This window comes from Mucilaginibacter sp. UYNi724, assembly GCF_054057495.1.
Genome location: NZ_JBSRZI010000004.1, coordinates 227,270 through 284,787, shown reverse-complemented (window position 1 = coordinate 284,787; position 57,518 = coordinate 227,270). Strand labels below are relative to the sequence as shown.

The following is a 57,518-nucleotide window of genomic DNA, read 5'->3' as shown; positions in this document are numbered from 1 at the left end:
CAATGTCCATCAGTACGTCTTTTACTTCGCCATCTTTATTGATTTTGTTTACCTGGATGCGCAGGCTGCTATCCGGCATCCCCGTTATAACCACCTTTTCGTTCTTGTCGCTCAGGCGGATATCCAGGATGTGCGATATGTAACGGTAGTACTTATCCATAGTAATCGGGATAAGCGCGCGGCGGGCTTTCAATTTTGCCAGCAGTACTTCATGCCCCATTTTATAGGTATCGCCCGGCAGTAGCCGAAGGGCTTTTTCGAACACCTCATCTGTTTCGGCGGCAACAAACTCATCGGCTATTTTCATCCATTGCGCATGCGTCATTTGCGCATCAGGATAGGCGTTTATGAAACGGGTTTTATATATGCCAAACCTATAGTTGGGAATGTATGTAAAACCCCCTAAAACCGGGTTTACATAAGGCAAAGCGGCAATATCCGGCAGTAAACCTTCCTCAAGATGAAACACCTGGTCGCGGTCGCGGGGAACGCCAACGTAAGCCTTGCCTTTGTCTTTTTTAGTTTCGGCCCAGCGCCATTGGTCCTCATGGCGGTCCCAGTCGCCAATCAGCATATCCAGCATGCGGGCACGAAGAAAGCTTTCACCATCAAAACTGTTATCGTTATCCTTAACCAGGTTCTCCAGCATTTTTAGGGTGTTGTCAGATTTTCCAATCGGCTCGCGCTCTTCCAGCAGGCAAACCAGGTTGGCAAACACCTTATTGTATTCGCCAAGGGCAGGGTCGTCAACTACAACACCAATAACAGGGTTAGCATGCGGTACATTAACAGCATCTGCCAATGGCGGAACAACCAATGCCGAGAACGGGTGCTGGCCGCTCAGCGCATCGTCCAGCCAATCTACCGCGAAAGTCTGGCGCAGGCTTTCGGGAACTAACTTATCCGGTGTTTTCTCCACGCTGCGGATCACCCATTCCTTACCGCTTTTATCTTTAAGCCGAAGTGATTTTGATTGCATGCCGCCGCCTTCCTTTTCGGGGGTTAAACCACCATAAATTTCAGATATACGGATAATGGGAAGTTTTACGGCGGTAGCCCATTCGTTACGGTAATTTTTGCCAAAGAACCAGCGGTGGATGCCGCCTCCTTCGTTATATTTTGGGTGCACTTTTACAACTATGCTATCCCTGAAAACAGCCGTTGGCGGCGGTGCTTTTTGCGCGTTGCTATACGATAATGCGGCAGGCACTACTATAATTGTGATAAGTATTTTTCGTAGCATAGGGATAGGGTTTAGTATCTATAGTATCGGGGTCGTTTTAGGTTTTGGCTTGAACATCAAAATATTACCGGGTGTTATTTTGTCACCCTCGTTAGATATGTATAAGTTGCCATCGCTGTCAAATGCGATGCCCTCGGGTTGTAAGAACACCTTGCCGCTAATAGGGTAGGCCTGCAAAACGTTCCATTGCCCGTCAAGCACCACTATTAACTTATTTACCGATGACAGCACATACCATTGTTTCGTAACCGGGTTTTTAGCTAGTGCCGATGGATGGAACTTCATTTTGCCTTTGCCAACCTGCGCGGCAATTTTTTCTACATCGATAGTGAACTCGCCGGCGGCGTTAACTGTACCATCCGCGGCCATGTTGTAGACATAGCCGTTATCTTGTTTGTTGTGGTTGGTACCGGCACATTGCTTACACAATATATATAACTTACCATCGGCGGCGTGCAGGCCTTCGTATTCGCCGTCGGGTAAGATCTTTTTAAATTCTTTAACATTATTTATTTTGCCTGCCTTAACCTCTGCAAGCGGGAACGTGAAAAGTGAACCATCGCTCCGTAATATAACAGCAAAGTTATTTAGCACTGCCACATCTTCGTAATCGCCGGGTTTGCCAAAGGTGGCCTGGTTTACCTTGCTATCCCCGGGGCGGAACGAAAAGATCTTACCTTCTTCATCCTGCTCGGCATAAATGGTGCTTGTGTCTCCGTTGTTAAACGCGATGCCCGAGATCTCGAGCAGATCTGTCCCCATATTATATTTTACAGGATTATTGAAATCGTAAGGTGTGGGGGCGGCGCTACTGCTTGTAGCAACAGCAGGTGCTTCGGCTTTTTTCGATTTCTTTTTTTCCTGGCTGCAAGATGTTCCTATAATGCCTATAAGTAAAAGGGGAATTATGGCTGCTGCTTTCATACTATTTGTCGGGGGTTAAATATTGATAAATGGCCTGCTGCGACTGCAAGCGTTCGCCCGTTATTTGGGGCTTGTTTTGGTTTAGATGACTATCTATTTCAACCGCCTGTACATTATCGCTCAGTTGTAAATTAACCAGCGCTGTTAATTGCTGTTTGATATGATCGGCATAAATAGGGAAACAAACCTCTACGCGGTGGTAAATATTACGGTTCATCCAGTCTGCCGAGCCCATGAAAATTTCCGGGTTGCCGTTGTTATTAAAGATGAAGATACGGCCATGTTCCAGGTAGCGGTCAACAATACGTTTTATGCTGATGTTCTCGCTCATGTCTGTTATGCCCGGTATTAAACAGCAAATACCACGGATAATAAGCTGGATCTTAACCCCCGCCTGTGATGCTTCATAGAGCTTATCTATCATCACCCTTTCTTCCAGGTTGTTCATTTTAATGATTATGGAAGCGGGCTTGCCTTGTGTGGCCAGTTCTATCTCGCGGTCTATTAACTTTAAAAAACCTTTTTGAAGGTTAAAACCGGCGACCAGCAAATGCTGAAAGTTTATCTGGTTATCCTCTTTTGGTTTTTCGCGTTTAGCTAAAAATATAAATAGTAATTCCACCTCGCGTAAAAGATCGGGGTTGGTGGTAAGCAGGATATGGTCGGTATAAAATTTGGCGGTACCCTCGTTAAAGTTACCCGTAGCCATCAGGCCCGAGTAGGAGATGCGGTCGCCCTTGCGGGTTTTAACCAACGCTACTTTGGCGTGTACCTTTAAAGCGGTTACACTGTAAATAATTTCGGCACCGGCGTTCTTTAATTTTTTGGCCCACTTTAGGTTATTGGCCTCATCAAACCTGGCTTTTAATTCTACCACCACATTTACCTTTTTGCCGTTTTTTGCCGCGCTGATAAGCGCGTTCACAATTTTAGAATCGCTGGCTACGCGGTAAAGGGTAACGTTTATTTCTTCTACATCGGGGTTGTTAGCGGCCTCGTTAAAAAAGCGCAATATGGTATGATACGATTGATAAGGCGCGTTTACCAGCAGGTCCTGCTTTGCCATGGCGTTCACCAGCGGCTCATCGTTTGGCAGAGGCAGGCTTACAGCCGGCCATTTATCGTAAAGCAGGGCGGGGTTATTTACCGGCAAGTCGTAAAAATCTTTCAGGTTATGGTACCTGCCGCCCTGTACATTACTTGCGTTCTCTAAACCAAGATGTTGTACTATCAACTGCAAAATGCGCAACGGCATATTTGCAGGGTGCAAAAAACGCGTGGCAAGCCCATTGTCGCGTTTTTGCAGCTGTTTTTCTATCTGTTCAGATAAACCACCGGGGTATTCGTCCTTCAGGTCAAGCTCAGCATCGCGGGTTATCTTTATGCTATAGCAACCCTCCACAGTTTGGGTTTTAAAGAGCTTGTTAAGATTAAAGCGGATAATATCATCCAAAAAACAAATAAACTGCTCGCCATCGCAGTTGGTAGAGAAAAAACGCGGCAACTCATCCGACGGGATGTTAAGCAGCATCAACTTTTCGTCTTCACCATCGCGCAGCTGAATTACGAAATACAGTTTGTTGTTTTGCGGAAAAAACTCGGTATCCTCATTTAACGCAACCGGTTGTAAAAATGCCAAAACCTCCGACAGAAAATAATCTGCAACATCTTTCTCCAAACTTGGGGGCAACTCTTCGTTATAAAGGAGTTTTATTTTATTAGCTTTTAATGCGGGGATAAGCTGTGTGGTCAGGATCTGGCCAAAGTGCTTTTGCTGAGTGAGCACGGTGGCCATAGCTTGCTGTAGGATGGTTTCCTGCTCATTGGCATCAATAGTATTGTCTGCTTTTTGGCCGATGTTTTTCAAGGCCCTAAGCACAGGCATCCGCACGCGGTAAAACTCATCAAGGTTTGACGAGTAGATAGACAGGAACCTGATCCGCTCTACCAATGGCACGGCAGCAGAGCCGGCTTCATCCAGCACACGGCCGTTAAAGCTAAGCCAGCTTAGGTCCCTGTTAAAGTATTTTGGGTTTAGCATGCTTATTTATGGCCGTTGTTATATAAAACAGATGCAATGATAAATGCCACTACGGAAGCTATCAACCCAAACATAAATATGTTGTAAGCCACACGTAGCAAACGGTACTTTTTACCGAGCACCACACCCTGGAAATATACATCCTTAATTAAACTGCCATATAAAAAGTCTTTATCTTCCATCATTTTTACCATGCCGTATTTGTAATCTTCTAAAGGCATTTTATAAAAATTACCAAAGAAAAGCAGGTTTACTTTCTTCTCGTCAACATCGCTGCGTTGAAAAATACCTGTTGGGATAGACGGGCGGGTAGCCAGGATAGAGAACGTCATGGCCAGCAAACTGATAGATAACAGGATGAAGGTTGGAATAGCCAAATATTCATACTCGGTAAGTTTACGCAGTAATAAACTGATAACCGCCGATAGGATAATGGAGTTAACCGTTATCATGATGTGGGCTTTATTATCGGCCATGTCGCTCAAACGCTGATGGTTGCTGGAGCTGATCCTGAACATGGTTTCGATACCTTTCTCCGGGCGTTCTTCCTTTCTTTCTTTCTTCTTTTCCTCAGGTTCGGCAGGGGATGAGTGATCGGCTAATTGCGTGGTTTGTGTGAACTTTCCGGTTTCTTTTTCTTCTTTTTGGGCAAGTTTATCTTCGTCTGATGCTATTTTATCTTTTAATTTTTTGATGTTGGCGTCCTTACCATCGTTTAGCAAAACCTGCGCGTAATCGGTATGGTAGTGGTGGCCTTCTAAAAATTTGAGGCTTTTTATGCGCCAGTCTTTTTTACTCAAGTCGGGATTATGCAGGGCCCTAACTTCTTTCAAAAGGCGCTTGTCGTTTTTGGCAAAGTCATCGCTGCCTAAATGGAACAGGTCGGCATCGCAAATAATTTTATCTAAAAGTGTATTAGGCTGCTGCGGCATTTTAGTTGCCATTATACACCCTTTTACATCGGCAATATCGGCCCCGGGCACGTTTTGTTTTTGCAAAAAGTTTTCTGCAAGCACCGCGCTTTGTGCTTCATGGTGTTCCATATCAACCATGTAGCCCAGGTCATGGAACCACGCGGTAGCCTGTACAATAAAAAAGTCGCGGTCGTTAAGCTGGTAGTGGTTGCCAATTTGCATAGCGGCAGCTACCATGCCTTCGGTGTGGCCTTTATCGTGGTAGTATAATTTATCATCGCCGTGTGCCTTGTAATACGATAACGCGTATTCCCTGATCTGGTGCAGTAACTCGGGGTAGTTCATGATGTGCGTTTAGATGTAAAAAGCTGTTATGCCTAACACGTTTTTATTACCCGTGTCTGACCTTTTGCGCCGTAAATATTATTTACTTTGGTAAATATAAAGTTAAATTTTTAGCCGCGCATTCATGGGGTTCATCTGTAATAAATACTTCCTTCCTGTATTTGTTGTTATACAGCTTATTACAGCTTTGCCGGGGGCTTTTAAATCGGTAGCACAGAACCAAATTCAACAGTTTGATGACAGAATAATGCTCGATCTGCAAGATCACCGCTCGCCGCCCCAAACAGATGTGATGCTGTTCTTATCGCGCACCTATAAATATGGCGACGTTGGTGTGCCCGCTGTATTGTTGGTTGGTGGTATTGTAACTAACGACAAGCAAATGCGCCAAAACTCGCTTTATGTGGCCAGCAGTACGGCCATATCATACGGGGTGATGTTGTTATTAAAACACTTAGTAAAACGCCCGAGGCCTTTTGTGCAGAATATTAATATTGTGCCTGTTTACAGGGCAAGCAGCACCTCGTTCCCGTCCGGGCATGCGGCAAGTACATTCTCTACGGCCATGGCATTATCAAATGCGTATCCAAAATGGTATGTTATAGCCCCCGCGTTTTTGTGGGCAGGCTCGGTGAGTTATTCACGAATGTACCTTGGCGAACATTACCCTACCGATGTAGCCGCTGGTGCATCAATTGGTGTAGATACGGCGTTGTTGTTGCGGGGCATAAGGCGCTAAACGCCTGTGTAACGTTATATTAAGTCATAAACATTTTTTAATAAAATGTTCTGTTTAATATAATAGCTAAATTTGCTTTCGAATTTTTGACATGGCAGTTAATGCCATTTAATAATATATGACCCTTAAACCATTTGCAGATAGCCCGTTCCAGATCCGGATATCATTTCACATACTGATAGACCGGTTGAAAGAACAAGCCGCTTTAAATAACGGCATGCGGTCTGCACTTGCGCAGGAGTTACTTGATGAGGTAGCCCCATACCCCGAACTGATTTACGGCATGACTGAGGCTGCCCAAATTGAAGCACACGCCGGCCTTATTAAACGCCTTACTGCAGATATTTTCCCCGAGGCATTAACCAATAATGAGATCAAAGCCATTACCGTTCCTTTCCAGGATATGCTTTTTAACCAGACTGATCGCTTGCAAAAGATATTGGGAGAGGCAGGCGACGCGTTTGGTATTAACATTAGGGATTTTACAGAGCACCAGGTTTATGTAAGCAGCTGCTGTATTATCCTAAACGAATTTTACGGAACCAATTTCAATTTCGCCCGCCCATGGTTTTATGACATCCCCGATGCAAAAGGGGTGATGAAACATTACCGCATACTATACAATGCCGATTTTATGGACGTGGAGCCTGCACCGGGCGCACCCGTGCTTACGCCGCAAGATATTGAGTTGCTTCGTGATAACTACACCGACATTAGCCTTTGGAAAAAATACTTCCCTGCAGATAGCTGGGTTTTGAGGGGCTTTGCCATGATAAACCTGTTTGATGCAACGGTAGAGAATGCGGTATCATCGTTAAAAGGCACATTACTTGGCGCGGATTATAGCGCAGATCTGAGAACTAACATTATAGAAGTCTTCCGTTCCATATATAAGATAGCCGACCTGAAAGTTGGTTTTACGTCTTTTAATGATGCTGATAATACTTTCACCAAAGCCACATTCAACCCAAAACTAAGGAGCTTTTTACTGCCGGAAGATATGGAAGAGCAGTGCTTTGACGATATATGTGTGCGCTGGCTGGTGCAACTGGTAGAAGAGCGCACATACTTCGCGGTATCTGATATTGGCAAGTTTTTAAAGGAAGAACCGGAGAACATCATGGCGCAGCGCTTTGTTGACCAGGGAATACAAAGTATGATATTGGCCCCCGTGGTTAAGAACGGGCACCTACTGGGTATTATAGAACTGGTATCTTCCAATATTGGCGAACTGAACAGCATTAACGCTAATCAATTGGAGATAGTAATGCCTTACATTACCGATACCATTGATAAGCAATACACCAATATGCAAAACCAGGTGCAGGCGCTTATACAAGACGAATACACAACTATCCACCCAAGCGTTTACTGGAAGTTTAAAAAAGAAGCGGTAAAATTCATTAAAAATAAAACCCTTAAAAAGGAATACGCCTTAAAGGAAGTAAGTTTCCATGATGTGTACCCGCTTTATGGTCAAATAGATATTAAAGGATCATCTGATACCCGCAACCACAGTGTACAATTAGATCTGCAGGATCAGCTAACGGCGCTTATCCCTATTGTAGAGCACCTAAAGGGGCAGGTAAATGATGATAACCTGGAGCAAAACGTGCGTAACCTGCAAGAATTGGTTATGGATGTGCAAAATTCTCTCCGGGCCGATACCGAGCAGCATATCCAGAATTACCTGGAAACGCATATCAACCCATTATTAAAAGAAGCTTGTGACCTGCCGGTAAGGGATAAAGCCGCCATTGATAATTACTTCGAAAAAGCAGATAAGCAGGGCGATTTTCACCAAAATCGCCGCAAGTACGAAACCACCGTATCGCTTATAAACGAGAAGATGGCCCAATTGCTGGATAGGGCGCAACTACAGGCACAGGAAGCATACCCGCATTATTTTGAACGCTTTAAAACGGATGGTATAGAACACAACATGTACATAGGGGCGTCGATAGCCCCCGGTAAGGCATTTAATATGAGTAGCCTGTACAACCTGCGCTTATGGCAATTACAAGTGCTTTGCGAGATGGAACTTGAACATTATTTTATGAAAAGCAACCTGCCTTATCCGCTTGATGTTACTTCGCTAATATTGGTGTTCAGCCTGCCAATGTCTATCCGTTTCCGGATGGATGAAAAACGATTTGATGTAGATGGTACGTATAACGCCCGGTTCGAGATCGTTAAAAAAAGGATAGACAAGGCCTTTATAAAAGGCACTACCGACCGCCTTACAACGGTTGGCAAACTTACCATCGTGTACTCTAACCACGAGGAAGAGGTAGAATACCTTAATTATATCCGTTTCCTGCAAACCAAAAACATGCTGGATAGCGAAGTAGAACTACTTGAGGTGGAGGACCTGCAAGGCGTATTTGGCTTAAAGGCTATGCGGGTAAAAATTTTCTACAATACCAGCTTGCCGCTCCGCAAATTTTATACCTATACCGAACTGTTGCAGGAAGGCACCACGCTTGCCATGTAACTTAATTACCCACGTAAATTTAAAATGATACTTTTGCGTTGTGAAACTGTTTTGCATCCTATTTTCATTTGTTGTTTTTTTTCTATCGGTAAAGCCTTGCTGTACAGATAGCGATTGCGACGCGGGCGTTAAAACGGAGCAAGGTGCTGCAAGTAAAGCCAAAGATTGCGCGGGCTGCTCGCCATTCTTCTCTTGTGGTACCTGCGCGGGTTTCACCGTTGCCAAAACCGCAACCATTACCTTACCGGCAAATTCTGCTAAACTGATGCAAAGTTACCCGGCTTATCAGCAACCCAATGTTAAGGATGTGGTGCTTGCTATATGGCAGCCGCCAAAATTAGGTTAATACTAACCAAAGACCCTATATGGGTCGCCATTAAGTATTAATTCTAATTACAAAACATGAAAAAACTTCTTGTGCTTATTGCAGCACTGCTTTGTACTGTTACAGTATATTCCCAAAACACATTTAAAGCCGTTTTAAAAGATGCGGCAACAGATCTGCCGCTTATTGGTGCCACTTCAAAAATACAGGGTACAACCATTGCCGCTACTGCCGATACGGCGGGGATAGTCACCTTAATTAATATTCCCGCTGGAAAACAAATAATCAATTTCCGTTACGTTGGTTACGTTAGCAGAACCGATACGCTCAACTTCCCGTTTACCGGGGAACAACCAATGGTGATTTTGCTGCAAGCCGAAGAAAACGAACTAAATGAAGTGGTGGTATCTGCCACGCGCAGCAGTCGCACTATTGCCAATATCCCTACCAGGGTAGAGGTAATATCCGGTGAGGAACTGGACGAAAAAAGCAATATGAAACCCGGCGATATCCGAATGGTATTGGCCGAAAGTACAGGTATCCAAACCCAGCAAACATCGGCCACAAGCGGTAACTCCAGTATCCGCATCCAGGGGCTCGATGGTAAATACACGCAGATCATCCGCGATGGTTTTCCTTTGTACTCCGGTTTCTCGGGTGGCCTGGGTTTGCTGCAGGTTGCCCCGTTAGATCTGAAACAAGTAGAAGTGATAAAAGGTTCATCGTCTACCCTGTACGGCGGCGGCGCAATTGCCGGGCTGGTAAACCTGGTATCAAAAATACCAACTGAAGAACGGCAGTTAAACTTATTGTTGAACGGTACATCGGCTTTGGGGTTAGATGCCAGTATATTTTATGCTCAAAAGTTTAAAAAGACAGGCGCTTCTGTTTACGCGGCCTATAACCACGGTACAGCTTATGATCCATCGGATATCGATTTGACGGCCATCCCCAAATTTAACCGCTATACGCTAAACCCCAAGCTGTACTTTTACTTCAACGATAAAACTTCCCTAACCGCCGGCATCAACGCCACGTTAGAGAACCGTATAGGCGGCGATCTGCACTATATACAAGGCGACAACGACCCCGCGCATTTTTACTTCGAGGAAAATAAAACCGGCCGCTACAGCACCCAGGCCGAGTTGGTGCACAAACTAAACGGCACTCAAAAGCTCATACTCAAAAACAGCGTTAGCTTTTACGACCGTACCATAAACCTGCCGGGCTACCGCTTCTCGGGCGAGCAGTTGTCTACTTATTCCGAGGCTAATTACATCAGCAACACGGCCAGGGCCGATTGGGTGTTTGGGCTTAATTTCCTGACGGATAAATTTAATGAGGACACTAACAGCAGTTTCCCTTTGCGCAGTTATCGAAACAATACTATTGGCGGGTTCATCCAAAACACCTGGAATATTAGCAAAACTTTTACACTTGAAACCGGCATCCGCGGTGACTACCATAATCAATACGGTTTTATGTTTTTGCCTAAGCTCTCCGGGTTATGGAAGATCAGTCCGCACTTGTCTACCCGCCTTGGTGGTGGCCTTGGTTACAAAGGCCCTAATGTATTTACCGAAGATGCCGAGCGGATCCAGTTCCGCAATGTGCTGCCTTTAGATGTTGCCAATACCCGTGCCGAGCGGTCATACGGCGCCAATTACGACATCAACTATCGCACGGCAATTTTAGATGGTAAGGGTAGCTTCAGCATCAACCAATTGTTCTTTTATACCCGTATAGCGCATCCCATATTGCTTACCCAATTAGCCAATGGTAACCTGCAATACCAACAGCCCCCCGGCGACCTTAACACCAAAGGATTAGAAACGAACGTAAAGGTAACCTATGCCAACTTTAAGCTATTAATAGGTTACACTTATGCTGATGTTACCCAACTCATAGGTAACACCATAAGCAGCTACACGCTGGTATCAAAACACCGCTTAAACAATGTGCTGATGTTTGAGATAGAGGATACCTGGAAGATAGGGGCCGAGGCTTATTACTTTAGTCCGCAGAAACTAAACGATGGCGCTATGGGTAAAGCCTACTGGACAACCGGGCTTATGGCCGAGCGGATCTGGAAGCGATTTTCGGTATTCGTCAATTTCGAAAATTTGACCGATACCCGCCAAACAAAGTTCGATAGTATTTATACAGGCAGCATCAGCAACCCCGTGTTCAGGGATATTTACGCGCCGTTGGATGGGTTTGTAATTAACGGCGGGGTTAAATTGAAACTTTAAATTATCGTGCCGATTACTCGGAGATACAATACTAAGGGTGGGTTTAGGATGGTACATTTGTTCGGTAATTGTGCGCAACACGGCGGTAAAATTGGTGCAACAAGTGAATTGGGTAAAGGAACCACTTTCTGATTTACCTTAACATTTTAGGTTGTTTAAAACCTATAGCTATAATATTTGTTGGTGATAAGCTTTGGCGGTATTTTTGCGCCCGAGTGATTAGCCCCCTGATACAACTTTTATAAATTAACTTTACAAGATCCATCATCATATTTGAATGAGCACTTATCCAAGCCATTTTAGCAGCGATTTACTGCTTGAAGTATTGACCCAGGCAAAAACAGCTACTGCTATCCACAGCACCGATGAGATGATCATCGAAACCGCTAATGATGCGATGATAGCTCTTTGGGGTAAAGACCGCGCGGTAATAGGCAAACCCATTGAAGATGCCTTACCCGAATTAAAAGGCCAGCCATTTTTGGGCCTATTGCAAAGTGTACTTCACACAGGTAAAACCATATCAGGCAGCGACACCCGTGCCGACCTGGTGGTAAACGGAAAACTACAGCCCTTTTATTTTGATTTTGAATACAAGGCCATAACCGATAGCACGGGTAAGGCCATTTGTGTACTGCATACTGCTATTGATGTTACTGCCCGTTACCTGAGCCGCCAGCGCGAACTGGAACTGGAGTCAGATTTACAGGCAGCCAATGAAGAACTGGCATCGACCAACGAGGACCTCGCTGCAGCTAACGAAGAATTAGGCGCTTCAAACGAAGAGCTGGCATCTACCATAGAAGAACTTACCGTTACCAACGAGGAACTTGCCGAGTCGCAGGAGATAATGAATATCTTAAACAGCACGTTATTTGAAAACGAAGCGCGCCTGCGGTCAGTAATTACACAAGCACCGGTAGGTATCTGTATTATCCGCGCAGCCGACTTGTGGATACAGGATGTAAACGATGCCTATCTTGAACTGGTGGGAAAGCATAGGCATGAGATGGAAGGCCGAACCATTTGGGAAGCGGTGCCCGAAGCGGCAGAGGCTTATACGCCGGTAATGAACGATGTTATTAAGTCGGGCATAGCTTTTATTGCCAGCGAACATGAATTGTCGCTGATTCGCAATGGCTTGCCTGAGCAGGTGTTTGTAAATTTTGTTTACGAACCTTTGCGAAATGCCGAAGGCAAGGTTAGTGCCATTATGGTGATTGGGATTGAAGTTACCGAGCAGGTAACCGCCCGCCAAAAGATTGAGCATAGTAAAAACAGGCTAAACAGTATGGTTATGACCGCCCCGATAGGGATGACGGTTTTACGCGGCAGGGAAATGGTGATCGAAATTGCCAACGACCCTATGTACGAAATATGGGGACGAACCCCGCAACAAGCCCTCGGCAAAAAACTATTGGATGTGTTCCCCGAGATCATCAACCAGCCGTTCCCCAAAATGCTGGATAATGTATTCAATACCGGCGAAAGATTAGCCATCCCTGAAATAGATGTACAGTTGAAGACCGCACTGGGCGAGGTTAATTATGTAATTGATTTTGCATATGACCCGTTGTTTGATCAGGACGGGAACGTAGAGGCTATCTTAACAACAGTATTAAATATCACTGAGCAGGTAAATGCGCGAGATGAATTGCAAAAGGCCAGGGATACTTTAAAACAAGCGATAGATTCGGCCGAGATGGGTACATGGTCGGTAGATTTAACGACGGATAAGCTCTTCATGTCTAATCAGGCAAAAAAAATTAATGGCTTGTTGCCACAGGAGGAGGTGACATTTAAAGGTTCTTACAAACTTATTGACGTCGGCCACGCAGGTAGGGTGAACGACGTGATCCAAAACGCGATTAAGACCCAGCAGAGTTTCGATATAGAGTACCTGGTGAACCCTGCCGATGGTAGTAAACCAAGATGGATCCGGTCTACGGGGAAAGTTTACTATGATGATGGTAAGCCGAAAACAATGGCGGGCATACTTATTGACATCACCGAAAGCAAAGCGTACGACCAGCAAAAGGACGATTTTATTAGCATTGCCAGCCACGAACTAAAAACACCCGTTACCAGCCTTAAAGCGGCACTGCAGTTGATGGATAGGATAAAGGATGATCCTTCGGCTCAAATTATGACTAAGCTTATAGAGCAAAGCAATCGCAGCATGGATAAGATCAGCACCCTAATAGAGGACTTGCTTAATCTTAGTCGCATGAACGAGGGGCAACTTAAGCTGGAGAAAACAACGTTTACCATCGCCCACATGCTTACCCAATGTTGCAACCATGTACGCGCCGCGGGAAAGCATGACCTGATCATTCATGGCGACGAAAAGTTACAGATCCACGCGGATGAGCATCGTGTAGACCAGGTAATTGTAAACATGGTGAACAACGCGGTGAAGTACGCGCCAAATTCAAAAGACATCATCTTTAAGATAGAAAAAAAAGGAGGAATGGCTAAAATATCTGTTATAGATACAGGCCCGGGCATCCCCGAAACTAAACTGAAACATCTTTTCGAGCGTTATTATCGTACAGATGCTTCCGGCTACCAAAACTCGGGATTGGGCCTAGGCCTTTATATAAGTGCCGAAATTGTTAGGAAGCATGGCGGGGATATAGGTGTAGACAGCCAATTAGGCAAAGGAAGTACCTTTTGGTTTACCCTACCGTTAAAATAACACAAGTTGTAAGAAATGACCTTTCGTAAACCGAAGGGTTATTTTATAATGTGTACATTTATAGTCTAATTAAAAACTATTGAGTACGCCATCTTATCCCTTACCGGAGAACGAAAGCGAACGTTTGGCATCGTTGGCTTCGTATAATATTCTCGACACGTCACCAGAAGACGACTTTGAGTAGCTTACCATGCTTGCTTCAGAAATTTGCCAAACCCCAATCGCACTTATCAGCCTTATTGATGACAAGCGCCAGTGGTTTAAATCAAAGTACGGTTTTGAGGGTAGCGAAACACCAAAAGAATATGCCTTTTGCGCGCATACCATTGTCAGCAAAAATAAAGTAATGGTTATAACAGACACCCGTAAAGATGAGCGCTTTAGCAATAACCCTTTTGTAACCGGTGATGAAAAAGTGGTTTTTTATGCCGGCGTGCCGTTGCTTAACGAGGATGGCCATGCATTAGGTTCCCTTTGCGTTATAGATCGCGAACCAAAAGAACTTAGCGAAAAACAATTGAAAGCCCTGCAGGTGTTAGCCAAACAGGTGTTAAACCAAATGGAACTTCGCCGCAAAATAAGCAGTCTGCAAAAAAGCAACGAAGACCTGCTGGAAGCAAATATGTTCATCCAGAAATTTGCCTCAACTGCAGCGCACGATATTAAAAACCCACTAAGCAGTATTTTACTTACCTCGCAGGCACTGCAAATGCGCCTGCAAAATACGGGCGACCATAAAAGCCGCAGCCTTGCCGGGTTAACCATAAACGCATCTAAAAGATTGCTTACTCTGGTAGATAACATGCTGGACTATTCAAGCCAGCCATCAAGCTTATTATCAAACCAGGAAACGTTAAAACTGAACGTACTTTTAAGAAATGTAATAGAGTTGGTTGATGTACCTGCAAACATCACCATAAACGTGCCCCTTAACGAGCACGAACTTATTTGTTCTAACGTGGCGCTCGAGCAGATCTTTCTTAACCTACTAACCAATGCGGTTAGATATAACGATAAAGAAAAAGGTGTTATCAAAATATTGTTTAAAGAGGAGGGGGATACCTACCATTTTAAAGTTACCGATAACGGTATGGGTATTGCCGAGAAAGACCTCGACAAAATTTTCGAGAAAGCTGTTACTCTTAACGCGTTAGATCGCTTTAATAAAATGGGCAACGGCCTTGGTTTGCACACTGTTAAGCTATTGGTAGGAAAACTGGATGGGAAAATCCACGCCGAATCACGCATCGGCGAAGGCGCTGTATTTGTTTTTTCTATTAAAAAGAATGCCGTGGTTGATATTGATATGGGCGATTCTGTTAGTATTACAAACCGGCAATAACCTGGTCCAACAGTTTATTAAATTCCTGTGGCTTCTCAACCATCGGGAAGTGGCCCGTATCATGTATGATCAGTAATTTGTACGGAATCTTTTTTGCGACCAAACCTGTAGTATCAGTCGGCTGGTAATCGCTGTTGATAAGAAAGAGTTTCTTTTTCGCTTTTAAAAGCATCGCCGCATCATTAAAATTATCCCACTCCTGTGTGGCAATGGCAATGGTAGAATCGGTATGGGCAACATCGTTCAAGATCCTAACTTTAATAGCCTTGCTGGTGGTTTTATAGAACAGCCCCTGGTTAAACCAATCGAATGCTACAGCCTTAAAGTTTTTTTTCATGGCGGAAATCGCCTTCGCATATTCCTGTTTGTCCTTTACACTATCCGCGGATGCGATACCTACCGATTTAAAGTTATCAACCCCAACCAGCGCTATTACGTTCTCCGGCGCGTCGACGGCACCCTGCAAAACGATACTGCCTGCCATAGAGTGCCCAACCAATATCACATTTTTAAGGCCGAGCTGATTCATTACATTTTTGATATCCTGCCCGTAAGCGGCGGTGTTCCATTTGGTGCGGTTTTTACCCGATTTTCCGAAGCCCGGCAGATCAATGGTAACAACCCGATACCTTTTGCCGAAGTGCGCCACCTGGTCGGCCCAGTAGGTTTTATTGATAGCCCAGCCGTGCACAAATAGTAGGGTGGTGTCGCCGCGGCCTGTATCCGTATAATCTATCCTTACGCCGTTACTTATCAGGCTAACTTTTGAGGTAAGGTTGATTTTCTTATGTGGCGAATTACATGCAAAAACAAATGGGCATACAAATAGTAATAGTGACAGGCGTAAAATTTTCATAGTGTAGGTTTGTGTGATACAACGATAGCGCAAAAAAATCAAAATAGATAATATGCAGTTACCGTTTAACCTATTTTAACATTTCAATCCCACACAATGTACCACTTGCCTTCGTCATTTTTGGCGTAGCTAAGTCCGTCGCTCATCTGGTAAACGTCGCGCCCTTCGGTAGGGTTATAGTAGTTTTTACGTTCATAGATTCTTAACCCGCCGTTTTCGTGTCGCAGAAAAACCAGCAGGGCAGTCATAGATGGGCCTATCTCGTGCAGCCACTGGGCTTCGCCCTCTTTTACAAATGCCGAACTCATATGCTATTATTTTTTAGTGTTTTATAACACTTTCCGTGCCGAAAAACTGTTACTAATTATAATGGAGCAACTGAGTTTTTTTGACGGGGGAGGGCAGAGCCCCAACCTCCCTTTAGAATTAATGGATTATCGCCCAACCTTCTTTAGCCCCGCGGAAAGCGCCGACCTGCTGGAAAAGTTAAAGGCCTCTATCCAATGGAAACAGGAAACCATCCGGATGTATGGTAAGCTGCTTAACACGCCCCGGTTAACAGCCTGGTATGGTGATAATAGTAAAACCTACGCTTTTAGCGGCAAAAAGTACGACCCTTATCCTTGGACATCAGAATTGCTGTTCATTAAACAACGGGTTGACAAAGCCGCAGGTATAACATTTAACAGCGTTTTGCTGAACGATTATCGCAACGGCAATGATTCTGTTGCCTGGCATGCCGATGATGAACCTGAGCTGGGTATAAACCCTATAATAGCCTCCGTTAGTTTTGGCCAGATGCGCAGGTTTGATGTAAGGCACAAACAAGACCATAAGTTGAAGCACTCGGTAGAATTGGAGAACGGCTCGCTCCTGATCATGAAAGGCGACCTGCAGCACAACTGGGAACACCAGGTGCCTAAATCAATCAAAGCAATAAAGGAGCGGATAAATTTAACGTTTAGGGTAATAAGTTAACCGCATTTCGTTCTGTCGTCCCGAGCGATAACGCAGAATCTATCGTCGTCAAAAAAAGTTTCATTTTCGCCGCATGACAAAATTACCTATCATTAAAACCGTAAAAACCTGTCTTAACTATTAAGAAATGTACGATAATAAACTACTTATAATCAAATATTAATGGGATTTATATAAATAAAGAATTTGTCATAATAATTTTGTGTTTACCGTGGATGGCTTATTTAGAAGGGCCACATGGAAATTAAAATAAAGTGTTATTTTTGTGAAGAGAACATCATAAAAACCTTAATATGAAGAAATTGATCCTGTTAGCATTATGCCTTGGCTTTACCGCCATCACATTTGCACAAAGTGCCATTAAACTTGCCGATGCCGGTGTTAGTTATGGTAAAACAGTTACGGCCGACAACGCTGTAAGCACCGAAGCATTGAACACAACGCTTACCAGCGACAGCGTTTACAATGGTAAAATTACCGGCACTGTGGTTGAGGTTTGCAAGAAGAAAGGCTGCTTTATGAAATTACAGCAAGCTAACGGTACGCCAATTATGGTGCAGTTTACAGATTACGCCTACTTTATGCCGCAAAACATCGTGGGCAAAACGGTAGTGGTAGCGGGTAAGGCCAAAGTGAAAGAAACTTCGGTTGAGCGTTTAAAACACTACGCCGCAGATGCCGGTAAAACAAAAGAAGAGATAGCCATGATCAATACGCCGAAGAAAGACATCTCGATAATGGCAGATGGCGTTTTGGTGGTAAAATAGATAAATAGAATAACCGGATATTAAAGCCTGTAAGAAATTATAGGCTTTTTTTGTTTTATTGGCATTATGTGGGTTGATATTTACTTTCAGCCAACACCGGGATCATCAAATGGATATAAGCATGAGCAAAAAAGAAAGAGTATTAGATAGCATTTTGTCGCAGGGGATGTTGCCATTGTTTTTTTATGAGGATGCTGAAGTAAGCTTCGAGATCATCCGTGCTATGTACAATGCCGGCGTTAGGGTGTTTGAGTACACCAACAGGGGCAAAGAGGCCCTGAGCAACCTCTATAGAATCAAACAAAGGGTATCTAAAGATATGCCCGACCTGTACCTGGGTATCGGTACCATCAAAACAGGGTTAGAAGCAGAAGCTTTTATAGATGCCGGTGCCGATTTTATAGTGTCGCCGGTTGTTGATAACGAGGTTGCCTTGGTTGCCAATAACTACGACTTGCTCTATATCCCCGGTTGTATGACGCCAACCGAGATCCATGTGGCGCAGCAATACCACGCAAAACTCATCAAGATCTTCCCCGCTAATATCCTTGGCCCAGATTTTATATCATCCATCAGGGACCTGTTCCCCGGGCAATTGTTTATACCTACCGGCGGGGTAGAGATAGAGGCAGGCAATATTGCAGCGTGGTTTCGGGCCGGTGCGTGCGCGGTAGGTATGGGGAGTAAGTTGATAAGTGGTAACGTGCTTGATAAAAGGCTCTACAGCCAGTTATATAATGATACTCTTAAAGCGCTGGAGTTGGTTCAGCTGAGCAAATAAATAACTTACCTTTGCGCTATATGGAGCAACAATCAAAAGACCCGCTGCACGGCAAAACATTAGAGGCCATCTTGAAAGCTTTGGTAGCCCACCTGGGTTGGGCCGAAATGGGTTACCGTATCCGCATCAATTGTTTTTTGGATAACCCAAGCTTAAACTCCAGTTTGAAATTTCTGCGTAAAACCCCATGGGCACGTACCAAGGTAGAAGAGTTGTATATTGAATTTTATAAGGAGATAGAAAATAGTTAATTGCTTAATTTTTGTACTGTCCCATTTTTTATGACAAAGGTGTGGGACACTAATCCAAGATGTTGATATACAAATGATTGCGTTTTTATGAATTTTAACTTTACTTAAAGTATAAAGTAATATAAAAGCACTCAAATATTTATATTACAATAAGTTAAACAATTTTATGAGGTGTTGTATTTTTTAAAAAATGGTACACCGTGAGACACCTGATTTATAAGTATAATCTGCCATTGTTGGTGTTGCCACCAATAATTAATAATGCAAGGTTAATAAGCATGGCGAATAGTTGTTGGTGACAATCAACAACAGCTTTACTACACCGCCGCCACATCCCTCTCTGGGGCAGGGAATAGAAAAGCCTACCCGTGTTTCTTCTTCATGTTCATCTTGGCCTTGGTGCCCGAACTGTAATTATATGTTTTTGAATTTTCCGGTTTCTTCTCGTGGAAAGCTTCGCCGGGTACGTATTGGTTAGGATCTGGTTTGGTATGTTTTTTTGTTTTGGCCTGCTCTTTTTCCTCTTCCTTTTGCTTGCGGTCTTTCTCCACTACCAGTTCATCGGGCAGGTCCGCTTTTTGCATTTTTTGGCCGGTGGTCTGCTCAATTTTGCGCACCTGGTCAAGTTCCAGATCGGTAATAAAGGTTAAAGCTAAGGTTTCATCATTGGCATCAACACCATGGTTTTCAACGTGCTTTATGTAAACCTCTTTTTCGGCAGGCAGGTCCAGGTGAATAATGAACGGGATGCCCGTAACATCTATACCCGCTGTGCCTTCGTTGGCTACAATAAGCGCGCGCAGGCCGCTGTTAGCTTTAAACTCGTCTACATCGTTCACCTTGTTGTATTCAAACGATAGCGGGTTTATCATCGCTACAGTTTTACGTAACTTATTGTTAAGGCTTTTATAGATCGTCTCTGCAGTGAGGCGGGTATTGGCAAAAACTACGGTTTTGGTAAATAACTCCTCATCTTGTAAGAACAAGTTCAATAAGTTTATTTTAGTACCAAAGTTTGGTAAATGGTAAAGCATCTGCGGGTGAACAGGTAGCTGCTCGTCCGGCATCTCCTCAACCTCCACAATAGCTGGCTCCAACATAAAGGGTGCTATCATTTTCTCCAGTTTGGCGTGCATTACCTCGGTAAATACCAGTCGCTGCGCGCGGCCAATGCTGTTAGCCAGTTCTACAACAGGGAGTTGCAAGCCTTTTTTAACGATAAGCTGCGCATCATCCACCGCGAAGAAATCTACCTTGTTCAAGTTTAACCCAAGCTTCAGGTAAATAGCACGCGCCCTGTCGGGAGTAGCCACCACAATGTCAGCTCCTTCTGCGAGGTCGTCCATGTTTTGCTCGGTAGTTTGGCCGGGGTGCAGGCTTACAATACGGATGGTTTTATTACGGTTCAGCCTGTCAAACTGTTCCAATATCTCAAATACTTTTTCCTGGTCGGGCGCAAGCACAATCGCTTTGGGCGTACCATCGGCACTGTGTTTAAAACGGTTAAGGGTAGCCAAAACAAGCACGGTAGTTTTACCGCAGCCCTCGGGGCCAACAGCTACCACATCCTGCCCGCCAATAATGCGGTTAAGTGTTTTCAACTGCATTTCTTTAGGGTTGCTAAACCCTGCTTCAGTTACCGATTTTATTAGTTGCTTATTTAGCTTAAATTTATCTGCCCACGCCATTTCAAAAATATAAAGAGCGCAAAGATACCAAAACCATCCCGCTTTTAAGATAAAGGCTGTAATAACCAGTGCTGTTGCGTGCCTATCTTGTTTTAGTAGGCAGATATTTATTACTTTAGTTTACTAAACCTGCTGTGATTTATGAAAAAGCTTTTACTGTTGGCATTGGTGCTTTGCATCTTTACCTATGCACACGCACAACAAAAATTTAACGGCCTGGATGCCGGCATGGGCAATATTTACCGAACGTCTGACGCTGTAAGCCGCTCTATCAGCCCTGAAAACTTCAATGGCGAAAAAGGCAAAGGCGGCATGGCCACCACGGGGACCGGCGCGGGCGCCTCGCGAGACCTTGGCCAAACCTGGAAAGTAAGCCCAAGCGTCGTCATCAAAAAACATACTACCTACACCGTTGCCGAAATTAACGGCGAGGGTGCCATACAGCATATCTGGATGACGCCTACCGGCAATTGGAGCAACGCTATTATCCGCTTTTATTGGGATGATGAGGCAACACCCTCGGTAGAGAGCCCCGTTGGCGATTTCTTTTGTATGGGCTGGGGTAAATACGCGCCGGTAACTTCGCTGGCAGTGGTGGTAAACCCGGGCAGCGCGTTTAACTGCTACTGGCCAATGCCGTTCCGTAAAAAGTGCCGCATCACCATGGAGAATATTGATGACGAAGATATGGTGCTGTATTACCAGGTAGATTATACGCTTACCAAGGTGCCGGATGATGCCGCCTATTTCCACGCACAGTTTCGCCGGATAAACCCGCTGCCGTACAAAAAGGACTATGTATTGGTTGATAGCATACGGGGCAAGGGCCAGTATGTGGGCACTTACCTGGCCTATGGCTCTAATAAAAACGGCTGGTGGGGCGAGGGCGAGATAAAGTTTTTTATGGATGGCGATACCAAATTCCCAACTATTATTGGCACCGGGACTGAAGATTATTTTTGTGGATCGTATAATTTTGAAACCCGCAAAAAGAACGCGGATGGCAGCGAAACCCGTAACTATACCGAGTTTAGCGGCCCCTATACCGGCCTGCCGCAGGTGATACGCGGAGATGGCTTATACAATGTGGCCCAGCGCTTTGGCATGTATAGGTGGCATATTACCGACCCAATCCGTTTCGAGAAAAACCTGAAAGTGACCATACAGGCACTGGGCTGGAAAAGCGGGGGCAGGTATATGCCTTTGCAGGATGATATTGCATCGGTAGTGTTTTGGTACCAGCAGGGCCAGCACGGGCCGTTCCCCAAATTGCCCGCTAAAGATGAGCTGGAAGTAAATTAAAACATTTATATTCAGCCCACCAATCATCAAACAAAAATTTAACTGATACAATGTCAAAAGACAAAAGCTTAGCGGCCGTAGCGCTTATCACCTCCCTGTTTTTTATCTGGGGATTTGCCCTTAACCTTAACCCCATCCTGATCCCGCACTTAAAAAAAGCCTGCCAGTTGACAGATTTCCAATCATCATTGATAGATTCTGCATCATACATCGCTTACTTTTTGTTGCCTATCCCGGCAGCGCAGTTCATGAAAAAGTATGGGTATAAGGGTGGCATCATATTCGGCTTGCTGCTATTTTCGGTAGGGGCGATGTTATTTTACCCTGCCGCCGCGGTGCGTAACTACGCGTTCTTTTTAGGGGCATTGTTTGTTGTATTCTCGGGGATGGCGTTTTTAGAAACAGCCGCAAACCCGCTTATAACTTTAATTGGCGATCCAAAAAGCTCTACCATCCGCATTAACCTGGCACAAACATTTAACGGTATGGCGGCGGCATTTGCACCATACATCGGCGGTACGTTTATCCTATCGGGAACTGTTTTAACGGCTGCTCAGGAAGAGGCCATGCCACCGGCCAAACTCGAATCATACTTAAACCACGAGGCTTCATCGGTACAATTGCCGTTCGTTATCATCAGCATAGTGGTGTTACTGGTTGCAATTTTGGTATGGCGTACCACGTTCCCAACCATTAAAGAAGAGTCGGCTGACTTAAAAGAAATTGAAAACAAACCATTGTTTGGCAGGATAGCCGCGCTAATCAAAAATAAGCACTTAATGTCGGGCGTATTGGCCGAATTCTTTTACGTAGGCGGCCAAGCTTGTGTAACCAGCTTTTTTATCCGCTACAGCGAGCATGTTGGCGGTTTCGGCGAGCACCGCGCGGCAACGTTACTAAGTATTGCATTATTACTATTTATGTTAGGCAGGCTCTCGGGCACGGCTTTGATGCTTGTATTTAACCCGGTTAAGCTGTTGGTTACCTATGCCATTATCAACATCGGGCTTATCGCAGTTGCGGTTACCTTGCATGGCGCAGGTGTTGTTTATGTGCTGATGGCGGTGCTGTTCTTCATGTCAATCATGTTCCCAACCATATTCTCATTAACCATAAAAGACTTAGGCCCACAAACAAAGCTCGGGTCATCTTTAGTAATTATGGGGATAGTAGGTGGCGCGGTATTACCGCCAATAATGGGCCGCATCTCTGATGCATCAAACATTCAGGTTGCCTACGTCGTACCCGGCGTTTGTTTCGTCATGATCCTTTGGTTCGCCCTGCGAAATTTGAAGGTGAAGAAGGTGGAGATGGTGCAGGGGCATTAATATGAGTTGTTGCCGGCCCGAGCTGAAAATTAAAAACCACGTCATTGCGAGGTACGAAGCAATCTCTTCAGGACAATTATACAACAAGCATTAAATATGGTTATGCAACGAGGTGGTTGTGTGTACATCGTGACCAACAAACAACATGCTGTTTTCTACACAGGAGTTACTTCTGATTTAATTAGTCGTGTTTGGGATCATCAAAACAAAACTTATCCTAAAAGTTTTACTGCCAGGTATAATTGTGGTAAGTTGGTTTATTATTGTTTCTATTCGCACATAGAAGAGGCAATCGCTGCCGAGAAGTTAATCAAAGGAGGTAGCAGGCAAAGTAAGATCGGTCTGATAGTTTCTGTAATTCGGAATGGAGGGATTTGTATGATGGTTTGCTCAATGACAATTGGCTTACGGGAAATGTCCTAAAGAAATTACTTCGTACTTCGCGCGGGGAGACTTGCAGCGCAAGCTGAAAGCTTACTACGTGTTTTCACACAAGATACACTGCGCTAATCTTGCGCGAGGCGAGGGGCATGATGATTTGCTCAATGACAATTGGCTTACGGGAATGTCCTAAAGAGATTGCTTCGTACCTCGCAATGACGCCGGATTTAATGGCGCAATGACTGACCAGTAGACGACCTCCCTACAAAACCCCTTTCATCACTTCCCAAACGTTACTTGCCAGGATCTTGGCGCCGGCGGCAGTAGGGTGGATGCCATCTTTTTGGTTTAGGGCGCGCACGCCGCCAACGTCTTGCAGCAGGAATGGTACCAGCGCCATGTTGTTTTTGGTAGCCAGTTTAGGGAACATCTCTTTAAAATCCGTTACATAAGTGGCGCCCATATTTGGCGGTACCTGCATGCCCAGCATCACCAGTTTGGCTTTTGGGTATTTCGCTTTTACACGGTCGATAATGGTTTGCAGGTTTTGCTCGGTTTCTTTTACCGGAATGCCGCGCAGGCCGTCGTTGGCGCCAAGTTCGAGCACAAACACGTCTATGTGCTGTTTCAAAAGCCAATCTATGCGGCCTTTGCCCCCGGCAGATGTTTCGCCGCTTAAGCCGCCGTTGATGATGGTATATGGCAGCTTTGCCGAATCTATTTTGGTTTGCAGCACGCTCGGGTAAGATTCAGACGGATCATCCAAACCATACCCGGCGCTTAAGCTATCGCCAAAAACTAAAATGCTTTTGGTGGATGGATCGGCGGCGGCTGTTTTAGTGGTATCCCCAGCGGTAGCATCTGTTGTTGTTGGTTTGCTGCCACAACTTGCGAGAGTGATAGTTAACGCAAGTGCCGAAGCTATTTTAAGTTTAGTAAGCATGGTTCAATTTTTATGAGTTCGACCGCAAAATTTCAAGCGGTGGTTTGTTAAGGATGCCGCGACTGTTTAACAAGCCTATAATAACTGTTAACAAAGTAATGATAAAAAAGATGGCTACCAACGGTAACAAATTAACGGTGTAAGGCATATCAAAAGTGTATTTAGCCAGAAGCCAGCTGCCACCAATAGCGATGACTATGCCGGTTAAGGCTGATAACGCGCCAAGGAAAAGGTACTCTAAAGCGGTGATGGCAAAGATCTGTTTACGGCTGCCGCCAAGGGTGCGTAATAAAACGCTTTCCTGAATGCGCTGGTATTTGCTGATGCGGACAGACGAGATCAACACGATGATACCTGTGATGATGCTAAACCCACTCATGAATTTAATAACGTAGCCAATTTTGCCAAGCAATTCGTCCAATACGTTCAAGATCAGCCCGAGGTCAATAATGGAAACGTTGGGAAATTGCTTTACCACCGCTTGCTGGTATTTGGCAGATACGGTGTTGTTTGGCACGTGGGTGAGCAATACGTGGATCTGCGGGGCATCTTCCAAAACCCCGGTAGGGAACACCACCTGGAAGTTTGTGGATACTTTGTTCCAGTTTACCTTGCGGATGCTGCTGATATAGGTATTCATCATAACGCCCTGCACGTTAAACACCAGTTTATCGCCAACTTTGGCGTTGATGCGCTGTGCGAAGCGCTCCTCCGCAGATACGGGGATGTCTTTACCTGGCTCGGCCTTGGCTTCCCATTTACCCGAGGTTATTTTTTCTGAATTGGTGATGGAATCCCGATAAGTAATGCGGTATTCATAAGCATAAGCCCTTTCGGCAATGTGCAGGGTACTGTCTTTTTTAGCATCAGCCGCGGTTTTGCCGTTCACTTTTTCCAGCCTCATGGTAATGATGGGTACTTGCGATAATACAGGCAACCCTTGTTTGCGGGTAAGATCGGCAATGGCTTTTTGCTGCGCGGTTTGGATATCAAACAGTATCATGTTGGATTGATTGTCGCCGGTAGATAGCGTAACCTGCCCTATGAGCAATTGCTGAATAAGAAATAACGTAGCAATAAACGCGGTGCTTAGCCCAATAGAAACCGTGAGGATGATAGTTTGGTTGTTTGGCCTATACAGGTTGGCAAAACCTTGTCGCCAGATGTAACTCCAACTGCTCATGACCAGCACCCTGGTAAACCTGATGAGCAGCCATGCAATAGCCGTCAATATTAAAAACGCTACGGCAATGCCGATGGTGAAGGATATCGCGCCCATCCAATCGCCAATTTGCAGGTAGGCAAATGAGGTGATAAACAACAACACCAAAATATAAACCAACCAGCGAAAAGGGTCGCGGATGGTAGTGGTATCATCAAAGGAAAGCCTTAAAGTATTTAGCGGAGAGATATTACGGATAGAGATGAGCGGCAGTAAAGCGAAAAGTATGGAAATGATCAACCCCAGTAAAACACCCTGCCCAATAGCCAGCCACGAAATGCTTACCGATATGGTGATCGGCAAAAAATCTTTTAGTACCAATGGCAGCAGGTGTTGAATAGCTGTACCCAATATAGCCCCGGCTACCGAGCCGATAAGCCCGATGCCTGAGATTTGGATCAAATAAATTAAAAATGCCTCTGATGCTTTAACACCCATGCAACGCATAATGGCGATGGAACGGATCTTTTCGCGGATGTAGATGTTGATAGCGCTCGCCACGCCCACACAGCCCAACAGCAAGGCAATAAAGCCAACTAATGACAAGAACCTCGACAGGTCGGCAAACGAGCGGCTGGTGCCTTCTTTTTTGCCTTCAACAGTGTCGTAATTAAACCCGGCCTTATCCAGTTGGGTTTCCATGCCCTTGGCCAGTTTTTCTACATCGGTTTTTTTATCGAATTTATAATAGTAGCTATAGTTGATGCGGCTGCCGACGGTTATAAGCCCGGTTTTTTCCAGGTACTGCATCGGGATATAAACCAGCGGCGCAACACTTGCCGCGATGCCCGTTTGGCCCGGCGCTTTATTAAGCACCCCTGCAATGGCAAAGGTTTCGTTACCTACACTTACCGAATCGCCAACGTTGGCATTAAACTGCAACATCAGGGTTTTATCAACCAAAGCATATTTGCCGGTTTTGAATGCGCGGCCTGCCTGTACAGGGGTGGTTTCAAGCTCGCCGTAGTAGGGGAAATTGCCCTCTAAAGCCTTTACCTGCACCAACCGTGTCGAAAATGTTTTCCGGAACAGCACCATCGATGGGAAACTGCGTTCCTGCGAGCGGTCTTCGCCCAGTTTATCCAATATCTTTTGCAGTTTTTCGTCGGGTTCTTTATTGCCGCTGATGGTCAGATCAGCTCCAATAAGGGTAGCCGCCTGCTGGTTAATATCATTCTGGATATTGTACCTGAACGAGTAGATGGCCACCAAAGCCGCTATCCCAAACACTATCGACGAGATAAACAGCAACAGGCGCGAGCGGTTTCGGCGGCTATCGCGCAGGGCCATTTTAAACAGCCAGGCAAAGTTTATCTTTCTTTTAAAATTTACGTTGTACATGGGTGCGTTATTCATTACCGGTTTTATCATCGGCAACCAATTTGCCACCCTTAATTTTGATGATACGCTGTGTTTTGGCGGCCAGTTCCAGGTCGTGCGTTACCAAAACAAGGGTTGTGCCTGCCTCCCGGTTAAGGTCGAAAATAAGTTTTACCACCTTCTCACTTGTTTCGGCATCCAGGTTCCCGGTAGGTTCATCGGCAAATAAGATCTTGGGTGAATTGGAGAACGCCCTTGCCAGCGATACCCTTTGTTGTTCGCCGCCTGATAGTTGGGCAGGGTAGTGGTGGCCGCGGTCGGCAAGGCCAACCTTATCCAGCAAATCAAGCGAACGTACTTTAATATTTTTTTCACCGCGCAGCTCAAGCGGTACCATTACGTTTTCTAAAGCGGTAAGGGTAGGCAGCAATTGAAAATTTTGGAAGATGAAGCCCACGTACTGGTTACGTACCTGGGCGCGTTTATCTTCGCTCAAATTGGTAAAGCTGATGCCGCTTAGCTCAACAATGCCACTTGTAGCGCTGTCCAGCCCCGCGCAAAGGCCAAGCAGAGTGGTTTTGCCACTGCCCGACGGGCCAACAATTGCATTGGTAGAACCCGCGCCGATGCTAAAGTTTATATTATCTAAAACTGTTAATTCGCGCCCCGCGCTTTTATAAGTTTTGTTTAGGTTTGATATGTTTAATATGATTTCCAAAATTGGTGCTGTATTTATTTGAATTGATTAAATAACAAAGAATAATTTATAACGGATGCTTGTTAAGTGTTTACTTACACAAGCATTACATTAGTTTAGTGTTTTTAAAATGCCGAATATTATTTACACTTGTAGAATAACATACACGCATGCAACAATATCCCGGGCAGCAACGCATTTTAGCAGCTGTCGACTGTATTATATTTGGTTTTGATGGCTGGAACATCAAATTGTTACTGGTAGAACGCGATCTTGACCCGGAAAAAGGAAAATGGAGTTTAATGGGCGGATTTATCCATCCGTCAGAAAGCCCCGAAGACGCTGCCAATCGCGTGTTAGAAGAGCGCACCGGTTTGAAAAATGTGTACATGGACCAGTTCCGTGTGTTTGGCAAACCAGACCGCGACCCGGTAGAGCGTACGTTATCTGTAGCTTATTTCGCGTTGATAGATATCCAGAAATACGAAAAACAACTTACCAATGCCAACCACCCCGAGTGGTTTTTGCTTGATGAAATGCCCGACCTGGTGTTTGACCATGCCGAAATGGTAGCGATAGCTAAAAAGCAATTGCGTTATAAGGCCGCCTTGCACCCAATACTTTTCCAGCTACTGCCAGAGCGGTTCACTATCCCGCAGCTACAGTCGCTATATGAAGGTGTTTACCAAACAGAGTTTGACGACCGTAACTTTAGCCGCAAATTGCTATCAACCGGTTTGCTTATAAAACTCGCCGAAAAGGATAAGCAATCATCAAAAAAGGGGGCTTTCTATTATCAGTTGGATCAATCTAACTACGAGAAAAAGTTTGAGAAGTTCCTTAACCTGGTGCCAAACCCCGACAAATTCTTTTAAGCAACAGTTTCCTAACAGCCTTTTTACAAAAGATAACACGCAGATTTATTTAGGTTTACAATAAAACTGCTTACATTTAATGCACCCGTTTGGGTTTATTATAAACCGGTTATTAAATTGGATAGGGAAAAGGGATTTCGTGTTTTAATAACGCTGGCGTTGCTTTGCTGCAGTTACTTATCTTTTGCCCAGGGCACATCAAGCCAGGGTAAGGAGTTTTGGACGGCATACATGTCACATTCGGAAGATTTCGGGATAAGTACAATGGTACTTTACATTACGGCCGATGAAGCAACCACTGTAAAAGTCGAGATAGCAAACGGCAGTTTCCCGGCTATCATCAGGGACGTTTTACCCAACCAGGTAACCGAAATAGAAGTACCCCACAACGAAGCATTTATTCAAAACCAAGGTAAGACCCTTCAGGGCATCCATATAACATCAGCAAAAAAGATCGCTATTTTTGCGCATATATATGCCAATGCCGTATCTGGCGCAACGCTGTTATTGCCTGTGGCTGTATTGGGCAAAAGTTATTACTCATTAAATTATACACAGCGTTCAAATGCCCAGGTAAACACTTTTTCCACTTTTATGGTAATAGGTACAGAGGATAACACCACCGTAGAAATTACCCCATCAGCTGAATTGGTTGACCAAAAGCCCGCCGGCTTACCGTTTACAATATCGCTAAATAAGGGTGAGGTATATCAGGGTTTGGCCTTCAGCGATCTTACCGGTACTAAAATTATAAGTAAAAGTGCCGGTACGCAGGTGTGTAAAAAGATAGCGGTATTCTCTGGCAGTACAAAAATATTTATAGGTTGCGATGATAACAACAAAACCTCAGACAATCTTTTTCAGCAGGTGTATCCAACGGCCTCGTGGGGTAAAAACTACATAACGGTTCCGCTTAAAAGCCGTAATTACGATATATTCCGGGTGGTTTTAAGTGAGCCCAACACAGTGATTACGGTTAATGGTAGGGTGATACCCCAGGGTAACATCCAAAGCAATAATGTTTATGAATTTTCATCGGATGTAACCAATATTATTAAAGCTGATAAGCCCATACAGGTTGTGCAATATGCTGTTACGCAAGGCAAAACGTTGTCCCCGGGCTGTGAGTTTGACGCCCGCGATGTAGGCGACCCGGAGATGATCTACCTAAATCCTATTGAACAAACTATTAATCATGTAACCCTATATTCAACCTTTCACGAAAAGATACTTAAGCATTTTATAAACGTGGTGATACGGTCGGATAAATCGTCGACGTTTAAGCTGGACGGCCAGCCTTACACGGCGTTTGTGGAGATCTTGAATGGTGCGGGATACGCCTACGCGCAGATCCCCGTTGGCGAAGGAACACATACGCTAAGCGCCGACGATGGCTTTAACGCGATAGCTTATGGCTTTGGGCAAAAGGAGTCGTACGGTTACTCGGCAGGTACCAATCTTAAAAACCTTAACGAATATGTACAATTTAATAACCTGCAAACAAGCAGTGCCCAACTAAATGGCTGCACGGGCGAACGATATAAATTACAACTCGTGCTCCCATACATTACAACACATATTGATTGGAACTTTAACGATGGCTCGCTGGTGAAGCCGGATAATAACCCGGTTGCCACAGCTTTTGTAAAAGACGGTACAACACTGTACCGTTATGAATATCCAAGCCCTTTGCCTACCTTTACTAAAGGCAGTTATACCTACACCGCTACGGTTATCAACCCTTCGCCGGTTGATGATTGCGGCGCCTCTAAAGATATCGACTTCGATTTTACCATATCAGACTTCGCGCAAACCAAATTTTCTCCCCCGGATAATGCCTGCAGTGCCACGGAGATCACCATACAAGACCAATCCGTTGTCGACCCAACAACGGTTGATCAAATAAAGATCTGGTGGGATTACGGCAATCATCCCGAGTTATTTGAAACGTACAGCCGTGCAGAACTTCACGCAGATAAAAACTACCATCATACGTATGATTATTCAGTAACATCAACCAATTACACTGTAAAAATGGTTGTATACACTGGCGAGGGGGCTGTATGCGAGAATGGTTATGAGAGAGTGGTTACTATAAAAGGAAGCCCTAAGGTATCAATGACGCAAATAAGCCCAATGTGCCAGGATGCCGGTAAAGTGCAGATCATAAAAGATGACCATGGTTTTGTTGGCGCAAGCCCGGGCACATTTAGCGGGCCGGGTGTTAGTGCTTCAGGTTTGTTTGACCCGGCTGCGGCGGGGCCGGGCACTAAAACCATCACCTACCATTTTGTGGCGGTGAACGGTTGTGATGCGACCACTACGCAGGATATTGTAGTAAACCCGTTGCCAACCGTTGATATTGCAGAACTTGTGCCTTTGCTTGAGGGAGAAAGTGTCGTACTAAAGCCGGCCGTTACAGGCACCAACCTTGCCTATCAATGGACGCCATCTATAGGGTTGGATGATCCTAATGCCATTAATCCGGTATGCTCGGCAATTGATGATAAACATTACCGGTTAACGGTTACCACTTTGAATGGTTGTGCTGCTTATGATGAAGTATTTGTAAAAGTGTTGAAAAAACCAATAGTTGTAAATACATTTACCCCTAACGGCGATGGCATAAATGATACCTGGGGAATTAAATATTTAGATACTTACCCCGGAAATACGGTTGACGTGTACAACAGACAGGGAGAAAAGGTATATTCGTCTGTTGGTTATGCATCGCCCTGGGATGGAAGGTACCGTGGTACAGTGTTACCTACAGGCACTTATTACTATATTATAAACCCTAAAAACGGCCGTAAAACCATAGCCGGCAGTGTTACTATATTAAAATAATGTTGAATAAAATTTTACTTTTTACAGCTATATTTTTTTGTTGCACTGGGATAACTTACGGCCAGCAAAAACCACAATACACGCAATATATTTTTAACAACTACCTGCTTAACCCGGCGGTTGCAGGGATTGAAAATTACACTGATGTTAAGTTGGGTTACCGCAGCCAATGGACAGGGCTTGAAGGTGCGCCGACAACGGCCTACTTTACCATTAACGCACCGCTTGGTACGGATTTTACCCGTGGTGATGCCGCATCGTTCCCATCTGGCGGCGATAGCCCATACAGCAGGTTGTACACATCGGAGTACCGAGCCGCCGAGCCGCACCATGGTATTGGCTTCATGCTGGTTACCGATAAAGCCGGGCCGATAGATCAAACCAGTATGGCGGCTACCTACGCTTACCATTTGGGCCTTACCGAAAAATTGAACCTTGCGGTAGGTGTATCGGCAGGGTTTAACCACCTGCATTTAAATACATCATTAATTACCTTAGAGAATCAGGACGACCCCGTGCTACGCGATATTAACGCCAACCAATGGAAGCCCGATGCAAGTGTAGGCATCTGGGCATATTCGTCAACTTATTTTGTTGGAATATCGGCGCAACAGATATTGCCTCAAAACCAATTTATTACTACCGGTAATGGGCAAAATTTGAGCAAAACGGTGCCGCATTACTTTGCAACGGCCGGTTATAAGTTTTACCTGTCTGACGATGTGAGCCTGTTGCCATCGGCCCTCATTAAATTTATACAACCCACGCCAACCTCGTTCGACTTAAATATGAAGCTATCCTTCCGCGACAGGTTTTGGTTTGGTGGTTCGTACCGTAAGGATGATTCATTTGGGATATTGGCCGGTTTTAACCTAAGCTCGTTCATCAACGTAAGTTATTCTTACGATGCAACCACATCGGCCCTGCGTACCGTAAGTAACGGCTCGCACGAGATCGTTTTAGGCATTATGCTCAACAACCGCTACAAATTAACCAGCCCGCAGCACGGGTGGTAGGGGGAGAGAGTCAAAAAACAAGAGTCAAGAACCAAGAAACAAGAACCAGGAGGTAAGACGCAAAAAAAACAAAGCCCTTTAGAAATTCTAAAGGGCTTTTCTATGTATTAACTCTTGGGTCTAATAGTCTTGACTCTCTTTACAACTCTTTCCTTAGCCTTGCAACCGGGATGTTCATTTGCTCGCGGTATTTGGCTACGGTACGGCGGGCTATGTTGTAGCCGGCTTCTTTTAATATGTCGGTAAGTTTTTCGTCGGCAAGGGGGTGGCGTTTGTCTTCTTTGCCAATGTGCTCTTCCAATATCTTCTTAACCTCTTTGTTTGATACTTCCTCGCCGCTTTCGGTTTGGATAGCCTCACTAAAGAATGATTTAAGCAGGAATGTACCAAATTCGGTTTGTACATATTTGGAGTTGGCCACGCGCGATACGGTAGATATATCCATACCTATACGGTCGGCAATATCTTTCAGGATCATTGGTTTCAGGTTCTTATCGTCGCCCGTCAAAAAGAAATCGTATTGGTATTGCATAATAGCGTTCATGGTTTTCAGCAAGGTTTGCTGGCGCTGCTTAATAGCATCAATGAACCATTTAGCCGAATCGAGCTTTTGTTTTACAAATTGTACAGCTTCTTTCAGTTTTTTATCTTTTTGCGATGCCTTATCGTAATGCTGAAACATCTCCTGGTAAGAGCGGCTCACTTTTAGTTCGGGCGCGTTCTTAGAGTTTAGGGTAAGTATCAGTGCGCCATCGTTGTTCTTGATATGAAAATCGGGAATCACCTGCATTTGCTTGGTGCTCACCTCATTACTGTCGCCCGGTTTTGGGTTAAGCTTTAATATCTCGTTCACTACGCCACGTAACTCAATCGAGTTTAGGTTGAGCGATTTCTCTAGTTTATCGTAATGCTTGCGGGTAAATTCGTCCAGGTAATTCTCTACCACCAATATCGCTTTGCGAATAATAGGGTCGTTAGGGTCTTTTTTGCGAAGTTGGATCAGCAGGCATTCCTGCAAACTGCGTGCGCCAACACCGGCCGGGTCAAAGCTTTGGATCACTTTAAGCATATCCTCCACTTCTTCATCCTCGGCAATAACATTCTGCGAAAAGGCCAGGTCGTCGGTCAGCGACATAATGGGCCTGCGCAAGTAGCCGTCATCGTCCAAACTACCTATAATTTGCTTGCCTATGCTAAAGTCTTTATCAGATACAGGCAGCAGGTCAAGCTGTGCCTGCAGGCTCTCGAAGAAAGAGCTTTGCACCGCGAACGGGACTTCTTTACGTTCATCCTCGTCGTCGCCATTTTGGTCGTAACGGCTGCCGTAATCATTTACGTTATCGTCTTGTAGGTAATCGTCAATATTAAACTCATCCATCGGGCCCTGGTCTTCGTCGCCGTTGTAGGTGTCTTCATCAGGGTCGCGGTCGGGGTATTGTTCTTCGGGTTCGCTAACGGTAAGGCTTAAATCTTCAAGGGCGGGGTTCTCTTCCAGTTCTTCTTTAATACGGGTATCTAACGATACGGTAGGCACCTGCAGCAATTTTATAAATTGTATTTGCTGCGGCGATAATTTTTGTAAGAGTTTTTGTTGAAGGTTCTGTTTAAGCATAGTAGTTAACGAGGCCAAAAATACACCAATTACCTTAAAGTTTTAAAAATTAGTTATAAAGGCATATTTACGATCTAAAAATGCTTTTAGGGGAATTTTGTTTGGACATGCAATACAATTATTGCTAACTTTAATTACACACAACAAGATACATTATGGGATTTGTAAAAGAGTTTAAAGAGTTTGCCGTAAAAGGCAATGTATTAGACCTGGCCGTTGCGGTTGTAATAGGTGCGGCGTTCAGCAGTATCGTTAAATCGTTGGTTGATGATATTATTACCCCCGCGGTTTTAACCCCCGCGTTAAAGGCGGCTCATTTATCAAACCTTAGCCAACTGGTTATACCCGGCACGGCTATAAAGTACGGTAATTTCATTTCGCAGGTGATATCTTTTATTATTATAGCTTTATCGCTCTTCATTATAATAATGGCTATAAACAGGTTTAAAAAGAAAGAAGAAGTTGCACCAACTGTTGAGCCTGTACCTACTAAAGAAGAGGTTTTACTTGGCGAAATTCGCGATATATTAGCCGCAAAAGCTTAAGAAATTTGAACAGGTTTAAAATTACGCTGTTGCTGTTTCTTACGCTACTGGCAGGGGCTTTTATTTTTTATTTCTATTCATACAAAAGTAATAGCTTCTATATTGTTGTGGCAAGTGTTGCCATGGCAATAGGTTTTCTCGGATTAGGAATAAACTGGTTTAGTTTAAATGTCCACTTTAACCGTATGCTTGAGATAGTTGCTTGGTGTATTTACCTTTTGGTTGGGATGGGGCTTTTTATAGAGTTGCTTATTCAAGAAGGGATGCGCGAAAAGCGAATGCTATCAGCGTATGGCATAAAAGTTATGCAGTAGTTACTAAAAAAGGAAACATTCATAATAGGGGATCTTCGAATAGTTTTGCCATAGTGCGGTATGTTTATAAAAATAAAATGTATTATCAGGAAGTTTCTAACAATTATAACGTAAACTACACGGTCATATTAATATGCTTACCATTTGACCCTGAAATGGCTCGTCCCACTTCCTGGTTAAAACACTAACCATGTTTGATACCCTGCGCCAAATAGCCCTCTCGCTCCCCGAAGCAACGGAAGAACCGCACTTCGAGAAAATATCCTTTAGGGTGAAGAAAAAGATATTTGCCACCGCCGTGGCGGGAGAGGGCAGAGCAACAGTAAAACTCTCGGTTACCGACCAGGATGCCTTTTGCCTTTTTGATAGCAGCGTAATTTACCCCGTGCCTAACAAATGGGGTAAACAAGGGTGGACACACATCAACCTCCAAACCGTTAACCAGCCAATGCTCACCGGCATCCTTAAAGCCGCCTATTGCGAAGTAGCCCCAAAGCATTTGGCTGCACTGGTTAATTTAGACGAAGAGTAAAACGATCTTCCTCCGGACAAGTTCTCACCATGAACCATGAACCATGAACCATGAACTTACTTAGAACGTTTTCGCCAGCTTTGGGTTAGTCAGTATCACATAATCGCCCAGTTTGGTAAATTTGCTCCAGTCGGGGTTGTCGAAACGGTCATCAGCGTAGGCCTGTATATTTAAGATGCGTACTTTGGGGAGGTACTTCTTTAGCTGTGCCGCTGTACCCAGCTTTTCTTCGCTGTGGAAACCACCATTCACCTGAAATACTTTATAACCCGCGTGTGCCTTCAGGAACTGCGCGATGTTCCAACCCATGGTAGCATCCCATAGGTTTTGCGATTGGTAGATCTTTAATTTACCCATAGCACTGTGGCCGCCCATTATGGTAACAAATTTTTCGTAATACGGGCCGGTGGCGGTATCTATCGGCAAAGGGGCTAACCAGCCTTTAGCCGCAGCGCTAAGTTTATCCAGGCTGCTTAAGCTGCCGCGGGTAACCATATTGGTGTAACGGGTAGGGGCGTTAGCTGCCAACACGGGGATGTGTGCCGCTTTCGCCGTTTCTATCATTGGGCGATAGTCTTTATAATTATTCCAGGCGCGGCCTTCGGTAATCAAGTTTTTCTCGCGGATCATATCTGCCAGGTACTCGTTAAGCACGGTTTGGCAATCCGTTTGAAACATTTCCATTGATAAACCCGCCTTGCCCGGATATTTATCTGCAATTTTTTTAAAAAGCAGGCTTTCCAGGTAATGGCCGGTGCTATCGTTATGCTCTTCACCAAAAAATAATACGTCGGCTTTGTCAAGGTCGGCAATTATCTCGTCGGCAGTTGCTAAGCGCTGTTTAGCAGTACTATATATTTTGTAATTTTGCGCCATTGGGTCCTGGCAAAAGGCAATTGCTGGGAGTAAAAACAAGAGTAAAGCGGCCGTAGGTTTCATAGCGCAGTTAGGTATGTTAATAAGTTGATAAATATCGACAATCAAAATACAACATTACTATTTGAAAAAACTAAAAAAAAGGCTACATTTGCGCTCTTGTTTTTAAAAGGACGATAAGAATAATAGAATAATATATCATGAAAAGAACGTTTCAGCCCTCACAAAGGAAAAGAAGAAATAAACACGGTTTCCGTGAGCGTATGTCAACTGCTAACGGCAGAAGGATATTGGCAGCAAGAAGAGCTAAAGGCAGAAGAAAATTAAGTGTTTCTGACGAACGCAGCCACAAAGCATAATTCTGGTTGTTAAACTCCTTGTAAAAGGGGCGAACCGCTTGTGTAAACATATTTTCGGTTCAGCATCAACAACTATGTACACTTTTAAAAAAGAAGAACGGTTATGTAATAAAAAGCTTATAGACGGGCTTTTTCATAACGGTTCTTCTTTTTTATGTTACCCTTTCAGGGCTTCCTGGGCGCTTACAAGCAGTGAGCAGCAATTCCCCGTGCAGATTGTATTTTCTGTTGCCAAGAAGCGTTATAAACGCGCGGTAGACCGTAACTTGGTTAAACGCCGCATGCGTGAGGCATACCGCCTTAACAAACAATCCCTGCTTTACGATGTGCTGAACACGGCCGAGAAAAAGCTTGTGCTCTCTATAAGCTATATTGGTAAAGAAATTTCCACCTCCGATCTTTTTGAAAAGAAAATGATAAAGCTGTTAAACCAGCTTGCAGGGGAGGCTATTAAATGAAGTTTTTGTGGGATATCAATAAGCAGATCTTTAGCGCACTGTTTTTACTGCTGATAAAGATCTACCAGTACCTTATTTCGCCCATATTACCCAGCGCTTGCCGGTACACACCTACCTGTTCGCAATATGGGGTAGAGGCTATAAAAAAGCATGGCCCATTTAAAGGCGGCTGGTTAACACTAAAACGAATTGCCCGCTGCAACCCCTGGGGCGGCCACGGGCACGACCCGGTACCTGATTGATAAGCTAAAATTCAAAAGTAAAAAGTCAAAAAATTTGCATTTGGTTAGTCTTTCATTTTTGAATTTTGAATTTTTACTTTTGACTTGAAATGATATTACAGATAGAAACAGCAACAACATCATGCTCGGTAGCTTTGGCTAACGAGGGACGGGTATTGGCCTTTAAGGAGATGAATCAACGTAACATCCACGCCGAGGTTATTACTGTTTATATAGATGATATATTGGCGGCAAGCAAAGTTACCTATGCCGATCTGGATGCTGTTGCCGTAAGCTGCGGACCAGGTTCATATACCGGGCTGCGTATTGGTGTATCAACTGCAAAAGGTTTGTGCTTTGCTTTGGATAAACCGTTAATTTCTGTTGAAACTTTAGCAGCCATGGCTACAGGTGTGGTAGCTGATAACAATATCGGGAGCGATGTGCTTTTATGCCCTATGATAGACGCGCGCCGTATGGAAGTTTATACCGCGATATTTAACCAGGCGGGAGAGGTTGTAAAACCTACCGCTGCCGAGATCATCGATGCCAATAGCTTTGCTGAGATAATTGCCGCAAATAAAGTGTTGTTTTTTGGCGATGGCGCAGATAAATGTAAAGATACGCTTGGCAATAACCCTAACGCGCAGTTTTTGCCAAACTTTGCTAACTCTGCAAACCACCTTACCCAAATTGCTTTAAATAAATTTAACCGTGCCGATTTTGTGGATGTAGCTTATTTTGAGCCCTACTACTTAAAAGATTTTATTGCCGGTAAAAAAGCAGGGGCTTAGGTTCCGTCGTCGTCATTATGGTGGAATATGCTATTCCAGATCCTTTTAATCAATCCAGGTTTTTCGCCCAGTGGTATAAAGTTCGCATTTGTAGGGTGCTCAATCACATTGCCAAATTTAAGTGAGAAGCCCAAGAAAAAATCGGCTCCAGAAAACGAGGAATTTTTATTTATTGCCGCGGTGCTTTTACTCACACCTGCCCTGAATAAGTTGGCCGATTCAATCACCCTGTCGCTGCCCATGTAAAATTCTACGTTAGGCGCTTTTACCATAAACTGCAGCCCCGCATTAAACAAACCAAAATTATTATAAGACGTAGTTAGCGTACCAACCAGGTTGTTATATTGTAACGGATTGACCAGGGCTGCCGTGTAACCATCGTAAAAAACCTCTTTTTGTACAATGATGGTTGGCGAATACTTAAACTTCCGGTCGTAATCAAACCAATAAGATCTGTTGGCGCTTACTTCTATCTTTCCATTTGTTGGGGTAACAAACGAGCCCTTTTTATCGCCGGAACGAATGATGAGGAAAGTATTGGCATACAAGTTATCTTCCCTGCGGGTACCGGTTATGTTTTTAATAGTACGGGTGGTATTAAAGTTACTGGTGATAGATTGATTGTACCAGTGTATAAAACCAATATCTTTTACGTTAAATTGGATGGTAAAATTATCGCGCGTGCGGATGGTAGATCCAAGGCTTATGGATGCACCCGGGCTCCTGAATGATGGCAGAAGGTCATGCGCAGTAAACTCGTCCGGTGTAAAGTTTATGCGGTAACGGCCCTGAAGGCTAAGGTCGGCAACATCGTTGGCCTTGTCAAAAACGATATTAGATTGATTTATTTGCAGCTGTTGGTATTGAATCCCTAATAAAGCGCTTAACTTAACACCAAATGCAAAGGTTTTGCTTACCTGTTCGCGGTAGGTTGCGCTAAATTGGTGGTAGCTTTGGTAGGTGTAACTATTGTTAAATAAATTGGGGTATGGCACATTGCTTGTAAACGGGGCGGCGGTGTTTAGTAATAATAGTGATTCGTCGGTAAATATACCACGGCCATCAGCCCTTGTTTGTACCGAAAAACCCACCTCCTGGTTCCCATCTAAACTCTTGAATGATTTAAACATTAAAGCGTAAACGTTTGCACTTACATTAGCCCTGCTAAATCTGTTTTCGCCCAGGGTTAATCCCGTAGCGAAATACTTTCCTTTAAAAGCGCGGTTTTTTAATGGCCCTTGTGCGTTGCCGGTTAAATATACGTTGCTGTTAAAATTGGGTATGAAAAAGTTAAACGCGAATTGCCTGCTACTATCCGGAATAAAAGAGGCCCGCGAAGGGTTTTCGAACGAATCGTACAAAGTGCCTGTATTATACTGGGAAAACTGCTGGCCAAAAGATGCAAGGGATATAAATAGGAAACAAAATACCAGTAAAAAATTCTTCATACACATTCGCGATGCCGGGGTTGTATTTGCTTTGTTTTATAGCCTGATTGACCCCTCGGCTAATAATAGGGTATTTAACGTAAATATGGCGTTTTTGGTTGTGTTTTAATTGTTTTTTTTACTAACCGTGCTATCGGGCAGGTTTTGTAATAGACAAAAATTAGTGTAGAAATTTTTGTCGGTTGCGGCAAACTGATAGGATGCACCGTAAAAATTCCTTATGGATAATGAATTGTTTTTATAAGCAAGATAAAACTCATTTTTTAAACCATCTTTTAATATTTGCTGCGCGTTTTTAAAGTGAATAAAAAAGGCGACATTGCTTTTTTCGGCCAGTAAATTATCAAATTTAACGTACTCGACGGTTTTATTCAGGAACTTGCGGTTAAGATAGGTGTCGTTATAACTCTCCAGTTCTTTAGCGCTATTTGCCAGTATCAGGTAGTTATCTATAATGCGGAAGTAAGGCTTTTTGAAAGCGTTAAAGGCATCGCCCAATAAAAAGAAAGGTAGTTTGGTATAGTTGAACTGCCCCACATCATCGTTTACCATGCCACTTATATTGGTGATAAAAGGCCTCAGCTTAGAGCCATTCTTAACCGTTACTATCGCGATTTTTTCCTGGTAGCGGGTAGTTGCTACAGCAAACTCGTTACCCAGTAGGTTTGCAAATTCGGAATTTAAGTTGATACCCGTTTCTGTTTTGATTTTCCCAAATAGCGCATCCCTTTCTTTTTGAAGCCCTGCTTTATTTTGAAACTCGGACAGGTCGGCGGCGAACCTGGCAGGATCTGATACGGCCAGGTTTGTGGCGTATGCTGTGGTAGCCGGGTAAAGGTCTTTCAATTGGTTAACAACCGGTTGCTGGTTGGTAAACACATTTAAGTAGGTGCCCGGCTTTTGGGTTTCAATATTTGTGTAACCGCTAAACATCACGGCATCGTTCTTAAAATTAAGGTTTAATGCGGCCAGGGCAGGCAATAACCTAAAAGGTTTAAAAATATCGGTATTGCTGCTTTTAAAGAGCTCGTTAAACAGAGGCCCAAGGTGCTCATAGTTAATATATAGGTTAGCCAGCGAGTTTGAATTTTGCTGATCGGGCAGCAGCATAAAGGCGTGTTTGTCTTTATCAGCAGTATAATTAGCCGCCTGGGTTATCAGGTCTTTAGAAAAACTGCCCGCGTAAATATTGGCATCTGTATTAATAATATAAAACCGTTTTTTAAGCGCGTTAAAATAGATGTTATACCCGCGCTTTTCGCCAATTTTTAGGGGCGTTATGAGCATTCCGGGTTTTTGCTGTTTGGCAAGCTTATTAAACTCGGTAAGGTCGATATCCTTTGCGGTAGATGCCGTAAGCAGCAGATCTACCTGTGTGCTTTGCGATGGATGAACTGATACAAACACATTGCGACCGGTAAAAAATGAACTAAGTGCAGCGTTATTGAAAAGTAAATTGCGCACGGTATTCAGGTCGCTTATTTTTTGTTCACCAACAAGATTATTAAGCAGGGTATTGCCGGTATATATATCGTAAAAACTTTTCTCGTTAGTAAATTCAAACACCAGGGCAGCATTATCGGGAATGGTGCGCATAATATTGCCGGCATGCATACCCGATGTGTTTAAGTTTTTAAAATACTTAACGGTTATATATGCCGTTGCGGCAATTAAAATTAAAGTAATAACTATTAGTCGTTTCATTCCGTGTTTGCGTGCGCAAGTTAGGAGTTATTAATTAGTGATTAGATGAATTATCGATTTAGTGATTGGGCTAATTAGTGAGTTAGTGATTGAGTGAATTAGTGAGTTATCAAATCAGACAAAAAATCGCGCAGCGATTTTCACCTTTCACCTTTCACCTTTCACCTTTCACCTTTCACCTTTCACCTTTCACCTTTCACCTTTCACCTTTCACCTTTCACCTTTCACCTTTCACCACATTTGGTTAACTTAGCCTTTTATATCTGCATGAACAAACAAATCATAATTACAGCATCTATACTGGGTGCATTGGCCGTTGTTGCCGGTGCCTTTGGCGCCCACGCCTTAAAGGCTTCCCTATCTGCCCGCCAGCTGGAAGTTTGGCAAACCGCCGTACAATACCAGTTTTACCATGTGTTTGCGTTGCTGTTCCTGTCCACCTTTACCCGTTTTAAAAACAAGGTTATTGTAAGCACCTATTACCTGTTCACCTTGGGTATCATCCTGTTCTCGGGCTCGTTATATTTATTAGCCTGCCGCGATCTGTTGAATATGCCGGGACTGGCGGTGCTGGGCCCAATTACACCAATAGGTGGTTTACTGTTCATCATAGGATGGATATTTTTGGCTTTCGCTGCTTTCAGAAACAAATAAACGATGTTAGAATTTGCCGATGGTTTACAGGCTTCCCGTAAAACGCTTTTTGTTGAAGTGGTTTTACCGTTGGCCATAAGCATCAATTACACATACCGCGTACCTTACGAACTTAACAACGCCGTTGTTGTTGGCAAGCGCGTGGTTGTGCAGTTTGGTAAAAGCAAATTATATACCGCCGTTGTAGCCAATATAACGGAACACGCGCCCGAAAAGTACGAAGCCAAGTACATCATAGATATATTGGACGAGCAGCCCGTGGTTACTCCGCGCCAGTTACAGTTTTGGAAATGGATAGCCGAATATTACATGTGTAACGATGGCGAGGTGATGAACGCCGCCCTGCCATCGGCCCTAAAGCTTGCCAGCGAAACCAAAATTATGCTCAATAAAGATTATGAGTATGATAAGGCCTCTCTTAACGATAAAGAGTTCCTGATCACTGAGGCGCTGGAGATCCAACCCGAGCTAACGATTAGCGATATAGCCAAACTGCTGGGGCAAAAAACGGTGATGCCCATCCTGAAAACGCTTTTTGAAAAAAATATCATTACCATATCGGAAGAAGTGAGCGAGCGGTACAAACCCCGCAAGCGCGTTTACTTAACCCTCAACCCTGATTACCATAACCAGAACGCTTTAAGAGAACTGTTTACCATTCTCGAAAAACGCGCCCCAAAACAGGCGGATGCGGTGTTGGCCTTTATCAAATTATCGCGCCAGCAAAAGCAGGTTTCAAAAAACGAACTGATAGAAGAAAGCGGAAGCGGCGATTCCAGCATTAAATCGCTGATAGAGAAAGACGTTTTTATTGCCGAGGAACGCAACGTAAGCCGCCTGGGGTATGACGAGGACGAAGACCAACTGAGTAATTTTATACTCAGCCCCGCGCAAGAGGTTGCCCTTGCCCAAACTAAAGAGCAATTGTTAGAAAAGGATGTGGTATTGCTGCATGGTGTAACCTCGTCCGGTAAAACGCAGATCTACATTAAGCTGATAGAAGATATGATGGCCAGCGGCAGGCAGGTGCTTTACCTGCTGCCGGAGATTGCCTTAACAACCCACATCATTGAACGCCTGCGGGTGTACTTTGGTGGCACTATTGGTGTTTACCACTCGCGCTTTAATGATAATGAGCGGGTGGAGGTTTGGCAAAAGGTGCTGAACGGCGAGTACAAGGTGATCCTTGGTGCACGCTCATCCGTTTTTTTGCCGTTTAACGATCTGGGTTTGTTGATTGTGGACGAGGAACACGAAACGTCATACAAACAATTCGACCCGGCCCCACGCTATAACGCCCGCGACGCGGCCATCTACCTGGCTAATATGTATAAAGGGAAGGTGCTGCTTGGTTCGGCCACGCCATCGTTCGAAACCTATTATAATGCACGTGTGCATAAATACGGCTTGGTTGAACTGACGGAACGATACGGCGGTGTAAAATTACCCCTTATAGAAGTAGTGAGCATCACCGAAGAAACCAAGCGCAAAACCATGCAATCGCACTTTAGCAGTGTGCTGATGCAGGATATACAGCTGGCTATAGATAATAAGGAGCAGGTGATACTGTTCCAGAACCGCCGTGGTTACGCGCCGGTGCTGATGTGCAAGATCTGCGCTTACACCCCAAAATGTATCAACTGCGATGTTAGCCTAACCTACCATAAGCATACCCACAAGCTGCATTGCCACTATTGCGGTTATAAAGAAGATACAGCAACCATTTGCCCGGCATGCGGCTCTACCCATTTAGAATACAAAGGTTTTGGTACCGAGAAGGTGGAGGACGAGCTATCTGTACTGATGCCCGGCCTGCGCCTTGCACGGATGGACCTGGACACCACACGGTCGCGCAACTCCCTGCAAACCATCCTTAATAATCTGGAAGAGAAAAAAATAGATGTGCTTATTGGTACCCAAATGGTTGCCAAGGGTTTGGATTTTGCCGATGTTACCGTTATAGGGATCATCAACGCGGATAGTCTGCTCAAATACCCGGATTACCGCGCCAACGAGCGCAGTTACCAGATGCTTGCACAGGTAAGCGGCAGGGCAGGGCGAAGGGGCAAACAGGGCAAGGTGGTCATCCAAACTTATGATCCCAATCACCGGGTTATAAAACAGGTGATCGGGAATGATTATAACGACCTCTACTTTACCGAAATGGAGGAGCGGAAAAGCTTTAAATATCCGCCCTACTACCGCATCATCAGCATGGCTATTAAGCACCGCGACCCGCAAGTATTATACAACCAGGCCGAGTACATGGCTAACGAATTGCGCAAGCATTTTGGAGATCGTGTAATAGGCCCCGAGGCCCCGCTTATCAACCGAATCCGCAATTTCTACATCAAATCCATTATGCTCAAGTTCGAGCGCGATACCATCTCTATTGTAAAGGCAAAAGCCATCATCAGGGAGGTGATTACGCAGTTCCAAACCACCAAACTGAGCAAAGGCAGCATCGTACAACCCGATGTTGACCCCTATTAGGAATAAATTAGATAGTTGTATTAAACGGGGACATGTATTGTACCTAACACGAAATAGGTTTATATGCCGCCCGCGATGTAACTGTCGCCTATGCTGCACAGCCGCGTACAACCGTATATAATGTACACGGTTGGTGGTAACTGCCCATGTTTAAAACATTACTGGTTAACAACCAAAGCCTTATTATAAAGCGACACACGAAGCCGGCAAATTGCCGGCTTTTTGTATAACTTTGTTATGTAATGGCGTACAAATTTATTGATAATTACCGCGAGCAAGGTGCAAGGAAACGACTGGTAGAGATACTGAGTAAGAAGGGTATCGAAGACGAAAGGGTGCTGCATGCCATTGGTAAAGTACCCCGCCACTATTTTTTCGATGAAACTTTCTGGAACCAGGCCTACAAGGATATCGCTTTCCCGATAGGGGCCGGGCAAACCATTTCGCAGCCATACACGGTAGCTTATCAAACCGAACTATTGCACATTCAAAAAGGCGATAAAGTGCTTGAAATTGGCACAGGCTGTGGTTATCAAACTTGTGTGCTGATGGAAGTTGGCGCTAAGGTTTTCACCATAGAGCGCCAGGAAAAGCTTTACGAACGCACTATACAGGTATTGCCATACATGGGCTATAAACCGAAATTCTTTTTGGGCGATGGTTCGATAGGTATTGCGGAAGATGCACCTTACGATAAGATCATTGTAACTGCAGGCGCCCCAACCGTGCCCGAAATACTGTTGAAACAACTCAAAATAGGCGGCATCCTCGTTATCCCCGTAGGGGACGAAAAATCCCAAAAGATGGTAACCGTATTAAAAACTGCCGAGCACGACTACGAACGACATGTTTTGGACACATTTAGGTTTGTGCCGCTAGTGGGTGATAGGGCGTGGTAAGGGGAGGAAATCAAGATCTTTAAATTCAGGAATCAAGAAATTAAAATCTCGTCATTTGTAATAACCACTATTTGATCTAATAGTCGTTTGGTTTTATAAGGTGTCAGATTGAATTTGTAATATAGTTTTATCAATGGGATGATTACAAAATGATACTTGATGCAGCTTTGATTTAGTTGTAATACGGCACCAATAGAGACCTATTAGAATGATTTTAAACTTAAAACTATATTTGAATATTTAAGGCGCTTTGCAAGTTTAATTGTATTAAAATTAGTATATGCTGAATGACGAGTTTATTACTGACAATATCGTAAAAATTTTTGCTGACACGGAGACTGAGCTTTTTGCAATGCTAATGAGCAAACCGGATGGCTCCCTATACGTTTCCTTAAGAGAAAGTAACAAAGATTCGCATCGAATTATCGATCTTAAAGATCTTTATCTGCACTTGCACTCATATTTTCGTAATAACAACGGTCAAAATAAAATTGGACGACCTGCCTATGAGGACGCTTTTCATTTAAATAGTGATTTACCTTCATATAAAGTCATTTCATACTTATATCACTTTGAGGTAAATGTAGTTTGTCAGAAGATACTACTACAGGGGAGGTTTATTAATTATCGTAACGGTCAGAGCGATCATACTAAAACCGAGCAATGCAGGTATCTATTGATTGATTTCGATGGGGAGATTATACAAGATGAGCTTATTTATGAAAGGGTTCAAAGTTACGTCTATACTTATGAAAATGATTTTATTCGGTTTATAGATCATGAAACGCTGATGCACGTCGCGTCTGATCCTTTTTACCATGAGAATTTACAAATATGGAAACCATTTAGGGGTAAACATTTTCAATCAGAAATGTTTGGCGATGATGCTTTTCAAGAAGACAAAGGACCCTATGAATATATTAGTTCTTACGCTTTTCATCATGCCACAAAACAATTTGCCATAATATTTCAGTCGCCAACTTACGGTATAGATGCTTTTAAAACTTTTAAAATGGAGGTTGATTATAGCCTAACCCAACTTAGTAATCTGAATTTTGATTCTGCTGATTTAAATCATTGTGCGATAAACATTACGGGCGACAAATGTGCGGTATTGGAATTTGCTCAGGATGGTGCAGCCAATCTAACTACCAACATTAGATCCTATTTTCTTGCTGATCTCAAAAATCTTGCGGCTGTTACAGATACTTATATGGAAATTGATCGAAATCACTTCGTAAATATGAGATTCGTAAACGATGACGTAGTTGCAATTGTACTTCTAAATAATATCCATTTATTCGATCTTGCAAAAAACCTGAAGCTAACTAAGTTAGAAATGGATGATTTGGGCATACATTATATTTCTGAAAATGTAGTATATTATGTTAAGAACAACAAGCCTGAAACTATGATATTAAAGTAATCTCAAAAAGAATATGACGACCCGATCATGATTTGAACTTTTTCTCAAGGCCCTTATTAACACAATGTGCGGAATAGATAGACGTCATTCTTCGTGCCTCGAAACGTGCGTATAAAAATTAAATGCAGCTATCTTGATTCTTATATCTAAAAATCTTGCCTCTTTCTAAATTACCTTTTCATTGCCCTGTCCATTTCAATTTTGGTATCGCGCTCTTTCATGGTTTCACGTTTGTCGAAGGTCTTTTTACCCTGGGCAAGGCCAATTTCAAGCTTGGCAAAACCACGTTCGCTGATGAATAGGGCAAGGGGTACAATGGTCAGGCCTTTTTCTTCGCCGCGGGTTAGCAGTTTTTTAAGTTCCTTTTTATTGAGCAACAGAATGCGGTCGCGTTTGGCTTCGTGGTTGTAGAACGAACCCATCGAATACTCAGAAATATGCAGGTTACGTACGTAAAGCTGGTTGCCAATAAAAGTACAAAATGCATCATTCACGTTGGCCTTACCTTCGCGGATCGATTTGATTTCGGTACCTAAAAGTTGGATGCCGGCTGTGTACTTATCCAGTATATGGTATTCAAAGTATGCCTTTTTATTTTTGATGTATAAGTTCTGCTCCATTACGCTGCAAATATGCGATTAATTATAGGAATCAAGGGAAAGCGTCAGGAATCAAAGCATCTTAATACTCCAAGGGTTCTGAACACTCTTCGTTCATTAACGGTCTTGATTCTTGAATCTACATGTCTTAACTCTTTTTTTGAGGTTTCACTACCAGCACCGGTACGTTAACCTTGTGCCTTACCGAATCAACAGTAGTGCCAAAAATCAGGTCCTTCAAAGCTTTGTGCCCATGCGAGCCCATCACAACAAAATCTATTTTGGTTTCTTTAACGATCTGCGCTATGGAAGACGCCGCGCTGCCGTAACCAATCTTAGCTTCGGCTTTGTAGCCAAGTTTGACCAGAGCGTCTACGTATTTCTCCAAATTATCTACATCGCTTTGTGTTTCGCTGTCCATCACCTGCTTGCCATAGTAGCGCGCCCCGGCGGTTTCTACTACGTGGATAAGATTGTAATGCGCTTTTTTACCACCCTGCATCAAAGCATGGCGAATGGTATCCTGGTCGTTCTTAGAAAAATCGATAGTGACGCCAATCTGGTTATAACTTACGGCTTCTAAATTATCTAACGCTGCCGCGATGCCGTGCGGTACATATATCGGTTGATCGGCATGTTTGTAAAGCAGCGGGCGCAGGAATACGTAGACCAACAGTAAACCGATAGCCACCGCGATAGGCGATATCACAAAGTGGACTAAGTTGGCCGACCCCGGACTCCCCGCCGCCCACGTTTCAATCTCCTGTATCACAAGCCTTACATTTAGCCCGACTATCAGTGTGGCAAACACCCAAGCAAGTATTTTTAAAGGTACGCTGGTGGCAAAGGTGCCCATGCGTTTTTTATCAGATGTAAAGTGGATAAGCGGGATAATTGCGAAACCCAGTTGTAAACTGAGTACCACCTGGCTTAGTATCAATAACTTGCCAAGCCCGGCCTCGCCGAAATGAAGGATAGTAAAGAACGCGGGAATTATAGCCAGTAATCGCGTAAGCAAACGGCGCAGCCATGGGGCTATGCGCAGGTTTAAGTGGCCTTCCATAATGATCTGCCCGGCAAGGGTGCCTGTAACGGTAGAGCTTTGCCCGGCGGCTATCAGCGCGATAGCGAACAGGGCAGGGGCCAGTTTACCAAAGATATTGGTCAACAGTTTATGCGCGTCCTGGATCTCGGCAACCTCATGAAACCCGCGACCGAAAAATGCGCTTGCCGCCAATATCAGTATAGCCGCGTTCACAAAAAAAGCAAGGTTTAACGCGATAGTGGTATCCCAAAAGTTATAGCGGATGGCGGTTTTAATGCCCTCCTCGCTGCGGTCTATCTTTCGGGTTTGCACCAGCGACGAGTGTAAGTACAGGTTGTGCGGCATCACCGTAGCACCAATAATACCAATAGCCAAATACAGCGATGTGCTGTTCAGCTTGGTAGGCATAAAGCCTTTTGCAATATCGATAACGTTTGGCTGCACAATAAACATCTGCAATAAAAACGCGAAGCCTACGATGAATATCAGCGAGATAATGAAGCCTTCCAGCTTGCGCATGCCTTTGTTAAACAGGAATAGCAGCAGCAAAGTATCAAGCAAAGTAATAGATACCCCCCAAATTAGCGGCAAGCCGAATAACAGGTTCAAACCTATAGCCATACCAATGATCTCGGCAAGATCACAGGCGATGATGGCTATTTGGGCTAATATATATAAGCAAAAGTTTACAAAGCGAGGGTAGGTTTGTTTAGATGCCTGGGCTAAGTCCAAGCCCCGTACAATACCTAACCTTACGGCAAGGTTTTGCAGCAGCAGGGCTATCAGGTTGGAAAGTAGTAAAACCCAGATGAGTTTATAGCCGAACTGGCTGCCGGCGGCAAGGTCGGTTGCCCAGTTGCCGGGGTCCATATAGCCAACGCTTACCAGGTAGGCGGGGCCTAAAAAGGATAGCAGCTTGCGCCAGCCGGTCTTATTTTCGGTAGTGACGGTGTTGTGTACATTGCCTAACGAGTGGCTATCGTGCTTTTGAGTGGTCATAAGGCTATTAGCAGGTTATTGGCCACATCGCGGCTTATTTGTAAATCTTTATTGTCCATTTGTAGTATTACCGTATTATCATAGGTGATGATCTCTTTCACCGTTATTTTTTTGCCGATGGTTAGGCTTTGCTTCTCCAGGTATTGTAAAAATGCCGAGGAGTGGTCCCTAACGCCGGATATGATCCCGCATGCATTAACATCAACAGCCGAAATTGGTTTAAGGTCGTTTTGTTTAAAGTTGCCCTGGCTATCAGGTATCGGGTCGCCATGCGGGTCGCGGGTTGGGAAGCCCATAAATTCGTCCAACCGGTCAATCAATTCGGTAGAGGAAATATGCTCCATTTCTTCGGCCATTTCGTGCACTTCATCCCATTTAAAATGTAGCTTCTCTACCAAAAAGTATTCCCAAAGGCGGTGCCTGCGAATGATATTTATCGCCACCTTTTCGCCGGTTTGCGTTAAACTAACGCCCTGATAACGGGTATAATTGATCAAAAGTTTCTCGGCAAGCTTCCGCAGCATGTCCGTTACCGACGATGCTTTGGTAGTTAGTTCGGCCGCGATCTGGTTCGTGCTCACATTCTCGGCTATTAGTGATAGCTTGTAAATGGCTTTAAGATAGTTCTCTTCGGTTAGTGTGTACATTTAAGCAAATCTAATTAAATTTTTAGACACGTCTAAAAATACAAATAAATATATAATATGTTTTGTTGAAATAGTTTTTAAAAAAATTATATTTTGTGGGATATAGAATGCTTTATATTTGCACGTACCATGGCTCAAGAATTAGACAAAATAGACCTACAGATACTTAAGATTTTACAGGAAAACGGACGCATCACCAATTTGCAGCTGTCGAATGAAATAGGCTTATCGCCCGCGCCAACTTTAGAGCGTGTGCGCAAACTGGAAAACGCGCAGTTCATAAAAAGCTACCATGCCCTTGTCGATGAGGAAAAACTGGGCTTAGGCATCAAGACTTTTATCCAGATCTCGCTTGATTTTCACCAGAAGAACACCATCCAAACGTTTTTAGACGAGATACAAAGCATTAAGGAAGTTACAGAATGCCACCACGTTACCGGGCAGTGCGACTTTTTGTTGAAAGTTTATGTGCGCGACATCAAATCGTACGAACAATTGATCATGGAGAAGATCAGCCGCATCACCGTGGTTAAAACTTTCCAAACGATGATGATCATGAGCACCAGCAAAAAAGAACCAATAGTGCCTTTGGAATACTAAGAGGATGTGCAAATCTGCGAATGTGCAAATGAGCTTCAGAAAAGCACCATTTGCACATTTTTTGTTTTCAGGCGTCTGCACACATTCATTCTCATCTGCATATCTGCACATTTGAAATCTGCACATCTACAATTGCCAATCAATCTCCATTTTACCCTCTTTCTTCAAAAACTCATTCGTTTTAGAGAATGGCTTAGATCCGAAGAAGCCGCCGTGGCTTACCGCCAGGGGCGAGGGATGGGTTGATTTGATAACGAGGTGATTGTTATTCGGATTAATTAGTACCGCTTTAGATTGCGCGTAGGCTCCCCACAAGATAAACACAATTCCCTTTTTCTCGTCGGACAGGATTTTAATGGCAGCATCTGTAAACTTCTCCCAACCCTTTTTTTGGTGCGAGCCTGCTGCTGCGGCCCTAACCGTTAACGTGGCGTTTAACAATAGTACACCTTGCTGTGCCCATTTGGTAAGGTCGCCGGTTTGGGGGATGGTAAAGCCTGGGATATCCGTTGCCAGTTCCTTATAAATGTTTTTTAATGATGGCGGTGGCGTCACACCCTTTTGTACGGAGAACGACAGGCCATGCGCCTGGTTGGGGCCATGATAGGGGTCTTGCCCCAGTATCACAACCTTAATATCATCAAAAGGGGTGATGTTAAAAGCGTTGAAAATATCGGCATTACGCGGGTAGGTTATGTGGCCCGCATCTTTTTCTGCTTTCAGGAAGTTTTTAAGATCATGCATGTAGGGTTTTTCCAATTCCGCGCTTAAGTTTTTTTTCCACGATGGTTCTAATTCTCCGGCCATAAATATTACTAACTGATGTTTTATTTAGCTTACAAATAACGATATTTGCACACTGTTTTTATACTAATACAAATTATGTCGAATATAGTTAGGTTAATTATTGCTTGTGTTATAATGGGTGCGGGTGTTACGCTATGCGCATTCGGGTTTTGGGGATGGGGAATAACCTTATTTTTATTGGGTGGCATTGCCTTGCTTACTTTCTTTTTTAACGAAAACATGTTGCTTGCGCAATTTTACCTGCGTAAAGAGAACTCTGTTAAAGCAGAGGCCGCACTTGCAAAGATCACCGATTACGAAAAACAACTTTACAAAAGCCAGCACGGTTATTACAACCTGCTTATCGGCTTGATAGAATCGCGCACAGCGCCATTAAAATCAGAAAAATACTTTAAGAAAGCCCTGCAACTGGGTATGGGCATGTCGCACAATATCGCGTTAGCTAAATTGAGCCTTGCGGGCATAGCCATGGCGAAACGCAACAAACGCGAAGCCGAAATTTACCTGAAAGAAGCGGCTAAGGAAGACAAGAACAAACTACTTGCCGACCAGATAAAGATGATGAAGGGCCAAATGGCGCAGATGGATAAGCAGCAGGTAGTACGCGGCGGTTTCCGTCAGAAGTTCTAAGAAAGGATAGATAAGTTTTTATTTCTCGTCGAGGTTGCTGAAATAATCAGGCTCTGAAGAGTGGTTTTGATTTGGGGCGATGTGCCTGTCGGTGATGTGCATTACCGGAAAATCGAATCCGCTTTCTTCCTGTTTTACTTTGGCAGGCTTTGATACCTCCACCATTTTAAGCAGGCTGCGGATAAACGACAGGTCGAAATTACTCCTGTTTAGTTTTATCAAGTATTCGCTTTCGGTTATTTCAAGGATAGAATTTGTCATAACAATCAATTATAAGGTGTCTGGATATAAAATTCAACATCTACTATTAATTGAAAGTGTTATTCTCTTTATCTTTTTGTTAAGGAATGGAGGTTGTTGCAGAGAATGATCCCTGATTTTCTACTCTATTTTAGACCAGGTAAGCAACGCCCCTAAAAACGCCCGTAAAACGTTCTAAATCTACCTTGGTAGCCGAGGAGTGTTCACGTTCACGGCCATGAACGCCCGTTAATAATCGTATTTATCTTATAATCAGCGCTTTCTATTTTTACATGTACTGACAAAATAGCGTCACCATTTGAAACGTTTGCAGCAGGCGGAATTGCTTATTTTAATTAAAGGTTGCATTCCTGTAAGATCCGGCCTTGTATGCGTTAAAGTTTTATAACAAAAAGAGCCGCGATACTTCGCGGCTCTACCATTATAAATATTATTCTATCTATTCAAACCAGGCCATAACCGTTTCTTTTACCGGCATGGCAATTTCCAGTTTCATTTTTTTACGCATACCGCCAAGGTCGTTAAATACCTTATTGGGGTTGCCTGCCTTTAGTTCTTCAACGGTGTTAAACCCCATTTTATTTAATACGGGTACCCACTCGGCAGGTACGCCGGCGTTTACAAAATCATCGGCAGATGCCACTTTAGCTTTTTTCTCAAGGCGCATCTGCGGGAAAAATAACACCTCCTGTATGGTACTTTGGTTGGTCATCAGCATCACCAAACGGTCTATACCGATACCAAGGCCCGATGTTGGGGGCATACCGTATTCCAGGGCGCGTAAAAAGTCGTCGTCCATCGCCATAGCTTCATCATCGCCACGGCCGGCCAATATTAATTGCTCTTCTAAACGTTCGCGCTGATCAATCGGGTCATTCAACTCAGAGTAAGCATTGCCAATTTCTTTTCCGTTTACAAATAACTCAAAACGTTCTACCAAGCCCTCTTTGGTACGGTGTTTTTTAGCAAGCGGGCTCATTTCTACCGGGTAATCTGTAATATAAGTCGGTTGGATCAGGTTATGCTCCACCTTCGCGCTAAAGATCTCATCTATCAGTTTGCCTTTACCCATGCTGGCATCTACCTCAATGGTAAGATCGGCACATGCTTTACGCAGGTCGTCTTCGTTCATGGCAGAAACATCAACACCTGTATATTTCAGGATAGAATCATACATCGATAATTTCTCGTACGGGCCTGCAAAGTTTATTTCGTTTTGGCCTACCTGTACTACAGGTATACCGTTTACGGCTTTGGCAACAGTTTCTAAACAATCTTCAACCATAGCCATCATCCAGATATAATCTTTATAAGCTACATAAATTTCCATCATGGTAAACTCCGGGTTATGGGTACGATCCATGCCCTCGTTACGGAACATCTTGCCAAACTCGTACACGCCATCAAAACCCGCAACTATTAGGCGTTTCAGGTAAAGCTCGTTAGCTATGCGCAGGTAAAGCGGCATATCCAGCGTGTTGTGGTGCGTATTGAACGGGCGGGCAGCAGCGCCACCGTGAATAGGTTGCAGGATAGGGGTTTCAACCTCCATCCATCCCTGGCCGTTAAAGTAATTACGCATGCTGCTAATTACCTTAGAGCGGTTAATGAAAATATTTTTATAGCCTGGGTTAACGGTAAGGTCCACGTAACGCTGGCGGTAGCGCATTTCGGGGTCGGTAAAACTATCGTGGATAGTGCCATCGTCTTCGCGTTTAACAACAGGCAGTGGTTTAAGCGACTTGGAAAGAACGGTCAATTCCTGGGTATGAACCGAGATCTCGCCGGTTTGGGTCAGGAAAACGTAGCCTTTGATGCCCACGTAATCGCCAATATCCAATAGCTTTTTAAATACGATATTGTAGAGGGTTTTATCCTCGTCGGGGCAAACATCATCACGTTTAATGTAGATCTGCACACGGCCGGTACTGTCCTGAACCTCAAAAAAAGAAGCGCTGCCCATAATACGGCGCGTCATGATACGGCCGGCTATGGTAACCTGTTTATACTTATCCGGGGCAGCTTCAAAATTGTCATTAATGTCCTGTGCCCACGCGGTCACATCATAAGCTTCGGCAGGATAGGGGTTTATGCCCAGCTCGCGTAATTTTTGTAACGATTCGCGACGTATGATCTCCTGTTCGGATAGTGCAATACTCATATTATAAAAGGGTATTTATTAAGGCTGCAAAAATAGGATTTTTAGGTGAGATATGGGAGCTTATATTTTACTCACCCCGTCCCGATAGCTATCGGGAACACTGCGCCGGCCGACCCTCTCTGCTGCGCAAAGATGGTGAAGAGAAACCCTTTCCGAATAAGAGGGTATAAAGGTGTTTTACCCTCTTATGGCGTAGCGAAGAGATGGTGGCGTAGCGAAGAGATGGCGGTTGAGCGAAGCAATGACAGGGTGAGTAAGATCGCGAAATGATAAGTTGCGTTGTAGTCAGTCCGGGCATGCCGAAAAGATAACCACCGCCTTATTGGTTCGACAAACTCACCATAACAGGAAATCAACAAAATCACTAAATCAATCATTCACTAAATCACTAATTAATATCTTTGCCGCATGAATGTTAAAGTTATCGCGTTTGATGCCGATGATACCCTTTGGGTGAACGAGCCCTATTTCAGGCAAACCGAAGAACAGTTTTGCATCCTGCTGCAGCAATACGCATCAGAACACGAACTACAGCGCGAACTTTTAAAAATAGAAATTGATAACCTTGGCCTTTACGGCTACGGCATAAAGGGCTTCATCCTCTCCATGATAGAAGCGGCTATGAAGATCACCCAGAAGACGTTGAGCATTGATGTGGTGAACCAGATCATCGACCTGGGCAAGCAGATGCTTAACCAGCCCATCGAGTTATTGGATGGCGTGGAAGAGGTGCTTGAAAAGCTAAAAAGTAAATACCGCCTGGTGGTAGCCACTAAAGGCGACCTGCTTGACCAGGAACGCAAACTCAAAAAATCTGGCCTGAGCCCATATTTTCACCATATCGAGATCATGAGCGAGAAGGATGATGCCAATTACCTGAAGCTGATCAAACACCTGGATATTCAACCCGATGAATTACTGATGGTGGGCAACTCGCTTAAAAGCGATATTATGCCGGTGCTGAATATTGGCGGCCATGCGGTGCATGTGCCTTACCATATTACCTGGGCGCACGAGCAAATTGAAGATAGTATAGATAACGAGCGTTTTAAAAGCGCTGCAAATATTAAAGATATTTTAGCGTACCTGTAATAGCATGAAAACGAAGATAGACCTGGAAAATTGGTACCGTAAAGCGCATTTTGATTTTTTTAACAGTTTCGAAGAGCCACTTTTTGGCGCGACGGTAAATGTGGATGTAACCATAGCCTACCAGACAGCAAAGGAGCAGGGCGTTTCTTTTTTTCTGTACTACCTGCATGCCATTTTAGAAGCGGCCAACAAAATAGAAGCTTTTAAATACCGGGTGGAGGATAATGAGATCTATTTGTACGATACCATTAATTGCTCAACCACCGTTGCAAAGCCGGATACCACTTTCGGATTTTCGTACATAGATTACAAGCCCGACTTTACCGAGTTTGTTACCGATGCCCAAAAGGAGCTGGAACGTGTAAAAAACACAGCAGGATTGGAACTAAGAATGGTGTATAATGTGCTACACGTATCGGCCATCCCCTGGATTAATTTTACCGGGCTAACCCACGCCCGTAGCTTTTCTTTTAAGGATAGCATGCCCAAGGTATCGTTAGGTAAAGTAACCGGGGTTGACGGCAAAAAGCTGATGCCGGTATCCGTAACCGTTCATCATGGCCTTGCAGATGGCCGGCATGTTGGTGAGTTTATAGACCTTTTTCAGCAACTGCTTAATAAATAGCAAGCAGCGCTACTCGCTTCAAAACGTATCAATTAGGTGTAAGTATTTGAGATACATTGTAAAATGTAAATGATATATTTACGTATCGCCAATTGTATGTTTAAAAAACCTATTATACTGCTCTTAGTTTCGCTAAGCCTGTTCTCCTGCAAAAAAGAAAAACCTTTTGTGCCCAATTCAACCAATGGGTTGCCTGGTTTATGGGCCCCGCTTAACGATTTTGCGGGAGTGGGAAGGGTACGTGCATTCGGTTTTGCCATTGGCAGCAAGGGGTATTTGTTAGGTGGCAATGCCGAAAAAGGCTTTTACTCCGAACTGTTGAACGACCTTTGGGAGTACGACCCCAAAACCGATAAGTGGACAAAAAAAGCTGATTACCCCGGCCAGCGGGCGAATATGTACGCGGGTTTGCCATTAATGGAAAAGCCTATGTAGGTACGGGTTTTGGGCAGCGCGTAGCCGTTCCCGGTGATGAGACACACCAAAACAACGATTTTTGGGAGTACGACCCTGCTGTTGATAAATGGACCCGTAAAGCAGATTTTGCCGGGGGCCGGCGCGAGAATGTGATCGCCTTTGAGATAAATGGAAGCGGTTATATGGGCCTTGGTACTAATAATGCCTACGATATTAATTATAAAGATTTTTGGAAATATGACGCTGCCGCGGATAAGTGGACGCGCGTTGCAGATTACCCCGGCAGCGGGGCTTTTGGTGTAGCTGCTTTTTCGGCTAACGGTAAGGGTTATGCAGGTTTAGGTGGTGCATCGCCCAATATAGCCAAACAGGATTTTTGGGAATATGACCCTGCTGCAAATAAATGGAATGCAAAAGCCAGTTTCCCCGGGGAAGCGAGGGCGTTTACGGGGCAGTTTGCCATCGGCACTATTGCTTTTTTAGGCTTTGGCTCAACCCTAACCAACACTGCCGACGATTGGTTTAAGTACGATACCGTTACAGATAAGTGGGTTAAAAGCACCAACTTCCCCGGTTTGAGCCGGTATGATATGGTGAGTTTTGCTATAGGCGGCGTTGGCTATGTAGGAACGGGTAACCCAGATCTGCTCAAGGATTTTTGGAAGTTTACTCCCAGGAAAGTAAACTAATAATGTTTGTTCACCACAAAAATGGTGTATATCAACATGGAT

General features: G+C 44.1%; 55 protein-coding genes (2 of these 55 running past the window's edge). 34 read left to right on the top strand and 21 right to left on the bottom strand.

Features of this window, described 5'->3' with window-relative positions; translation table 11 throughout:
- The 4 genes in view from ACVW0P_RS08735 to ACVW0P_RS08720 are tightly spaced (at most 18 nt apart) and all read right to left on the bottom strand, a layout consistent with a single transcriptional unit that may run on beyond the window.
- Positions 1-1,243 carry the start of a BamA/TamA family outer membrane protein gene (locus ACVW0P_RS08735; RefSeq protein WP_457131726.1) on the bottom strand. 1,331 nt of this gene lie to the left of the window's left edge, so 1,243 of the gene's 2,574 nt are visible here — the first part of the coding sequence; it begins with the start codon at positions 1,241-1,243; its stop codon lies beyond the left edge, outside the window.
- 18 nt (positions 1,244-1,261) lie between these two features.
- Positions 1,262-2,167, bottom strand: a complete 906-nt coding sequence (locus tag ACVW0P_RS08730) for an SdiA-regulated domain-containing protein (protein WP_457131725.1) — start codon at positions 2,165-2,167, stop codon at positions 1,262-1,264.
- Between the two features lies 1 nt (position 2,168).
- Positions 2,169-4,208, bottom strand: a complete 2,040-nt coding sequence (gene ppk1, locus ACVW0P_RS08725) for a polyphosphate kinase 1 (protein WP_457131724.1) — start codon at positions 4,206-4,208, stop codon at positions 2,169-2,171.
- A gap of 2 nt (positions 4,209-4,210) precedes the next feature.
- Entirely contained in the window at positions 4,211-5,467 is a 1,257-nt protein-coding gene (locus ACVW0P_RS08720) for a Pycsar system effector family protein (protein ID WP_457131723.1), read from the bottom strand.
- Between the two features lie 124 nt (positions 5,468-5,591).
- Here ACVW0P_RS08720 and ACVW0P_RS08715 point away from each other — a divergent pair, with 124 nt between their 5' ends.
- The 6 genes from ACVW0P_RS08715 (at position 5,592) to ACVW0P_RS08690 (ending at position 15,317) form a co-directional block, all read left to right on the top strand.
- Positions 5,592-6,206, top strand: coding sequence for a phosphatase PAP2 family protein (locus ACVW0P_RS08715; protein ID WP_457131722.1), 615 nt, complete (start codon positions 5,592-5,594; stop codon positions 6,204-6,206).
- A 118-nt stretch (positions 6,207-6,324) separates the two neighbouring features.
- A complete protein-coding gene (locus ACVW0P_RS08710) occupies positions 6,325-8,700 on the top strand; it encodes a GAF domain-containing protein (protein WP_457131721.1) in 2,376 nt (791 codons plus the stop codon).
- Positions 8,701-8,740: 40 nt separating this feature from the next.
- Positions 8,741-9,046, top strand: coding sequence for a DUF6660 family protein (locus ACVW0P_RS08705; RefSeq protein WP_457131720.1), 306 nt, complete (start codon positions 8,741-8,743; stop codon positions 9,044-9,046).
- Positions 9,047-9,102: 56 nt separating this feature from the next.
- Positions 9,103-11,277 carry a TonB-dependent receptor gene (locus ACVW0P_RS08700; RefSeq protein ID WP_457131719.1) on the top strand — a complete coding sequence of 725 codons (2,175 nt, stop codon included), beginning with the start codon at positions 9,103-9,105 and terminating at the stop codon, positions 11,275-11,277.
- A gap of 277 nt (positions 11,278-11,554) precedes the next feature.
- A complete protein-coding gene (locus tag ACVW0P_RS08695; RefSeq protein WP_457131718.1) occupies positions 11,555-13,975 on the top strand; it encodes a PAS domain-containing protein in 2,421 nt (806 codons plus the stop codon).
- Between the two features lie 190 nt (positions 13,976-14,165).
- Complete coding sequence (locus tag ACVW0P_RS08690) at positions 14,166-15,317, top strand: GAF domain-containing sensor histidine kinase (protein WP_457131717.1); 1,152 nt, start codon at positions 14,166-14,168, stop codon at positions 15,315-15,317.
- Here ACVW0P_RS08690 and ACVW0P_RS08685 read toward each other — a convergent pair.
- Both ACVW0P_RS08685 and ACVW0P_RS08680 read right to left on the bottom strand, forming a co-directional pair.
- The gene (locus ACVW0P_RS08685) at positions 15,301-16,173 is read right to left on the bottom strand and encodes an alpha/beta fold hydrolase (protein WP_457131716.1); all 873 of its coding nucleotides are present in this window, start codon (positions 16,171-16,173) and stop codon (positions 15,301-15,303) included. The genes ACVW0P_RS08690 and ACVW0P_RS08685 overlap by 17 nt on opposite strands.
- Before the next feature lie 83 nt (positions 16,174-16,256).
- On the bottom strand, positions 16,257-16,481 hold the full coding sequence (locus ACVW0P_RS08680; RefSeq protein WP_457131715.1) for a hypothetical protein: 225 nt from the start codon (positions 16,479-16,481) through the stop codon (positions 16,257-16,259).
- Between the two features lie 61 nt (positions 16,482-16,542).
- On the opposite strand from ACVW0P_RS08680, the gene ACVW0P_RS08675 reads away from it, so the two are divergent.
- The 4 genes from ACVW0P_RS08675 to ACVW0P_RS08660 all read left to right on the top strand — a co-directional run bounded on the left by ACVW0P_RS08675 (position 16,543) and on the right by ACVW0P_RS08660 (position 18,950).
- Positions 16,543-17,151, top strand: a complete 609-nt coding sequence (locus ACVW0P_RS08675) for an alpha-ketoglutarate-dependent dioxygenase AlkB family protein (RefSeq protein ID WP_457131714.1) — start codon at positions 16,543-16,545, stop codon at positions 17,149-17,151.
- A 293-nt stretch (positions 17,152-17,444) separates the two neighbouring features.
- Positions 17,445-17,918: a DUF4920 domain-containing protein gene (locus tag ACVW0P_RS08670; protein ID WP_457131713.1), complete on the top strand. Its 474-nt coding sequence runs from the start codon at positions 17,445-17,447 to the stop codon at positions 17,916-17,918.
- Between the two features lie 121 nt (positions 17,919-18,039).
- Positions 18,040-18,699 (top strand): bifunctional 4-hydroxy-2-oxoglutarate aldolase/2-dehydro-3-deoxy-phosphogluconate aldolase, encoded by a 660-nt coding sequence (locus ACVW0P_RS08665; RefSeq protein ID WP_457131712.1) that lies wholly within the window; start codon positions 18,040-18,042, stop codon positions 18,697-18,699.
- Between the two features lie 20 nt (positions 18,700-18,719).
- Positions 18,720-18,950 carry a VF530 family protein gene (locus ACVW0P_RS08660; RefSeq protein WP_457131711.1) on the top strand — a complete coding sequence of 77 codons (231 nt, stop codon included), beginning with the start codon at positions 18,720-18,722 and terminating at the stop codon, positions 18,948-18,950.
- Between the two features lie 362 nt (positions 18,951-19,312).
- On the opposite strand, the gene ACVW0P_RS08655 is transcribed toward ACVW0P_RS08660, so the two are convergent.
- Positions 19,313-20,638 carry a DEAD/DEAH box helicase gene (locus ACVW0P_RS08655; RefSeq protein WP_457131710.1) on the bottom strand — a complete coding sequence of 442 codons (1,326 nt, stop codon included), beginning with the start codon at positions 20,636-20,638 and terminating at the stop codon, positions 19,313-19,315.
- Positions 20,639-20,779: 141 nt separating this feature from the next.
- Here ACVW0P_RS08655 and ACVW0P_RS08650 point away from each other — a divergent pair, with 141 nt between their 5' ends.
- The 3 genes from ACVW0P_RS08650 (at position 20,780) to ACVW0P_RS08640 (ending at position 23,691) form a co-directional block, all read left to right on the top strand.
- Complete coding sequence (locus tag ACVW0P_RS08650; protein WP_457131709.1) at positions 20,780-21,940, top strand: glycoside hydrolase family 172 protein; 1,161 nt, start codon at positions 20,780-20,782, stop codon at positions 21,938-21,940.
- 50 nt (positions 21,941-21,990) lie between these two features.
- A complete protein-coding gene (fucP, locus tag ACVW0P_RS08645; protein WP_457131708.1) occupies positions 21,991-23,268 on the top strand; it encodes an L-fucose:H+ symporter permease in 1,278 nt (425 codons plus the stop codon).
- Positions 23,269-23,364: 96 nt separating this feature from the next.
- Positions 23,365-23,691, top strand: coding sequence for a GIY-YIG nuclease family protein (locus ACVW0P_RS08640; protein ID WP_457131707.1), 327 nt, complete (start codon positions 23,365-23,367; stop codon positions 23,689-23,691).
- 220 nt (positions 23,692-23,911) lie between these two features.
- Here the strand turns inward: ACVW0P_RS08640 and ACVW0P_RS08635 are convergent, their stop codons facing one another.
- The 3 genes from ACVW0P_RS08635 to ACVW0P_RS08625 are packed head-to-tail and all read right to left on the bottom strand — an operon-like array spanning position 23,912 to position 27,852.
- Positions 23,912-24,592, bottom strand: coding sequence for an arylesterase (locus ACVW0P_RS08635; RefSeq protein ID WP_457131706.1), 681 nt, complete (start codon positions 24,590-24,592; stop codon positions 23,912-23,914).
- A gap of 10 nt (positions 24,593-24,602) precedes the next feature.
- Positions 24,603-27,170 carry an ABC transporter permease gene (locus ACVW0P_RS08630; RefSeq protein ID WP_457131705.1) on the bottom strand — a complete coding sequence of 856 codons (2,568 nt, stop codon included), beginning with the start codon at positions 27,168-27,170 and terminating at the stop codon, positions 24,603-24,605.
- Positions 27,163-27,852, bottom strand: coding sequence for an ABC transporter ATP-binding protein (locus tag ACVW0P_RS08625; RefSeq protein WP_457131704.1), 690 nt, complete (start codon positions 27,850-27,852; stop codon positions 27,163-27,165). The genes ACVW0P_RS08630 and ACVW0P_RS08625 overlap by 8 nt, the downstream gene beginning before the upstream one ends.
- 149 nt (positions 27,853-28,001) lie before the next feature.
- Here ACVW0P_RS08625 and ACVW0P_RS08620 point away from each other — a divergent pair, with 149 nt between their 5' ends.
- The 3 genes from ACVW0P_RS08620 (at position 28,002) to ACVW0P_RS08610 (ending at position 32,569) form a co-directional block, all read left to right on the top strand.
- The gene (locus ACVW0P_RS08620; RefSeq protein ID WP_354432499.1) at positions 28,002-28,706 is read left to right on the top strand and encodes an NUDIX hydrolase; all 705 of its coding nucleotides are present in this window, start codon (positions 28,002-28,004) and stop codon (positions 28,704-28,706) included.
- Positions 28,707-28,823: 117 nt separating this feature from the next.
- Entirely contained in the window at positions 28,824-31,553 is a 2,730-nt protein-coding gene (locus ACVW0P_RS08615; protein ID WP_457131703.1) for a T9SS type B sorting domain-containing protein, read from the top strand.
- Positions 31,553-32,569: a PorP/SprF family type IX secretion system membrane protein gene (locus ACVW0P_RS08610; protein ID WP_457131702.1), complete on the top strand. Its 1,017-nt coding sequence runs from the start codon at positions 31,553-31,555 to the stop codon at positions 32,567-32,569. Before ACVW0P_RS08615 ends, ACVW0P_RS08610 begins: the two co-directional genes overlap by 1 nt.
- Positions 32,570-32,708: 139 nt before the next feature.
- On the opposite strand, the gene rpoN is transcribed toward ACVW0P_RS08610, so the two are convergent.
- Complete coding sequence (rpoN, locus tag ACVW0P_RS08605) at positions 32,709-34,181, bottom strand: RNA polymerase factor sigma-54 (protein ID WP_354432496.1); 1,473 nt, start codon at positions 34,179-34,181, stop codon at positions 32,709-32,711.
- Between the two features lie 155 nt (positions 34,182-34,336).
- On the opposite strand from rpoN, the gene mscL reads away from it, so the two are divergent.
- The 3 genes from mscL (at position 34,337) to ACVW0P_RS08590 (ending at position 35,572) form a co-directional block, all read left to right on the top strand.
- Positions 34,337-34,726 carry a large conductance mechanosensitive channel protein MscL gene (gene mscL, locus ACVW0P_RS08600; RefSeq protein WP_354432495.1) on the top strand — a complete coding sequence of 130 codons (390 nt, stop codon included), beginning with the start codon at positions 34,337-34,339 and terminating at the stop codon, positions 34,724-34,726.
- Between the two features lie 5 nt (positions 34,727-34,731).
- Positions 34,732-35,040 carry a hypothetical protein gene (locus ACVW0P_RS08595; RefSeq protein ID WP_457131701.1) on the top strand — a complete coding sequence of 103 codons (309 nt, stop codon included), beginning with the start codon at positions 34,732-34,734 and terminating at the stop codon, positions 35,038-35,040.
- Between the two features lie 190 nt (positions 35,041-35,230).
- Entirely contained in the window at positions 35,231-35,572 is a 342-nt protein-coding gene (locus tag ACVW0P_RS08590) for an MmcQ/YjbR family DNA-binding protein (RefSeq protein WP_457131700.1), read from the top strand.
- Positions 35,573-35,632: 60 nt separating this feature from the next.
- Here ACVW0P_RS08590 and ACVW0P_RS08585 read toward each other — a convergent pair whose 3' ends face one another.
- Complete coding sequence (locus ACVW0P_RS08585; RefSeq protein WP_457131699.1) at positions 35,633-36,511, bottom strand: ChaN family lipoprotein; 879 nt, start codon at positions 36,509-36,511, stop codon at positions 35,633-35,635.
- A gap of 137 nt (positions 36,512-36,648) precedes the next feature.
- Here ACVW0P_RS08585 and rpmH point away from each other — a divergent pair, with 137 nt between their 5' ends.
- The 4 genes from rpmH to tsaB all read left to right on the top strand — a co-directional run bounded on the left by rpmH (position 36,649) and on the right by tsaB (position 38,280).
- Positions 36,649-36,807 carry a 50S ribosomal protein L34 gene (rpmH, locus tag ACVW0P_RS08580; RefSeq protein WP_299467777.1) on the top strand — a complete coding sequence of 53 codons (159 nt, stop codon included), beginning with the start codon at positions 36,649-36,651 and terminating at the stop codon, positions 36,805-36,807.
- 74 nt (positions 36,808-36,881) lie between these two features.
- The gene (locus ACVW0P_RS08575; RefSeq protein WP_354432492.1) at positions 36,882-37,265 is read left to right on the top strand and encodes a ribonuclease P protein component; all 384 of its coding nucleotides are present in this window, start codon (positions 36,882-36,884) and stop codon (positions 37,263-37,265) included.
- Positions 37,262-37,507, top strand: a complete 246-nt coding sequence (yidD, locus tag ACVW0P_RS08570; RefSeq protein ID WP_457131698.1) for a membrane protein insertion efficiency factor YidD — start codon at positions 37,262-37,264, stop codon at positions 37,505-37,507. Before ACVW0P_RS08575 ends, yidD begins: the two co-directional genes overlap by 4 nt.
- 89 nt (positions 37,508-37,596) lie before the next feature.
- A complete protein-coding gene (gene tsaB, locus ACVW0P_RS08565; protein ID WP_457131697.1) occupies positions 37,597-38,280 on the top strand; it encodes a tRNA (adenosine(37)-N6)-threonylcarbamoyltransferase complex dimerization subunit type 1 TsaB in 684 nt (227 codons plus the stop codon).
- Here tsaB and ACVW0P_RS08560 read toward each other — a convergent pair.
- Complete coding sequence (locus tag ACVW0P_RS08560) at positions 38,277-39,641, bottom strand: DUF5723 family protein (protein ID WP_457131759.1); 1,365 nt, start codon at positions 39,639-39,641, stop codon at positions 38,277-38,279. The two genes, tsaB and ACVW0P_RS08560, sit on opposite strands and share 4 nt — an antisense overlap.
- Between ACVW0P_RS08560 and ACVW0P_RS08555 the strand changes: the two genes are divergently transcribed.
- Positions 39,562-39,837 (top strand): hypothetical protein, encoded by a 276-nt coding sequence (locus ACVW0P_RS08555; protein ID WP_457131760.1) that lies wholly within the window; start codon positions 39,562-39,564, stop codon positions 39,835-39,837. The two genes, ACVW0P_RS08560 and ACVW0P_RS08555, sit on opposite strands and share 80 nt — an antisense overlap.
- Here the strand turns inward: ACVW0P_RS08555 and ACVW0P_RS08550 are convergent.
- Positions 39,834-41,432, bottom strand: a complete 1,599-nt coding sequence (locus ACVW0P_RS08550; protein ID WP_457131696.1) for a hypothetical protein — start codon at positions 41,430-41,432, stop codon at positions 39,834-39,836. The two genes, ACVW0P_RS08555 and ACVW0P_RS08550, sit on opposite strands and share 4 nt — an antisense overlap.
- Before the next feature lie 267 nt (positions 41,433-41,699).
- Here ACVW0P_RS08550 and ACVW0P_RS08545 point away from each other — a divergent pair, with 267 nt between their 5' ends.
- The 4 genes from ACVW0P_RS08545 (at position 41,700) to ACVW0P_RS08530 (ending at position 46,904) form a co-directional block, all read left to right on the top strand.
- The gene (locus tag ACVW0P_RS08545; RefSeq protein WP_457131695.1) at positions 41,700-42,086 is read left to right on the top strand and encodes a DUF423 domain-containing protein; all 387 of its coding nucleotides are present in this window, start codon (positions 41,700-41,702) and stop codon (positions 42,084-42,086) included.
- A gap of 3 nt (positions 42,087-42,089) precedes the next feature.
- On the top strand, positions 42,090-44,579 hold the full coding sequence (priA, locus tag ACVW0P_RS08540) for a replication restart helicase PriA (protein ID WP_457131694.1): 2,490 nt from the start codon (positions 42,090-42,092) through the stop codon (positions 44,577-44,579).
- A gap of 242 nt (positions 44,580-44,821) precedes the next feature.
- Positions 44,822-45,478, top strand: coding sequence for a protein-L-isoaspartate(D-aspartate) O-methyltransferase (locus tag ACVW0P_RS08535; RefSeq protein ID WP_322231937.1), 657 nt, complete (start codon positions 44,822-44,824; stop codon positions 45,476-45,478).
- A 280-nt stretch (positions 45,479-45,758) separates the two neighbouring features.
- On the top strand, positions 45,759-46,904 hold the full coding sequence (locus ACVW0P_RS08530) for a hypothetical protein (RefSeq protein ID WP_457131693.1): 1,146 nt from the start codon (positions 45,759-45,761) through the stop codon (positions 46,902-46,904).
- A gap of 170 nt (positions 46,905-47,074) precedes the next feature.
- Here ACVW0P_RS08530 and smpB read toward each other — a convergent pair whose 3' ends face one another.
- From smpB to ACVW0P_RS08515, 3 genes are all read right to left on the bottom strand, one after another.
- Entirely contained in the window at positions 47,075-47,524 is a 450-nt protein-coding gene (gene smpB, locus ACVW0P_RS08525; RefSeq protein ID WP_252757400.1) for an SsrA-binding protein SmpB, read from the bottom strand.
- A 127-nt stretch (positions 47,525-47,651) separates the two neighbouring features.
- Positions 47,652-49,547 carry an Nramp family divalent metal transporter gene (locus ACVW0P_RS08520; RefSeq protein ID WP_457131692.1) on the bottom strand — a complete coding sequence of 632 codons (1,896 nt, stop codon included), beginning with the start codon at positions 49,545-49,547 and terminating at the stop codon, positions 47,652-47,654.
- Complete coding sequence (locus ACVW0P_RS08515; RefSeq protein WP_457131691.1) at positions 49,544-50,194, bottom strand: metal-dependent transcriptional regulator; 651 nt, start codon at positions 50,192-50,194, stop codon at positions 49,544-49,546. The genes ACVW0P_RS08520 and ACVW0P_RS08515 overlap by 4 nt, the downstream gene beginning before the upstream one ends.
- Positions 50,195-50,323: 129 nt before the next feature.
- Between ACVW0P_RS08515 and ACVW0P_RS08510 the strand changes: the two genes are divergently transcribed.
- Positions 50,324-50,794 carry an Lrp/AsnC family transcriptional regulator gene (locus ACVW0P_RS08510; protein WP_121247950.1) on the top strand — a complete coding sequence of 157 codons (471 nt, stop codon included), beginning with the start codon at positions 50,324-50,326 and terminating at the stop codon, positions 50,792-50,794.
- A 126-nt stretch (positions 50,795-50,920) separates the two neighbouring features.
- On the opposite strand, the gene ung is transcribed toward ACVW0P_RS08510, so the two are convergent.
- Positions 50,921-51,601 (bottom strand): uracil-DNA glycosylase, encoded by a 681-nt coding sequence (ung, locus tag ACVW0P_RS08505; protein ID WP_457131690.1) that lies wholly within the window; start codon positions 51,599-51,601, stop codon positions 50,921-50,923.
- A gap of 75 nt (positions 51,602-51,676) precedes the next feature.
- Between ung and ACVW0P_RS08500 the strand changes: the two genes are divergently transcribed.
- Positions 51,677-52,231 (top strand): DUF2892 domain-containing protein, encoded by a 555-nt coding sequence (locus ACVW0P_RS08500; protein WP_457131689.1) that lies wholly within the window; start codon positions 51,677-51,679, stop codon positions 52,229-52,231.
- A gap of 18 nt (positions 52,232-52,249) precedes the next feature.
- Here ACVW0P_RS08500 and ACVW0P_RS08495 read toward each other — a convergent pair whose 3' ends face one another.
- Together ACVW0P_RS08495 and lysS are read right to left on the bottom strand one after the other, a co-directional pair.
- Positions 52,250-52,492, bottom strand: a complete 243-nt coding sequence (locus ACVW0P_RS08495; protein WP_457131688.1) for a hypothetical protein — start codon at positions 52,490-52,492, stop codon at positions 52,250-52,252.
- Between the two features lie 439 nt (positions 52,493-52,931).
- Positions 52,932-54,653 carry a lysine--tRNA ligase gene (gene lysS, locus ACVW0P_RS08490; RefSeq protein ID WP_457131687.1) on the bottom strand — a complete coding sequence of 574 codons (1,722 nt, stop codon included), beginning with the start codon at positions 54,651-54,653 and terminating at the stop codon, positions 52,932-52,934.
- A 408-nt stretch (positions 54,654-55,061) separates the two neighbouring features.
- On the opposite strand from lysS, the gene ACVW0P_RS08485 reads away from it, so the two are divergent.
- From ACVW0P_RS08485 to ACVW0P_RS08470, 4 genes are all read left to right on the top strand, one after another.
- Positions 55,062-55,745: an HAD family hydrolase gene (locus ACVW0P_RS08485; protein ID WP_457131686.1), complete on the top strand. Its 684-nt coding sequence runs from the start codon at positions 55,062-55,064 to the stop codon at positions 55,743-55,745.
- A 4-nt stretch (positions 55,746-55,749) separates the two neighbouring features.
- Positions 55,750-56,370 (top strand): CatA-like O-acetyltransferase, encoded by a 621-nt coding sequence (locus ACVW0P_RS08480; RefSeq protein WP_457131685.1) that lies wholly within the window; start codon positions 55,750-55,752, stop codon positions 56,368-56,370.
- A 69-nt stretch (positions 56,371-56,439) separates the two neighbouring features.
- Positions 56,440-56,805 (top strand): kelch repeat-containing protein, encoded by a 366-nt coding sequence (locus tag ACVW0P_RS08475; protein WP_457131684.1) that lies wholly within the window; start codon positions 56,440-56,442, stop codon positions 56,803-56,805.
- Between the two features lie 164 nt (positions 56,806-56,969).
- Positions 56,970-57,476 (top strand): hypothetical protein, encoded by a 507-nt coding sequence (locus tag ACVW0P_RS08470; RefSeq protein ID WP_457131683.1) that lies wholly within the window; start codon positions 56,970-56,972, stop codon positions 57,474-57,476.
- Here ACVW0P_RS08470 and ACVW0P_RS08465 read toward each other — a convergent pair.
- A protein-coding gene (locus ACVW0P_RS08465; RefSeq protein ID WP_457131682.1) for a CPBP family glutamic-type intramembrane protease crosses the window boundary here: on the bottom strand, positions 57,473-57,518 show its 3' portion. 689 nt of this gene lie beyond the right edge of the window; 46 of the gene's 735 nt are visible here — the last part of the coding sequence; its start codon lies beyond the right edge, outside the window; the stop codon is at positions 57,473-57,475. The genes ACVW0P_RS08470 and ACVW0P_RS08465 overlap by 4 nt on opposite strands.

Excerpts from the sequence above, each read along its gene's own strand:
- ACVW0P_RS08730 (WP_457131725.1), bottom strand. The coding sequence starts at position 2,167 with ATGAAAGCAGCAGCCATAATTCCCCTTTTACTTATAGGCATTATAGGA.
- ppk1 (WP_457131724.1), bottom strand. The coding sequence starts at position 4,208 with ATGCTAAACCCAAAATACTTTAACAGGGACCTAAGCTGGCTTAGCTTT.
- ACVW0P_RS08720 (WP_457131723.1), bottom strand. The coding sequence starts at position 5,467 with ATGAACTACCCCGAGTTACTGCACCAGATCAGGGAATACGCGTTATCG.
- ACVW0P_RS08715 (WP_457131722.1), top strand. The coding sequence starts at position 5,592 with ATGGGGTTCATCTGTAATAAATACTTCCTTCCTGTATTTGTTGTTATA.
- ACVW0P_RS08710 (WP_457131721.1), top strand. The coding sequence starts at position 6,325 with ATGACCCTTAAACCATTTGCAGATAGCCCGTTCCAGATCCGGATATCA.
- ACVW0P_RS08700 (WP_457131719.1), top strand. The coding sequence starts at position 9,103 with ATGAAAAAACTTCTTGTGCTTATTGCAGCACTGCTTTGTACTGTTACA.
- ACVW0P_RS08695 (WP_457131718.1), top strand. The coding sequence starts at position 11,555 with ATGAGCACTTATCCAAGCCATTTTAGCAGCGATTTACTGCTTGAAGTA.
- ACVW0P_RS08690 (WP_457131717.1), top strand. The coding sequence starts at position 14,166 with ATGCTTGCTTCAGAAATTTGCCAAACCCCAATCGCACTTATCAGCCTT.
- ACVW0P_RS08685 (WP_457131716.1), bottom strand. The coding sequence starts at position 16,173 with ATGAAAATTTTACGCCTGTCACTATTACTATTTGTATGCCCATTTGTT.
- ACVW0P_RS08680 (WP_457131715.1), bottom strand. The coding sequence starts at position 16,481 with ATGAGTTCGGCATTTGTAAAAGAGGGCGAAGCCCAGTGGCTGCACGAG.
- ACVW0P_RS08675 (WP_457131714.1), top strand. The coding sequence starts at position 16,543 with ATGGAGCAACTGAGTTTTTTTGACGGGGGAGGGCAGAGCCCCAACCTC.
- ACVW0P_RS08670 (WP_457131713.1), top strand. The coding sequence starts at position 17,445 with ATGAAGAAATTGATCCTGTTAGCATTATGCCTTGGCTTTACCGCCATC.
- ACVW0P_RS08665 (WP_457131712.1), top strand. The coding sequence starts at position 18,040 with ATGAGCAAAAAAGAAAGAGTATTAGATAGCATTTTGTCGCAGGGGATG.
- ACVW0P_RS08660 (WP_457131711.1), top strand. The coding sequence starts at position 18,720 with ATGGAGCAACAATCAAAAGACCCGCTGCACGGCAAAACATTAGAGGCC.
- ACVW0P_RS08655 (WP_457131710.1), bottom strand. The coding sequence starts at position 20,638 with ATGGCGTGGGCAGATAAATTTAAGCTAAATAAGCAACTAATAAAATCG.
- ACVW0P_RS08650 (WP_457131709.1), top strand. The coding sequence starts at position 20,780 with ATGAAAAAGCTTTTACTGTTGGCATTGGTGCTTTGCATCTTTACCTAT.
- fucP (WP_457131708.1), top strand. The coding sequence starts at position 21,991 with ATGTCAAAAGACAAAAGCTTAGCGGCCGTAGCGCTTATCACCTCCCTG.
- ACVW0P_RS08640 (WP_457131707.1), top strand. The coding sequence starts at position 23,365 with ATGGTTATGCAACGAGGTGGTTGTGTGTACATCGTGACCAACAAACAA.
- ACVW0P_RS08635 (WP_457131706.1), bottom strand. The coding sequence starts at position 24,592 with ATGCTTACTAAACTTAAAATAGCTTCGGCACTTGCGTTAACTATCACT.
- ACVW0P_RS08630 (WP_457131705.1), bottom strand. The coding sequence starts at position 27,170 with ATGAATAACGCACCCATGTACAACGTAAATTTTAAAAGAAAGATAAAC.
- ACVW0P_RS08620 (WP_354432499.1), top strand. The coding sequence starts at position 28,002 with ATGCAACAATATCCCGGGCAGCAACGCATTTTAGCAGCTGTCGACTGT.
- ACVW0P_RS08610 (WP_457131702.1), top strand. The coding sequence starts at position 31,553 with ATGTTGAATAAAATTTTACTTTTTACAGCTATATTTTTTTGTTGCACT.
- rpoN (WP_354432496.1), bottom strand. The coding sequence starts at position 34,181 with ATGCTTAAACAGAACCTTCAACAAAAACTCTTACAAAAATTATCGCCG.
- mscL (WP_354432495.1), top strand. The coding sequence starts at position 34,337 with ATGGGATTTGTAAAAGAGTTTAAAGAGTTTGCCGTAAAAGGCAATGTA.
- ACVW0P_RS08590 (WP_457131700.1), top strand. The coding sequence starts at position 35,231 with ATGTTTGATACCCTGCGCCAAATAGCCCTCTCGCTCCCCGAAGCAACG.
- ACVW0P_RS08585 (WP_457131699.1), bottom strand. The coding sequence starts at position 36,511 with ATGAAACCTACGGCCGCTTTACTCTTGTTTTTACTCCCAGCAATTGCC.
- rpmH (WP_299467777.1), top strand. The coding sequence starts at position 36,649 with ATGAAAAGAACGTTTCAGCCCTCACAAAGGAAAAGAAGAAATAAACAC.
- ACVW0P_RS08575 (WP_354432492.1), top strand. The coding sequence starts at position 36,882 with ATGTACACTTTTAAAAAAGAAGAACGGTTATGTAATAAAAAGCTTATA.
- yidD (WP_457131698.1), top strand. The coding sequence starts at position 37,262 with ATGAAGTTTTTGTGGGATATCAATAAGCAGATCTTTAGCGCACTGTTT.
- tsaB (WP_457131697.1), top strand. The coding sequence starts at position 37,597 with ATGATATTACAGATAGAAACAGCAACAACATCATGCTCGGTAGCTTTG.
- ACVW0P_RS08555 (WP_457131760.1), top strand. The coding sequence starts at position 39,562 with ATGAAAAAGTTAAACGCGAATTGCCTGCTACTATCCGGAATAAAAGAG.
- ACVW0P_RS08550 (WP_457131696.1), bottom strand. The coding sequence starts at position 41,432 with ATGAAACGACTAATAGTTATTACTTTAATTTTAATTGCCGCAACGGCA.
- ACVW0P_RS08545 (WP_457131695.1), top strand. The coding sequence starts at position 41,700 with ATGAACAAACAAATCATAATTACAGCATCTATACTGGGTGCATTGGCC.
- priA (WP_457131694.1), top strand. The coding sequence starts at position 42,090 with ATGTTAGAATTTGCCGATGGTTTACAGGCTTCCCGTAAAACGCTTTTT.
- ACVW0P_RS08535 (WP_322231937.1), top strand. The coding sequence starts at position 44,822 with ATGGCGTACAAATTTATTGATAATTACCGCGAGCAAGGTGCAAGGAAA.
- ACVW0P_RS08530 (WP_457131693.1), top strand. The coding sequence starts at position 45,759 with ATGCTGAATGACGAGTTTATTACTGACAATATCGTAAAAATTTTTGCT.
- smpB (WP_252757400.1), bottom strand. The coding sequence starts at position 47,524 with ATGGAGCAGAACTTATACATCAAAAATAAAAAGGCATACTTTGAATAC.
- ACVW0P_RS08520 (WP_457131692.1), bottom strand. The coding sequence starts at position 49,547 with ATGACCACTCAAAAGCACGATAGCCACTCGTTAGGCAATGTACACAAC.
- ACVW0P_RS08515 (WP_457131691.1), bottom strand. The coding sequence starts at position 50,194 with ATGTACACACTAACCGAAGAGAACTATCTTAAAGCCATTTACAAGCTA.
- ACVW0P_RS08510 (WP_121247950.1), top strand. The coding sequence starts at position 50,324 with ATGGCTCAAGAATTAGACAAAATAGACCTACAGATACTTAAGATTTTA.
- ung (WP_457131690.1), bottom strand. The coding sequence starts at position 51,601 with ATGGCCGGAGAATTAGAACCATCGTGGAAAAAAAACTTAAGCGCGGAA.
- ACVW0P_RS08500 (WP_457131689.1), top strand. The coding sequence starts at position 51,677 with ATGTCGAATATAGTTAGGTTAATTATTGCTTGTGTTATAATGGGTGCG.
- ACVW0P_RS08495 (WP_457131688.1), bottom strand. The coding sequence starts at position 52,492 with ATGACAAATTCTATCCTTGAAATAACCGAAAGCGAATACTTGATAAAA.
- lysS (WP_457131687.1), bottom strand. The coding sequence starts at position 54,653 with ATGAGTATTGCACTATCCGAACAGGAGATCATACGTCGCGAATCGTTA.
- ACVW0P_RS08485 (WP_457131686.1), top strand. The coding sequence starts at position 55,062 with ATGAATGTTAAAGTTATCGCGTTTGATGCCGATGATACCCTTTGGGTG.
- ACVW0P_RS08480 (WP_457131685.1), top strand. The coding sequence starts at position 55,750 with ATGAAAACGAAGATAGACCTGGAAAATTGGTACCGTAAAGCGCATTTT.
- ACVW0P_RS08475 (WP_457131684.1), top strand. The coding sequence starts at position 56,440 with ATGATATATTTACGTATCGCCAATTGTATGTTTAAAAAACCTATTATA.
- ACVW0P_RS08470 (WP_457131683.1), top strand. The coding sequence starts at position 56,970 with ATGGGCCTTGGTACTAATAATGCCTACGATATTAATTATAAAGATTTT.